A 54011-nucleotide genomic window follows, 5' to 3' on the forward strand; every position below is an offset into this window, starting at 1 on the left:
CTGTTCGTCACCACTGGCGTGCCACGCGACGAAAGCAACGCTGACCGGGAAAAGGGCCTAGTCAGCACAAGTCATGATCCATGACTATCAGGTCTCTTGTTTTCAGTATGCTTTCGGCATTCACGTCCCTGCTTGCGGGAAAGCCATTTGCGGATTCGCCGGATACCGAAAAATCTATCCTGTGAAAGCCTGGTGAAAGCCAGGCTTGGAATGCAAGCTTCAACTGAAGATCGAAAATCTTATAATATCATGATATAATTAACTTTAATTGGCGATCCCGGAAGGACTCGAACCCTCAGCCTGCTGATTAGAAGTCAGCTGCTCTATCCAGTTGAGCTACGGGACCGCTGGCGACGTTATGGTCCGAGCCACGCGGGGTTGGCAAGCGGGTAACGGGCCGATATTGCTTGAACCTCGTTCAGGCGATGGAGTCCAATATGGCACGCGACACCGCGAAACGGCGCGAAGACCTGCGCGAAAAGCTCTTGGATATTGCCGAAGCGGATATCCGCAACAACGGCCTCACTTCGCTGAGGGCTCGGACACTTGCAGACCAAGCCGGTTGTGCCGTGGGTGCGATCTACAACGTCTTCGATGACATGACCGGATTGATCCTTGCGGTCAACGGGCGCACCTTTCGCCGCATGGGGGCTTTTGTTTCTGGCACGCTGAAGGAAAACCCCGAGGCCGACGCGACCGAAACACTTGTAACGATCGCCAAGGCATACCTGTCATTCGCCATTGAAAACCCCAACCTTTGGCGCGCCTTGTTCGAGGTCGAAATGTCCACCGAGGGAAATGTTCCCGCCTGGTACATGGACGAACTGGGACGTCTGTTCTCGATCATTTCGACTCCGATCGCGGAGCTAAATCCGGACGCAACCGCCTCCGAGATCGATCTGATGACCCGAACTCTCTTCTCCTCCGTCCATGGAATCGTCCTTCTTGGGCTCGAAAAGCGAATCTCCGGCGTCCCGCGCGAGCGCATGGAAGACATGATCGAGTATCTCCTGAAGAGCGTAACAGCCTGAAAACTCAAGCGTATGAACGTCGTTCAAAAATGTATTGAACAATGTTCAAGTATCTGTATCATCCCCTTTATGAACAATGTTCACGGGAGTGGGAACATGCTTGCAACCCTGAGAGTCCTATTCGACGGCGAGCGCGCCAGGACCGAAGATCGCCTCAAAGACACCTATGCAATCGAATTGATCGAGCAACGCATCCGCGAAGCCGAAACGAATCTTTCCTCGGCCAAACTGACGCTTGCAAGCCTGATACAGCGGAGGCGTTCCGAACAGCGCCTCATCGACACACTGGATGCACGCATCAAGTCTCTGGAGGGCCGCGCGCAGGAAGCACTCGATGCCAGGCGCGACGCTCTGGTTTCCGAGGCCGCGCAATCAATTGCGGACATGGAAAACGAACGACATCTCCGTCGTGAGACGATCGACAGGCTCGACACGCGCATCGCTCAGCTACAGCGTTCGGTCGAAAACGCCCATCGCCGCATCATCGACCTCAAACAAGGCGCCATAACCGCCCGGGCCATACGCCGCGAACAAAGCATCCAGAAAAGGCTCAATCAAACCATCGCGGGCGTCAGCGCGGCGGACGAGGCCGAAGCGCTGATCAAACGCGTCGTCGATCAGGATGACCCCTTCGAACAGTCCGAGATCCTGCGCGGCATAGACCGCCAACTTCTGGGCGAAGCCGCCGAAGAGAAACTCGCGGATGCGGGCTTCGGCGCCCCCAACAAGGTAACAGCAGGCGCCGTCCTTGAACGGCTCAAGGCCGGGAAATAGTCGGATCGAAAGGACAAACTCATGCTGAACAAGACCGAAAACACCCTGATCATCAACTTTAACCTATTCGGCATCTTCGTCGCACTCGGGATGCTCTCCCTGTCGATCTGGCTGACACCCGTCGCCCTTGCAACCAAGGGCTTCTGGGCAATCGGTGTGCTGATGCTGTCACTGGCGTTGGTGAATTTCGTGAAATACCGGATCGAAGACCGCATTCGCGAAGACCGGCTGAACCGGCTGGAAAACGCTCGCAACGAAAAGCTTCTTGAAGAGTATGTAACCGATCGCGCCGCGTGAATCCCAGTCGCACCCAACCTTTGGCCCCCGCTTCATGCGGGGCCGTTTCCGGCCTTATCCAGAGTGCTACCCTCCTGCGGTCAAAGCGCTCTGGTCATGAAAAAGGAATTGGGGTCCGCCGTGTAACCCGCGAACGGACTACAGGTGGTAAAGCCATTCCGACCATAGAATGCGCGCGCCGCACCAAAGGTCTCTTGGCTTCCGGTCTCAAGAGAGACCCGTTCCATGCCCGCAGTCCGAGCCTCATCGAGCAACCGGTCGAGGATCAGGTCCGCCAGCCCCTGACCTCGCCGATCCTGGCGAACATGCATCGACTTCAGCTCCCCGTGAGTGCCGTCAAGCGCCTTCAAGGCACCGATAGCCACGGCTTCGTCTGAATCAAAAACCGCAACGAACAGCACGTTGGAGCGCTCCAACCCGTCTGCATCCATGGCATGCACGCTGCAGGCCGGGCTAGAGGCCCGCATCAGGTCAAGATGCATCGAGACAAGCGGCAGAACGCGCGGATCGTTGGGTCGAACTCGAACCGGCTTCAATGGGTCCAGGCGCCACGGCGATCGGTGGCGAAGTTTTCACCGTAACCGCGTTGGCGGATATTCTGTCTGCGCGCCTTCGGTTCGGTCACAACCGCATCGATGCCATGCTCCTTGGCATAGTCCAAAGCGGCTTCCTTCGTCGGGAACTTTATCCTCACCTGTGCCTGCGTGTCCGACGACGATGTCCAGCCCATAAGCGGATCAACCTCGCGCGCCGTATCGTTGACAAACTCCAGGACCCACTCGCGGGTCTTGGCCTGCCCCGAGGACATCGCGGATTTTGCAGGTCGGTAAATGCGTGCGGTCATGATCGGTTCCCGTGTGGTCGGGACAGCTATCGGAAATATTGAGGAAAGGATCAAGTGCTTTGCAGCAAAACGCCGACCGGACTGCGAGGAGCGAGGGGTGGGTGGGTCGCGGTGTCCGGCCGGCGTTCCGTTCTGCTGCTAGTAATGATCGGATACTCCAAAAAAGAGAATCTGTAAACCAGTTTTCCCGTATAGGTTGTAAAATTCTTTTGACACTCTTCCCGCCGATGCATCCTCCTGACACCTGCTGTCAGCATGCGGGGTTGAACCCTGCGGCGTTAACCTCAATCTTACGTCTCTGACCCCCGGAGCCCCGAACGCATGCACAACAATTCCCCCGAGCAGATGCCCATTCTGAACTCTCCTGCTCCCGACGTGCGTACGCGCGAAAAACTCGAAGGCGGGCGCCGTCTTGTCATGCACACCGAGTTCAAGCCAGCGGGCGACCAGCCGACCGCGATCGCCGAACTGGCACAGGGAGTAAGGGACGGCGAGCAGAACCAGGTTCTCCTTGGCGCCACCGGCACCGGCAAGACCTACACCATGGCCAAGGTGATCGAGGAAACCCAGCGCCCCGCGATCATCCTCGCCCCCAACAAGACACTCGCCGCCCAGCTTTACGGAGAATTCAAGGGCTTCTTTCCCGAAAACGCCGTCGAATACTTCGTATCGTATTACGACTACTACCAGCCCGAGGCCTACGTCCCGCGCTCGGACACCTACATAGAAAAAGAAGCGCAGATCAACGAACAGATCGACCGGATGCGCCACTCCGCCACCCGGGCTCTGCTCGAGCGCGACGACGTGATCATCGTGGCCTCGGTCTCGTGCATCTACGGCATCGGATCGGTCGAAACCTACGGCGCGATGACGCAGGACCTCTATGCCGGCAAGGAATACGATCCACGCAAGGTGATTGCCGATCTCATTGCGCAGCAATACCGCCGCAACGATCAGGCGTTTCACCGCGGAACCTTCCGCGTCCGAGGCGACGTGATCGAAATATGGCCGGCGCACCTTGAAGACCGCGCATGGCGGCTGAACTTCTTCGGCGAGGAGCTCGAAAACATCACCGAGTTCGACCCGTTGACCGGTGAGAAGACCGATACCTTCGAACGCGTGCGAATCTACGCCAACTCTCACTACGTTACGCCGCGCCCGACGCTTCAGCAGGCGATCAAGGGCATCAAGGCCGAACTCAAGACGCGCCTAGGCCAACTCGTCGACGAAGGCAAACTGCTCGAAGCGCAGCGCCTCGAACAGCGCACCAACTTCGACCTCGAGATGATGGAGGCCACCGGCTCCTGCAACGGCATCGAGAACTATTCGCGTTACCTGACGGGCCGCGCCCCCGGCGAGCCGCCCCCCACCCTCTTCGAGTTCATCCCCGACAACGCCATCGTCTTCGCCGACGAAAGCCACGTCTCAGTCCCTCAGATCGGCGGCATGTACAGGGGTGACTATCGCCGCAAATTCACACTGGCCGAACACGGCTTCCGGCTTCCTTCCTGCATGGACAACCGACCCCTCAAGTTTGAGGAGTGGGATGCCATGCGCCCGCAATCGGTGTTCGTCAGCGCAACGCCTCAAGCGTGGGAACTGGAGCAAACCGGCGGCGTTTTCACCGAACAGGTCATCCGTCCCACCGGCCTACTCGACCCACAGGTCGAAATCCGTCCGGTCGAGATGCAGGTCGACGACCTTCTGGATGAGGTGCGCAAGGTCGCCGCCAAGGGCTTCCGCACGCTGGTCACCACGCTGACGAAACGCATGGCCGAAGACCTGACCGAGTACATGCACGAGCAGGGTATCCGCGTGCGCTACATGCATTCCGACATCGACACGCTGGAACGCATCGAGATCCTCCGTGATCTCCGGCTCGGTGCATTCGACGTGCTGATCGGCATCAACCTCCTGCGCGAAGGCCTCGACATCCCCGAATGCGGCCTCGTCGCGATCCTCGACGCCGACAAGGAAGGCTTCCTGCGCTCCGAAACCTCGCTCATCCAGACCATCGGCCGCGCCGCACGAAATGCCGAAGGCAGGGTCATCATGTACGCCGACCGCATCACCGGCTCGATGGAGCGTGCCTTGGGCGAAACCGACCGCCGCCGCGCCAAGCAGATCGCCTATAACGAGGAACACGGCATCACCCCCGCCACCGTCAAGAAAAACGTCGAGGACGTCCTCGCAGGCCTATACCGGGGCGACACCGACATGAGCCGCGTGACGGCGAAGGTCGAAAGGCCCGGTGCGAACCTTCAGACCGTCCTGGAGGGCTTACGGACCGACATGCGTAAGGCCGCAGAGAACCTCGAATTCGAAGAAGCCGCACGGCTGCGCGACGAGATCAAGCGGCTGGAGACGGTAGAACTGACCATCGCCGACGACCCGCTGGCGCGGCAGTCGGCGGTGGAAGAAGCCGTCGAAGCTGGCAAGAAGGCATCAGGCAGGTCGACGGCAGGAAGGGCCGGTCAGAGAGGAGGAAATGTAAAAAGGCGGAGGAAGTAGCGTCCCGCCCTACCAGACGGGAGCACCCACTTTGCTTCAATCCTGATCTGCGGCAAAAGCACCGATCATTGTCGTGGCGATACCTCCGATATTCGAGGTGCCGGTTCCCTCGAAATACCCGCCGACCGCAGTCGCGTTCGTTTCAAAGAACTCACCATCGACAACTACGTTGCTGAAACTTGCAAGGTTCAGTTCTGCAAGATCAAGCGTTGCATCCATCGAAAAGGTATTTCCCGAAATCGAACCATTGGCCAGAGTGATCGTAGTCGGATCAATTCCCGCGCCACCAAAACCGCAGCCACAATCGGTCAAGTCAATTGTACCGCTAAGGGTACCGCCACCAAAATCCACGGAGAGATTTGCCGGTCCATTGGCTGATGTCCAGAACGTATTGTCGACGGCGTTGATCGATATATTACCTGTTCCGGAAAATGTTGCGATATCGGAACGTCCGGAGACGGCATTGGGATCTGTATTGAATCCAACCAGCGTCGGGCCCCACTGCCTGAATGCGCTGGAGCCTCTATCGTCAAATAGATTCATCCAAACGAAACCAAGTTGATTATTGTCGGACAGGAACATCGGAGAGACCCAGACCTCGATATCCCCGGACACGCCTTCGAAACGTGAATCAACAGGGTCCCAATTCACAGTGACAGGAACGCCGTCGAACGTAACGATGAACTCATCCACATTCGCGGTATCCTCGAATGACAAATTGACCGTCGAAATCCCTACTGTTGGCGGACTGGAGAAATCTCCACCTTGCAGCCGCGGCGAAGCCGCTACGCTTTCCCCAACCGTGTCGAGATCGATTGAACCAGATGCATATCCACTTTCACCCGTGGGCAGATTGACTATTTCGCCACTCCCCCCTCCACAAGCTGACAGAACAAACACAGGCAGAATTATATATGGAACATTTTTCATCACACCCCCCGAGCCAGTGAAATTTTCGACGTCTACTTATTTGGAATTATTTTCGAATATTTCATCTTTCCAATTAAACAATCCAAATTGTTTGAAGTGGGCACAACTAGACTCAAGTAAAGGTCACTTTTTTCAGACGCCGGTTTGAATCTTCCTTTGCCTCCCCTACTCCACAGGAGCAGTATGGGCTGCCCCTACCAATCCTTGCATATACCCCCTAGACTCCCCGCTGATCGCCAACCGGGACCCCGCTGCGTGCAGAAAGTCGCCTTAACAGCACTGACCGTCGTACTTGCCACCCCGGCAGACGCTCTCACTTGCCTGGAGCATCCCTACGTCAAGCCCGCACACCCGGTCACAGCCGACATCGCCGCCGTACGCATCGCCCTCGCGCCTTTCGGCAGCCTTCTGGCATCGCTCGACGCCACCCGTCCCCTCATCTGCGCCAGCGACGCCCCCAGCGAAGCCCTTGGCACCTTCGGCGCGGACGACAACCGGATCACTGTAGACGCCACTTTGCCCCCGCCAAAGCGCGTCGCCGTCCTTCTCCACGAGATCCGCCACCTCGATCAGAATCTGCGCGGCATCTGCCCTGCTTCCACGCTCACCATGCGCGAAAACGCCCGCGCCATGTTCGCCCTTGAAGCCGACGCAATGGCTGTCACGCATCTGATCGCCTGGTCCAGCCTCGAACGCGGCAGCACTGATCTCTTCGACACGCTTCGCAGCAGCATCGAAACCGCCGATATCGCTGCTGCCTTCGAGACATCCATCACGGAAGCAAATGACCCGGCACTTGCCACTGCGGCAGCCTTCGACGCCTGGTATGCCTCCGACGCCCGGCGTGAGCGTTACTACATCTCGACCTGTATGGCCTACCTCGATCGAAAGGAGGCCGAGGACAGCCTCGCCGGGACCGCGCCTCTCACGACCGATTTCCTGACCCATATCTGCAACCTGCCGGACCAGACCAGCTACCCTTGCAGCGAACCCGACAGCCCTATTCCCCGATAACGGCAGGCAACCAGCAAAACGGCGCGCAAACCATCGCCCGCGCGCCGCAATCTGTGTCGGAGCCAGGAACTACGCTGTCCAGTGGTCCACGACGTCATAACCCTCGGGCACCGGCATCTCGGCCAAAAACTCGCCCATCTTGCTCCAGATATTGCGCACGCGTTCGATGTTGCCATCCGAGACCTCGCGGCTTTCGACAAGCGAAATCACGTAACCTGATCCGTCCGCATTCAGGACGTTGGTGAAGTTGATCATGCCGGGCAGCGCCATGATCTCGGGCTTCAGTTCCCGCGCCCGCGCCGTGGCGGCCTCAACCGTTCCAGCCTTTAATTTATACGGTGTAATCCTTGCAAACATGTGCACATCCCCCTGTGTCAAATTGTGATGAAGAAAACGCGTCACCCCCTAACGCACAGGGCTTACTAGCATAGTTTGTGAAAAAAATCGCTCGCCAGGCTCAGAACACGCCCGCCACCTCGTACATCACCGGCTCGAACCGCGTGCAAAGGCTGGCGATCTCACGGTTGCGTTTGCGCATCTCGTCCGAGCGCAACATTGCCTGGAAATCCTCCCGCTGCTCCCATTGCGAGTAGTTCGCGATCCGGGTCTGCGCGTCGTTGACATGCAGCCCGGCCGCGATGAAACCGGGCTGCTTCGAGATGAAATTCTCGTACGCGCTGGTCAGCGCATCCAGAAGATCTGCACAGGTTCCAGGAGAACACTCGAACGTGGTCATCACGGTCTGGCATTTGCGGGTGATGTCGATCTGCAGCATGGGACTCCTCCTTTGTCATCAGTGTATCACCTTTTCCCGCCGACAGCAGAAATCCCGCGTCACGATCTGTCTTGGTCCGTTTGCTCGTCCACCGATTGCCGAAGCAAAATCCGGACTTGGACGCGGGCCTAATGGCGTCGGCGGCTTAGCAGCAAGTACATTGCCCAGCTTCCAATCGCTGCAATTGCCGCCGCCACATAGGTCCAGGCCGCGGCCTTCAGTACCGCCCTCGCCCCCTCCATTTCGGCCTCGCTGCGGATAATGCCCAAACCTTCAAGATGCTTCAGCGCTCTCCGCGACGCGTCGAACTCCACCGGCAGCGTCACCAGCGCGAAAAGCGACGACACCCCGAACAAAAGCGCACCGATCCACATGATGGGCTGCGACTGGATCATCAGGCCTCCAAAGAACACCAGAGGTGCGGCGGTCGAGCCAGCCTTCACCAGGGGGACAATGGCGGACCGGAACTCCATCGGCCCGTAATCGTCGGCGTCCTGGATCGCGTGGCCGGCTTCATGCGCCGCGATCCCGGCCGCCGCAATCGATGGCACGCCGTACACCGCTTCGGACAGCCTCAGCACCTTGCCGCGCGGATCATAGTGATCCGACATGACACCCTGGACCGGCTCGATCCGAACCTCCCGCAGCCCCCTGGCATCAAGGATGTAACGCGCCACCTCGGCACCGGTCAGGCCATGCCCCAGACCGACGCGTGAATACCGTGAAACAGCCGCTTTGACCCGGGCTTGCGCAAAGGAACCCAGAAGCATCCCGGGCAAAATCAGAATCCAGATCAGGGGATCGCCAAGCATCTCTCACTCCAAAGAACGTTATGCATCAAATTCCAACGGATACCCGGAGCCAAGGCCATTCAATACACCGGCTCCGGTTTCTCAAATAGCGCTCGGATCACCGGCCGCAAATTGTCGACACCTCACTTGAGGAGGCCGCCGAAACATTTGGCTTTCGCGTCTGCCCGATCAAACCCGCTGCCACTACAGAGTCCAACGACAACGCATCGATCCGTCTCGCCGCCTCTTGTCATTCGACGCGCAAAACGTAACCCTTGGACGATCTTACGAAAAGGCTGCCAATGCCCGACTTTCATCTCTTCGCCAAAGGCCCACGTCCGGTCGCTCCCTTTTCGCATGCGGTCGAGGCCGATGGTTGGGTCATCCTGACCGGACAGATGCCCACCGATCCCGACGCGCCCGATGCGCCGCTCCCTGCGGGTATCGAAGCCCAGACGCGCCGCGTCATGGACAACCTTGCGCTCATCCTCGCCGAACTTGATCTGGACCTGTCCCATGTCGTGCAATGCAGGTGTTTCCTGACGGAATTCGAGCGTGACTACGCCGCCTTCAACGAGACCTATAAAAGCTACTTCCCGGAGGACCGGCGTCCCGCGCGCACCACCGTCGGCGTTACCGCGTTGGCTGTGGGAGCTCTCGTAGAAGTCGACTGCATCGCCCGACGTCCCGAAGCCTGAAACGGCTCTTGCAAGCGAGGCAGGACTTCCCCATCTTTTCGCCATCCGGGCGTGAGGCTCCGCCCGGCGGCTGCAGAGGCAATGATGCCTCGAGAGCGCCACCCCTCCATTCGGACCACAGACCATGCGTCTACTACTCGCCATTGCCGCGTTCGCCGCGCTGGCTTCGCCTGCCCTTGCCGACACCACCACAGGCACCGTCCTCGCCTTCGACCGCAAGGCAAATGTTCTTGTCATGGAAGACAAGACGATCTGGAAACTGACATCGGAGACGGTCATTCCCGACGGCCTCGTTGCCGGTGAGAACGTCAGGATCACCTACACCAGCCTCGGTGACGACGGCATCAAGAGCGTGGACAAACTCGAACGCCTCTAGGCACCTGGAAGGGCGGGTCCTTCCCGCCCTACCCCTTTTCAAGGAATGCGCTAGGATTAGCCCTATGCGCGTCGCCCTCTGCCTCATCATATTCGCTGCGCCGGCTGCAGCCTGGGAATTCACTCCCACGCCGGTCTGTACGCTCTCGCACGAGACGGCCGAGGCAAGCCTCAGCGTGACTTATGACCCGCGTCTCGCCACTCCCTACGCAATCTCGATTTCACAACTGAAGACCTGGCCCGGCGATCCGGTCTTCTCCATTCGCTTCGACGGCCCTCTTGGTCTAACGATCTCCACCGATCGCCAAAGCGTGAGCGAAAGCGGACGCACCCTGACTGTCACCGACAGTGGCTTCGGAAATGTTCTGAACGGGCTCGAGTTCAACATAACCGCCACTGCTCTGCTGGGCGACACCGCCATATCCTTTCCCCTTCACGGCGCAGCCCCGGCCGTGCAAGCATTCCGCGCCTGCACAACAGTCCCAACAGCCTGACACAGCATGGAAAAAGACCCGTTCCGCCCAATTGACGACGACGCCCGCGAGCTTGCCTGGCGATTGGTCCGGACTGCACGGCACGGCGCTCTCGCCGTTCTTCTGCGCGGCGAACCCTTCGCCTCCCGCATCGCCCTTGCCCCTGCAGATGGAAGCTTTCTGACATTGGTCTCCGACCTGGCTCCGCACACCGACGCGCTCCGTCAACACCCGCGCGCATCCCTCATGATCGGCGAGCCCGGAAAGGGTGACCCGCTGGCCCACCCACGCCTGACCGTTTCGGTCGCCGCCGAATTCATCGACAAGCAAGACGCCGCCGCCTACCTCGCGTATCAGCCCAAAGCTAAGCTCTATATCGGCTTCTCCGATTTCCACCTCGTGCGGCTGACAATTTGCGACGCTCTGTTGAACGGCGGCTTCGGCAAGGCCTACCGCATGTCCCCGGCGGATCTCACCGCCTGACCGAAATCACGCACCATTCACGGAGTGGCATAAGGGTTTGACCTGCGGTCCATGGCCGGGAATATTTTTTGATCGGGCATTTCCCCGGTCAGGAAAATTTCAATTCGGTGGTTCATCTATGTCTCTTTCGCAAGGTTTCTTTTTCAGCCTCCTCACCGCACTCCTCGTCATTTTCGGAGATACTCTGATCAAGCTTGCCGCGGACAAGGCAATCTTCTCGTCCAAGCCCATGGCAGGCGGCATACTGCTTTACGCGGCTTCAGCGGTCTGCTGGTACTTCGCCATGCGCCATATGACACTGGCCCAGGCCGCAGTCGCCTACTCGATGCTTACGCTGGTGGCGCTCTGCGCGATCGGCGCAGTGGTTTTCGCCGAACCCATACGCCTGCGGGACGGGATCGGATTGGCTTTTGCCCTGGCAGCCATGTGGCTGATGTCTGAAACTCACTAAACGCGAGCAAAGCCCAAATGGTTCAGCGTATCACGTGCACGCTACAGGGTGCGTGGCGAACTACCCGGCTGGCGGTCGACCCCAGGAAATAGTCGCTCAGCCCGGGCTTGTGCGACGCCAGCACGATGCAGTCGATACCGTTCTCGGAGGCATAGTCCACAATGGTGGGTCCGGCTTTGCCATGGCGCAGAACCGTCTTTACCTCCGACCGCGCGCCCACGACGTTGCGAAGGTCGGCAAGGGCCAACGCGCCCGCGCGCTCGGCAATATCGTTCGGAACCTCTGAAATCACCGAGGCCGGAATAGGCTCCAGCACGGTGATCGCTGTGATCTGCGACATGGGATCGTCCGCGAGTTGCGTCGCGACATGTAGCGCGGTCTCCTGATCGGGCCCGTGAGAGGGATCGATCGCTACCAGAATATTCTTGTACATCGGCATCCTCCATTTTCTCCTGAAAATATGGAGATATGCCGATGTCGCCTTGATCTGGCTCAGACGAGTTCACGCAATCAAACCGGCTTATCCGCGCGCACCGTCACATGAATCCGCCCGCGCACCGGCTCGGGCCATGTCAGCGAGACCTCGTCTTGGGACGCCCCGGCTTCCGTCGTCGCATAGGGCATCGCAAAGACCGTGGCTCCGGATGCGTTCAGTATCGCGCCCTCCGTGACCAGCGCCACGACTTCCCGCGCCTTGCCGCCGAAGGGCAGATAGCCGCCCGCGTCGACAGTCCAGGCTGATCCGTTCGACACCTGATCGAATTGCAGTGTGGCAGGGTTCTGGGTGACTTGCCCGATACCGTTGAAGGTGTTCCCGTCAAACACGATGTTCCTGAACGACCCGGTGACGAGTGGTGCAATGGAGCTGTCCACACGCTCTACCCGGTCGGTTGTCCCATTGAGCGACTTGAACGCGTTGCCGGTCACGCTCAGACCCTGAATGAAATGGCCGGGACCATAAGGCTTGATGACAATCCACGAAAACCAGCTGGCCGCGTCGTTCACGGTAAAGATATTCCCGGTAACGGTCAGGCCGCCGAAGGAGAACTCGCTCGAATAATCCGGCGCCTCATCATGCTCGTTCGTCCACTCGATGAAGGCGTTGTCGATATAGTTGCCCGTCACCACCGACTTGACGTTTGGCTCGGTGAAAACCAACCCCGCCACCCGCGGACCATCCGTTACGTTATCACCCTGGAACCAGTGGTTGCCGACGATCAGATGTCCGTTTCCATGCAAGACCATCGTCGTACCGAAACGCTGGAACCTGTTGTCACGGATCTTCGCATCATTCGCGTTCACGTTGAAGCCAAGCGATACCCGCGCAGTCGCATCCACATCCTGTTCGTCCGAGACAAAGTGGCACCGGTCGATCTGTAGGTCCTGGCATCCCCGTCCGTGGCTGGTCACGCCTTTGTCCTTGGGCTTCGTGACGAAGCAATCCTTCAGATGAAACGTCTCGCCGGCCGGCGCCATCAGGATGCCACTCGCCGCGCCCTGGCAGTGGAGTTCCACGTCAGTCAGAGTGAATTTCGACAGCTTGCTGAATCCCGAGAAATCCAGGACGTACTGAAACCGTTTGAAGGTATAGGTCTGGCTGGCCGGCGCTGCATGCAGGGGCTGGCTCAGCGTCACCGTCCCTGCGCCGACGTTCTTCTCGGTCACATAGACTTCCCGCCCCACGCCGGTCCCTTCCACCAGCGAACCGACAGGGACATTGGCCACGTTCGTCACGCCTGTCAACGTAACCGGCTGGCCCGCATCATAGCTGGCCTGGCTGGTATGCGTCTCGGTGTCCCAAGCGGGTCCCGGTACGACGTTGAGCTGCCCATTGCGGATCACACGGCGAATTTCATAGGTCGTCTGGTTTGCCGCAGCCGCCATATCGATGGGGCCGGTCACCTCGACACGGCGACCGCCAAGATCGAGGCTCTCGTGATCGGAAAAGACAAGAAGCGCCTGGAACGCCTTGCGGAACGCCAGTTCTTCGTCCCCGAAAGCAGCCGCATAGGTCGGCAGATCGAAGTTTCGGCGCAAGATGAGATGCTTGTCATCGGGGATAGTCACCGTACCCGCAAATCGCGCCGGATACTCGAACGTCACGTTGTCGGTCAGAACGTACGCCCCCTCGGGCACTAGGATGCCGCGCCCCGCCGCCGCAGCATTCGCCGCCACGAAGCCTGCCGTGCTATCCGTCACCCCGTCACCGACCGCGCCGAAATCCCGGACATCGACCCAATCCATCATCGTGCGATGAAACACCGCCGTCACATCCTCGATCTCCAGATCATCGATGCGAACGATCCCGCCCGTGCCACCGGTCAGGTCCAGACCCAGATGGCCGTACATCACGGGCGATCCCCAGACCATGTCCACGCCCGTCCGCTCTCCGGAACCGATGATGGCCGAGATTTCAGCGACCTCCCCATAGTTCGTCAGAGTGACCGACGGTCCGAACACCGTCAGACCCGCAACCGCCGCACCACCCGACTGCCCGGCCCATCCGCCAATCCGGACACTGGGCAAGGCCCCCGAGATTGCCTTAACCCGCGCAGTCACACGCAGATAGCATCCGGGCAGGATCGGCGTCTCTCCGGTGAAGCGGATTTTCTGCAGGCTGTCGGTCTTGAGAATCTCGAGGCAGGAACCGAAATCGGTGTCGCCGGGAACCACCGCCGCAGTGCCAACCGTGTCATAGGTGACGGAGCCCGGCGTGCCGTCCTCGCTCGACCAGACCGCCAGCCCAGCGGAAAATGACGGCGGCATCAGTACCAAACCGTCGGTGATTGCCTTGTTCATCGCTGACCCTTTCCTCTCACGGAGATTTGGTCAGGACGTTAGGCAGGCGCGATTAACCCGCCGCTAACCATGCGCACGGTGAATCAGCCCGCCACTGCCTCAAGCATCTCGACGACCTTTGTCATGGGTGTCATCGACCCCATTTCCTCGGCAAGCGCTTCGGCCTTCCGGCGCATTTCGGCCTCACCCAGAGTTCGCTCTATTGCCCTGCGCAGAATATCGGCCTCCCGATCGTATACCGCCACGCCAGCGCCGGTCGCGTCGATGGCCGCCGCATTATGTGGCTGGTCCGCAAACAACGGCACCACGACCTGCGGCAAACCGGCGGCCATCGTGCCCAGAAAGGTGCCCGACCCTCCGTGATGCACCACCGCATCCGCGCACGAGAACACGGTCGTCTGCGGCACGAAAGTCTCGACCGTCACGTTGTCCGGGATCGTTCCTAAAAGCTCCCGGTCCATAACCGGCCCGGTCGTCAGTAATCCGCGCACCGGAAGGTCCGCCAATACGTTCAGGGCCAGTTTGTAGGTCGCTTTCGCCCTGTCACTACGTCCCGATACAGTCCCGAAAGTCACATAGACAAAAGGCTTTCCCTCTTCCGGCAACCAGCCCTCGTCTCCCTCGACGGAAGCCTTGGCGGGGGCGCTTGGCGCGATGCGCACCGGGTCGCTGCCCAGTACCAGCTGCCCCGCGTCAAGGCTCGCCGGAAAATCGGTGAATACGGTCTCACGCCGGCCTTGCACCACAGACGTCCCCGCATACATACGTAAATGTTCGGCGGATTCGTGAAAATGATCCTCGTATTGCACCATGGCCGCGCCTGCCAAGATCGAAATCATTGCGCTCGGAACGTCGGCCTCTTCCGCCGCGATCAGGCCTGACAGCTCCATCGACTCCCTCACCACAAAGTCCGGCGACCAGTCGCCGACAGCGGCGCGGACCGCCGGCAAGGCAGCGCGCGACATGATACCGCCGAAGAATTCGTGAATTGAGATCGGAACCGCCTCGTCCGATGAACAGGCATCGAGCATCGCCCAGACCCGCTTGCTCTCTTCTTCGGTCGGATCAGCGACCGGCATCAGCACGAAGCCGCGCTTCTCGACCGAATCCCTCGCCTTTTCACTGGCAGCGAAGCGCACCTCGTGCCCAGCGGCGCGCAGGGCTTCGGCATAGCGCCAGAGCGGATTGATATGCCCCGCCAGCGGGGTCGACGTAAAAAGGATGCGCATTCTGGTCTCCTTCCCCAGAGAACCAACGGCGACCCAGCTCCGCCGACCACCCGAGCTTATCCAGCACGGTCAGACTTGGGAACCGCTTTATGCGCCGACGTCGGGGCGTCGCAAGATCTGAACCCCGTTGATCTGCCAGCCTTCGGGACCCTCGATCATCTGGTAGTCCAGCATGTGAAACTCGCCCGCCTGGTCGCGGATCATGACCTTTTGCCACAATGCGCCGTCGATATCCCGCAACTCCAGGAAACGGACCTCCCCAGGCCTCCACACCATCGGATACCCATTGCGAACCATCTGACCAAAGCGTTCGGACGAACCGAAAAGCGACTTGATGTTTGGAGACGCGAAGGTAAAGGCGGTCGCAAAATCATCGATTAGAAAAGCATCGATCTGGCTGCGTATCGTGGATTCTATTCCCGGCTCCGACGGCAGTACTTCGGCCGCCGGGCTTCGCTCCGCCCAGATCAGCACCGACAGAACCATCAATGCCGCGTTCAAGAACCTGAGCATTCAGACGCCCTCCCGAATGATGTCTATGACGATCATACGGACAAGCGGCGCGTCTGGACCGTTTTTCGCTGATGAAGGCAGCCTTAGTGGATTACAAGAACTGCCGTCTCTATGGCAGGATTGTTCGAGACATACGCCCAGAAACATCCGCTTGCCAAAGCAAGAATCCAGACAGCAAAAGAATTCAGGAACAAGCGCATACTAGGTACCTCCTGCCGAAGGATAGAACGCCCGAGCATGGCAAAATCTGGACCTTCAAAGGCCCGAAATCGGGCATTTTCAACCCATGTGAACCGATCACCCAAGAGAGCCTGACAATCCCTTGTCGATCAGGGCGATCGTTTCCCGGATGCCGTAGAGCGCGATGAAGCCGCCGAATCGCGGTCCCTGGCTGGCGCCCAGCAGGATCTCGTACAACGCCTTGAACCAATCGCGGAGCGGCTCGAATTCGTGATCCTTGCCGACCGCGAAGACCATGGACTGCAGCTCTTCGGGATCCGCCGGGGCGTCCCATGCCTCAAGACGCACCTTCAGGTCCTCCAGAGCCGCCCGCTCTCTTGCATCCGGAGCCCGGTAAACGCGCTCCGGCTTCACGAAATCATTAAAGTACCGCACGGCATAGCCCGCCGCAGCATCCAGGTCCGGATGACTTGCCGCGGTAGCGTCCGGAGCATAACGGCGAATGAAGCCCCAGAGCGTCTCCTTGTCCTCGGCCCCACTGACCGAAGCCAGGTTCAGCAGCATTGCGAACGGCACGATTAGGGTAGACTCCGGCACATGTCCGGAGTGGATATGGAACACCGGGTTCGCCGCCTTGCCGGCGGCGTCCTGATCCGGATAGGCCCGCAACTGCTGGTGATACTCGTCTACAGCCTTCGGAATCACGTCGAAGAACAGCCGCTTCGCAGTCTTCGGCTTCTGGTACATGAAATAGGACAGGCTCTCCGTCGAGGCATAGGTCAGCCACTCGTCGATACTGATCCCGTTACCCGAAGACTTGGATATCTTCTGACCCTGATCGTCGAGGAATAGTTCATAGCTGAAATGTTCCGGTGGCCGCGCCCCAAGCGTCCGGCAGATCGCATCATAGATCTTTTCGTTGGTCGCGTGTTCCTTGCCGTACATCTCGAAATCGACACCCAGCGCCGCCCAGCGCGCCCCGAAGTCCGGCTTCCATTGCAGCTTCACATTGCCACCGGTCACCGGAAGCGTCCACTCGCGCCCGGTCTCGTCGTCGAACGTCACCGTACCGTTCGCCGCGTCCACATGCTTCATCGGGACATAGATCACGCGGCCCGTCTCAGGATGAATCGGCAGGAAAATCGAATAGGTCTCGCGCCGCTCCTCGCGAAGCGATTTCAGCATGATCGACATCAGGTCGTCATAGCGTTCGGCACAACGCAGCAGTATCTCGTCGAACTGGCCCGACTGATAGAAGGTCCGCGCGGAATAGAATTCGTATTCGAACCCGAAGGTGTCGAGGAACCGGCGCAGCATCGCGTTATTATGATCGCCGAAGCTCTCATGGGTTCCGAACGGATCGGGGACCGACGTCAGCGGCTTCTGGATGTGTTCGGCCAGCATATCCTGCTGCGGAACGTTGCCCGGGACCTTCCGCATTCCGTCCAGGTCGTCCGAGAAGCAGATCAGCTTCGTGGGGATATCGCTGATCACTTCGAAGGCACGCCGGATCATGGTGGTGCGCAGGACTTCACCAAAGGTTCCGATATGCGGCAGACCGCTCGGGCCGTATCCCGTTTCGAACAGAACGAAACCCTTCTCGGGCGGCGCCTTTTCATAGCGTTTGAGAAGCTGACGCGCCTCTTCGAATGGCCAGGCCTTCGAACTCATCGCAGCGTCTCGCATCGCAGTCATTACATCGGTCCCATTGTCGCAGCAGGCTTCCCCAAGAAGCCCCAAGAGCGGCTAAGTATTGCGGGCAACCCGTGGCGTCAATAAATTCACGACCAGACCCAGAAAAGGACGTTGTCACTTGACCCTCAATACCGCCGATTTCACCCCCGAAGACACGCTGATCGCCATCATGATCGCGGTATCCGCCTCCGACGACGCGATTCGCACATCCGAACTCGTCACGATTGAGCGCATGGTGAATCACCTCCCCGTCTTCGCCGACTACGATGTCGAGCGGATCAAGGAAGTATCGAACGCGGTGTTCGACATGCTGGCCGAGGAAGAAGGGCTCGACATTCTTTGGGCGACCGTACAAACGACCCTTCCCTCACGCTTGTTCGACACGGCCTATGCCATGGCTTGTGACGTTGTCGCGGCGGATGGAACCGCACGGGAAGGGGAACTGCGCCTTCTCGAAGACATGCGGTACGAACTCAACATCGACCGTCTCCTCGCATCGGCAATCGAGGCTGGTGCACGCGCACGTCACAGGGTCCTCTGATCGCAGTGCAAACTGGCTGGCGGTCACTGCCCGAAGGAATGCGTGTTTCCCGGTGGCTGTGCGTTTAGCGCCGTTGGCAATACCTTAACTCCGAGCCCGTTATGTTAGGGGTGGGAGGACGGGGGAAACTTGGCCGATGGAAACTTGATTCGAATTCTCAACACCTTGCCGCGAGTCATGTCTCGAAGCGCTCCGCCCAGCTCCGCAGCAACTCTTTCTGCAACTGCCGTGACCGGGCCGACCAACCCTTCGCGCCGCGCGGCCGTTCCCGCTCCTCCGGCGGGATGGCGTCTCGCCGTTCCGTGTCAGCGGAAAAGATTGCGAAGCACAGCTTGCGTCCGCGCCTTGTCGTCAGGAAGCCCGCGAGCGTGCTGACGAAGTTCAGCGTTCCCGTCTTGGCCCGCACCTCTACCCCGTCCGGTGCCGGACGCGACTTGTCCAGCGACAGGTTGAAGTCCTTCATCAGGACGTCGATGCCGGAATTTGCCTGCAGGATGCTCACCATGCCGCTCGGTGAAATGGCCGATCCATAGCCCAGACCCGAATGGTCCCGGAATTTCAGCCCCTTCGCCCCGAATTTCTCGGTCGCCCAACCGGCCATGCGCGATCCCGATGCCAGCAAACCTGACACGGGAACCCCATTCGACAACGACGCCGAAAGCCCCGTCATCTCGGCTGTCAGGTTGGTCGAATACTTCAGCATGTCGACAAGAAGCGGCACCAGATGGTCGCTTTCGCTGGCCACCAGAAGTCTCGCGGACGGCAACGCATCGATCCGTTCGGCTGGCTTCAGCACGATTCCGTTCGACCGTGCCAGCGTCCGGAACACATCGGCTGTATAGACCGCCGGGAAACGAACAGGCAGCCACCTCGCGCCTTCGCTGCCCAAGGCGCCGCGCGCGACGGACCAGATGTCCTTGTCCCGCGATGACCAGTAGTCGTAGACTGGCGCCTCGCGGTCCACGATCGATATCTGCGCCGCACTGGTCGCGGGCCGGGCCCGAAGACCGCGCGCTTCCATAGTGACGTTATAGCTGTCGCCTGACCTCTTCCATTCGAAGTGCACCCGGTTGAAATTCAGGTTCAACCCACCGAATGCCGGATTGTAGCCGACATGATCCGGCTGCTCGTCATCGATCCGGTCGCCCGACGGAAAATCCCCAGGCCAGAAAAGGAAGCGCCCGGTCACCTCGCGCAACCCAGCCTCTCTCAGCGCCACTGCCAGATCGGCCAGGCGATCGGTGTCCAGCGTCGGATCACCGCCGCCTTTCAGGATCAGATCCCCCTCCAGGCGGCCTTTCTCCATGCTGCCCGCAGCCAGAATCTCGGTCCGGAAACGGAAGCTCGGCCCGAGCCGGTCGATGGCATAGATCGTGGTCACAGCCTTCAGGGTCGACGCGGGCGGTAAAAGGGTCTCGCTCAGTCGGGCTTCCAGGACCTCGCCTGTCTCCACATCGGTTACGGCGAAACCCACCCGCCCGCCAAGATCCGCTTTCCGGACGAGTTTTTCACTCACGGAAGGCGGAGCGGATCTCGGTGCAAGACTCCTCGGAACAGGTCGTTCGCTTGTCTCCGGCGCGCGTGCGAAAGCGCTCGTCCCAACGGCCGAGGCCAGACCCGCCAACACGTGGCGTCGCGAAAACCCGTTGAACGAACCGCGGCTCATGACCGCGTTATCCGGCGCGAAACGGCAAGGCGCAAGCGGGTCTGTCACCGCTTCCGTGAATTGTGACCGCAAGGCGTCAGCCGCGCCGCCAGCGTCCGCGCGCTCTCAGAACCGTTGAAGAAATATCACTCATCGGAACGTTCACGAAACACCAGCGCGGCGGCTCCGAGCCGCATAGCAAGCCCGCCTCCCGCCCGCGCAGCCGAAACCGCCGATATTGACGCGATGCTCGCGAGGTGCGCGCCGAAATGCGTTGCCCGGGCCGCGCCATCACACCCACCGGCACCAATTCCATGATCTCCTGCCAGCGGTCCCAGTGATGAAAACCGGCGAGGTTGTCGGCTCCCATCAACCAGACAAACCGAACGCCGGGGTAAGCGCTCAGAAGCGCCTTCAGCGTCGCGTGGGTGTAACGGGTGCCGAACCGCGCCTCCAGTTCCGTGATACGCACCCGCGGGTGCCGCATCACGTGACGCGCATGCGCCATGCGCTCGGCCAGCGGCGCCGGACCATGGGCCTTGAGGGGGTTCCCCGGCGAGACCAGCCACCAGACCTCGTCCAGACCGAACCGCTTCAGCGCTTCCCGGGTAATGAGAGCATGACCCTCATGGGCAGGATCGAAGGAACCGCCCAAAAGGCCGATGCGCATACCCGGCCGGGCCGGAGGAAACCCCTGTCTCATCGATGCCGCCCGAAGTCCTTATCGCAAAACGATTTCCTTGATCCGCCATCGCAGCGGCCGAGTCAAACTCTCAATTGACCCGGACGGTCGGCCGTCACACTTCTTCCGAGGACCGGGCCCAGAGATTGATCAGGTTGCCATCCAGCGACAACTCCTCAATCGTCGCAAGTTCAGCATCGCTGAAACCGGTGTTTCCCAACGCGCCGACACAATCTTCGATCTGGCTGACTTTCGAGGCCCCGATAAGCGCGGTCGTCACCCTTCCGGCCTTCAGCACCCAGGCAATCGCCATCTGCGCCAGCGTCTGGCCGCGCGCCGAGGCAATGTCGTTCAACCCGTTCAGCCGCCGTATCACGTCATCCGAAAGCAGTTGCGGGTTCAGCGACTTGCCCTGTGTCGCGCGGCTGCCCTCGGGAATACCGCCCAGGTATTTCGCCGTCAGCATCCCCTGCGCCAGGGGAGTGAACGCGATCGAGCCGATGCCGAGGTCGTCCAGCGTATCCAGAAGCCCGTCGCGCTCGACCCAGCGGTTCAGGATGTTATAGCTCGGCTGATGGATCAGGCACGGCGTGCCCAGATCTTTCAGGATCGCGACTGCCTCCCGCGTCCGCTGGCTGTTGTAGGAGCTGATGCCAACGTAAAGAGCGCGGCCCGAGCGCACGATGTGATCGAGCGCCCCCATCGTTTCCTCAAGCGGCGTGTCGGGGTCGAAGCGGTGCGAATAAAAGATGTCCACGTAATCCAGCCCCATCCGCTTCAGCGACTGATCGCAGGACGAGATCAGGTACTTCCGGCTGCCCCACTCACCGTAGGGCCCTTCGAATTGCTTGTAACCGGCCTTCGACGAGATGATCAGTTCGTCCCGATAACCGGCGAAATCCGTCTTCAGGATCTCGCCAAATGCCTCCTCCGCCGAACCGGGCGGCGGGCCATAGTTGTTGGCAAGGTCGAAATGGGTGATCCCGTTGTCGAACGCCGCCCGGCAAAGATCGCGCTTCAGGCTATGCGGTGTGTCGCCTCCGAAGTTGTGCCAAAGCCCCAGGCTGATGGCCGGCAGTCTCAGTCCGGACCGCCCGCATCTGCGGTATTGCATCCGCTGGTAACGGTCGTCGGCAGGGGTATAGCGGGGGGTGTGCTGTGGTCTTGTCATGGGCCTCACCGTTCCGCCCGGCAGACGAAATGTCAATGTATCGCAAATGTGCCCTCGCCCCGTCCTCTTGGCGAAAATACTTCGGGGGACGGCGCCATGGGCGCCGGGGGGCAGCGCCCCCTTCCACCGATTGCACCCGGCGCCGCCATTGGCTACATCGCACGGGGTCCAGTCACCGGAGGTTCAAGCATGGCCAGCTACCAGTATGTCTATCACATGGACGGGGTGTCCAAGACTTACCCCGGCGGCAAGAAATGCTTCGAGAACATCCGGCTCTCGTTCCTCCCCGGAGTGAAGATCGGTGTCGTCGGCGTCAACGGCGCGGGTAAATCCACCCTCCTGCGGATCATGGCCGGCATCGACAAGGACTTCCAGGGCGAAGCCTGGGCCGCCGAAGGCGCGCGCGTGGGCTACCTCCCGCAGGAGCCGCAACTGGACGAGACGCTGAACGTCCGCGACAACGTCATGCTGGGCGTGGCCGGCAAGAAGGCCAAGCTCGACAAGTACAACGAACTGGCCATGAACTACTCCGACGAGACCGCCGAGGAGATGGCCAGGCTCCAGGACGAGATCGACGCCGAGAACCTCTGGGATCTCGACAGCCAGATCGACGTCGCGATGGAGGCGCTGCGCTGCCCGCCCGACGAGGCCGACGTCACGACGCTCTCGGGCGGCGAGAAACGCCGCGTCGCGCTTTGCAAGCTCCTCCTTGAAGCGCCCGAGATGCTCCTCCTCGACGAACCGACCAACCACCTCGACGCCGAGACCATCGCCTGGCTGCAACAGCACCTGATCGAGTACAAGGGCACCATCCTGATCGTCACTCACGACCGCTACTTCCTCGACGACATCACCGGCTGGATCCTCGAACTCGACCGCGGCCGCGGCATCCCCTACGAAGGCAACTATTCCTCTTGGCTCGAGCAGAAGGCCAAGCGGCTGGAGCAGGAAGCCCGCGAGGACAAGTCGCGCCAGAAGACGCTCGAGCGCGAACTCGAATGGATCCGGCAGGGCGCCAAGGCGCGCCAGTCCAAGCAGAAGGCCCGGATCGACCGCTACAACGACCTCGCCAACCAGTCCGAGCGCGAGAAACTCGCCCGCGCCCAGATCATCATTCCGAACGGCCCGCGCCTGGGCTCCAAGGTGATCGAGGTGAACGGGCTGGCCAAGCACATGGGTGACAAGCTCCTGATCGAGGACCTCTCCTTCGACCTGCCGCCGGGCGGCATTGTCGGCGTGATCGGCCCGAACGGCGCGGGTAAGACCACGCTGTTCCGGATGCTGACCGGGCAGGAAAAGCCCGACAACGGCACGGTCGAATACGGCGACACGGTCAAGCTGTCCTATGTCGACCAGTCCCGCGACGCGCTCGACGCCAACAAGACCGTCTGGGAAGAAATCTCCGACGGCGGCGAGATCATCCAGCTGGGCGACGCCCAGATGAACTCCCGCGCCTATTGCTCGGCCTTCAACTTCAAGGGCGGCGACCAGCAGAAGAAGGTCGGGCTCCTCTCAGGCGGCGAGCGGAACCGCGTCCACCTCGCCAAGCTCCTGAAATCGGGTGGCAACGTCCTTCTCCTCGACGAACCGACCAACGACCTCGACGTCGAAACCCTCCGCGCATTGGAGGACGCCCTCGTCGACTTCGCCGGCTGCGCCGTGGTCATCTCCCACGACCGCTTCTTCCTCGACCGCATCTGTACCCACATCCTCGCCTTCGAAGGCGAAGCCCATGTCGAGTGGTTCCAGGGCAACTTCGAGGATTACGAGGAAGACAAGAAGCGCCGGCTGGGACCGGATGCGGTGGAGCCCAAGCGACTGAAATACAAGAAGTTCACTCGGTAAGCACCTGAACCCGAAGCGCGGAAGGTCCAGTGGACCTTCCGGGGTGCGAACGGGCGGAGCCCTGACTGGGCTTCTTGGATTTCACGGATAGGTTCGACGCGTGCGCGAAAGCGACTTTGCAAGGCAAAGTTGCGTGCTCACTCGGTTGAGCTCCGCGCGCCCACTGAATTTTCCAATTTGAGCATTTATTTTCTTTAATGCCCTTGGAGATCAGCGGAGCTGATTGCAGGGAAGTTGGGCCACTCGCTGTGTGAACAAGGTGTCACTGCCCACGAATTGGGAAGCGCTTAGCGGCGCTATGTCGAAACCCTAGCGGGGATTAGGCTAAGGCGGTCCGGCTGGAATTTTGGCGATGCCACGAATAATCGGAGCCGGGAGTCGTCGAATTGCGGGCCTCAAGTGTACATAGAAGTGCGCGAACCGCTGGAATTGGGGCGGTATACAAATACTGAGCGAACGTTAATCGCTCATCCGGATGAGCATCGCCTAGGATAAATTCCAATGCGGTTTTCATTCAAAATGGAAGGGCGAGTGCGCCACGCCGATATCATCGGCACAATCGCACTCTTGCTGACGATCCTCGGCTTCTTCGTGTGACGTTGGGCGGCTTCGGCCGCCCTTCCTAATTTCCAAGCGTCATTAGCGCTTAGTAATCGCGCTTCGTACAACGCGCCTTTTGTTAGTTGTTTCGAATTTGAATGTTGCAATTTCGCTGTATGCCAGCTTGCTCAATTGCATCCAGTTCGCCCTTTAGGCGTGCTAATTCGGCCCGTGTTTCCTTGTTTCCACTAATGAAAAACGCGGCGGGCCAAAACAGCACTAGAGCTACACCTGTAGCAACAGCATCATTCTCTGCTTTCTTATCTTGCACTCCAGCAATCTGCGAAGCACGTGCAGATACACGCTGCGCTTCCTGGCGAAGCTGAGAACAGCTGTATCCTTGATATTGTAGCGGGGAAACATAAGAGCCAGCGACTTCAGAACTTTTGTCCGCGCAGGCCGACAGAACCATAGTCAGCGAAATGAAAACGGAAATATGCTTCTTCATTGTTGCCTCGCAAATGCGGTTTCTTTCAAAGCACTTTTCGTAGCAAAATATGTCACGAAATTGTTGGGAATACGGAGTCTTTATCCACCGCCACACACCCTTGACCCACCTCAAAGCCCCGCACCCAACCCCGCGCTAACCTCCCGCCATTCGGGGCGCGATCCCCGCGCCCTTTACCAAGGGAGAAAACCCATGCGCTTCACCCTGCCCGCACTTCTCGCCGCCAGCCCGGCGCTCGCCGACCCCGGCGAATACCGCCACATGATGGATTACGGCTATGGCTACGGTTTCGGCATGATGTTCGGCCCGATCCTCTGGCTGATCGTCCTCGGCCTTATCGTCGCCGGCATCATCTGGTTCGTCCGCAAAGGCGACGGCCCCGGACAGTCCGGCGCCCGCGCCGAACTCGACATGCGCTTTGCCCGGGGCGAGATCGACGCCGAGGATTATGCCGCCCGGAAGAAGCTTCTGGCCGAATAGCCCCTCACACCCGGATCACATATTCCTTCCGCGTCGTCTCCACGACCTCCCACGTCCCCCTGAACCCGGGGCGCAGGACAAAGCCGTCCCCCGGCCCCACCTCGACCGCCTCGCCATCCTCCGACGTGATCACCGAGCGGCCCGACAGGATCCGGCAATATTCCCACTCGTCATAGGAGATCGCCCACTTCCCCGGTGTGCTCTCCCAGACCCCGGCATAAAGCCCGTCCCGTTCCTCCAGGTTCCAGGTCCGGAACCGGGGATCGCCCGCCAGCACCTTCTCCGGCGCCGGCGCGCCCTCTTCCCCCGCCCCTTCGGGCGTCATCATCAGAAAAAGACTCATCGATCCTCCATGCGCTCCCTGTCCCGGATCATTCTATCCCGGTCGCTTTGTCCCCAGCCAGCCTCAGCACCTTCGCGATTTCCCTTGCAACTGCGCCCCGCAGCCCCCATATGGCCCTTGCGAGCGTTATTCTCTATCGACCACTGTCTTCCCTAACACGGCTTTCAGTCTATCGATCAAGACCGACCAAGCCGGGTTGCCGCATGTCGTGGGCAACAAACATTTTAGGAGACAACACGATGGCCAATGGCACCGTGAAGTGGTTCAACTCAACCAAAGGCTTCGGCTTCATCGCACCGGCAACCGGTGGCAAGGACGTTTTCGTCCACATCAGCGCCGTCGAGCGTTCGGGCCTCACCGGCCTGGCAGACGACCAGAAAGTGACCTACGACGTCGAAGCTGGCCGTGACGGCCGCGAGTCTGCGGTCAACCTGCAGCTGGCATAAGCCAAACGACCAGGCATTGAAGGGTGCGCGATTTTCGCGCGCCCTTTTTCGTGGGAGCTTAGGCGCCGTCCCACCCACTCTGTCTCAAACGGAAATAAGCCCCCGGATATTCTTTCCGAGGGCGCTGCACTTTGACAGAGAGCCTTTGTGTCGGAGTACAGTCCCGTCAGGTCGCCCGGCGCTTCTTCGCCAGCGCCAGCCCTCCAAGACCCGCCAGCAGGAAAAGGCCCGAAGCCGGCAGCGGCACTTCGGAGGGTATCTGCCGCACGCTCAGAACTTGGTAGTCGATGTTGTATCCAGCCTCGCCAAAGAAACTGGCATCGCCGAGAGAAAAGGCCCAACCGTTGGAGTCCGCCGCGACCCTATAAGTGCCCGCGCTCGCATTCAGGCTAGCCGCGACGCTGCCCATGTCTCGCATCCAGATCTCGATATCGTTTGGGTCCGCAACAGGCGTGAATTCAATGAAGTCCCAGCAAAGGTGGACAAGCGCGCCGGTGCACTCTGCGACCCATTGCGACTCGCCGTACATGGAATGCCAACCGATCTCTTCCCGCAGCGAGATCGTCCCTCTGCTCGAAAAAATCTGATCGAAGTTCTCCTCAACGAAGCTCCAGCCGAACCTTGTGATCTCGAAGTCCGGTATGGCGGTCAACTCAAAGAGATTTCCCGAACCGCTGCAGAAGTACTCGTCAGACTGGCTGTCGTAATCACAGATGGGCAAGTCGCCCAAGCGGGGATCGGTACCGAATCCCCACAAGGCGACGTGAAAACGCACCGGCTCGACGACAACCTCGTAGCTGTAAGTCGCGGCGAACGTGGCATTGGCGGACAGCATCGACGCAGCCAGAAGCGAAAGAAATTTTCGGGACATCGGAAGCAATCTCCTAAGATTAATTCCAAAATCCTATCTTCTACCCCGAAACGGTGCAATCGCCACATCCAGTCATCGCGAAACCCGGTGGCATTTCGCGCCCTGGACAACACACATATTCCGATAGCTCACCAGGGGGGTGCGCAACTCGGGCGAAAGTCGACGATTACGAGAAAGCCACGCCTGCCTTTGCGCCCAGCTTCTTGAAAATCGTCGCCGCCGGGCAGAAACCCGTGAACGCCGATTGCAACAGGTTCAGGCCGATGAACACAGTGAACCACACCCAAAGCGGCGAGACCCAAACGGTCAGCGCCACGCTCAAAAGAACCATCACTCCTGCAAAGGCCAGCACGGCCCGATCGATCGTCATTTCATCATCTCCTTCTCCAAGACTACTTGTCCTTCGACATCCACTGAAGGATGCCATCCGCCGGCATCGCGCCGGCCTGCCGTGACACCTCGCGGCCGTCCTTGAACCGGATCAGAAGCGGAATCCCGCGAATACCGAACTTGCTTCCCGACTGGGGAAAGGCCTCGGTGTCCAGCTTCGCGAACCGCGCCTTGCCCGCCATCTTGCCGGCAGCTTTCGCGAACTCCGGCGCCATCATACGGCAGGGCCCGCACCAACCGGCCCAGAAATCCACCACAAGCGGCACCTCGTCCAGGCGGCGCGCCATTTCGAGGATGTCGAACGTGATCTCAACCGGCTTTGACGGCATCAGCGCCGCGCCGCACGTTCCGCACTTCGGTCCGGCTCCCAACTTCTCGTCGGGCACCCGGTTGCCCTGCCCGCATTCCAGGCACGCCAGCTTCACGGCCATGACAGCCTCCATATATTCATTTAATCATATATATTATGACAGCCGGTTCATGCAATCCCTGCGATCGCCATTTTGCATCTGTTTTTCCGGCGCTTTTTTGCCCTTTCCCTAGGCATCCTGTCCCGGTCGGACTCGGCAGCACTCATATACATTCGTATATTCATCTCATACAATTATACAGGTTGTGTGAAAGCGTGCTCCGCGCCACCATTGCGCGAACTGCCATCACTCACGGTACAGTCCGCCGGCAGTTAACGGGAGGAAGCGTAGCGGAGCGGCAAGGAGGGGCGAGAAAGATCGCCACGGGATGTTTTCCCTGCCGCCCGCTGCCACCTTGGCGGTCAAATCAGCACGACGACTGCCCACATACCCAGAGCAAAAGCTGTGTGCGCAACCAGCCCCATGATCCGCACTTTCCACGGCGACGGCGTCTTGGCAGCCGCCCAGCCAAGCCCCATTCCCGGCTGCAGAAGGAACCATCCGGCGGCGATCGTCACGATCGAAAAAATCCAGAGGGGCAGGAAAACAGGATCGGCCAGCCATTCCGCGCCCGCCAGAAGCACGAAGATGGCGCCATAAATGATCCCCACACCGTAGTGGAACGCCCAGCCAAGGGCCAGTTCGCCAGGCACTGCCTCCGAGGCTGCAATGCTGTCGTGCCAGATCCGTCCGCGGAACACATGGGCCAGCCAACGTCCCGGCATGGCCCAGTTCGGAAAAGCCTGGCCTGCGAACCGGCTGAGCGCCCAGGCCCAGACATCCATCGCGGCGGTTCCGCCGATCCCCATCAGAATACCAATCAAAAGTGTTTCCATGGTCCCCTCCTCGTCATCCGCATCCTTGGCACAGCGTCGACCGCAGACAAGCCAAATTACGGAACAACTTGCGCGATTGCGGCGGATCTGGCATATGCACCGCGCTACCTTCTACTCGACCCACTGTCTCCTTCACTGGCCTCAGTCTCGATCTAGACGCTCTGGCCGACCCGTCGCACTCTGCGGACGGTACTGTAAATAAAGGAGAAATACGGATGGCCAAAGGCACCGTAAAGTGGTTCAACACCACGAAAGGCTACGGCTTCATCGCCCCGGAAACCGGCGGTAAGGACGTTTTCGTTCACATCAGCGCTGTCGAGCGTTCGGGTCTGACCGGCCTGGCGGACAACCAGAAGGTGACTTACGATCTCGCTTCGGGCCGCGATGGCCGCGAAAGCGCCGAGAACATCGCGCTCGTCAACTGACGCGCGTTGGACCCGGGGCCACAGGCGCCGGGTCCTTTTCCGTCACCCGCGACTCTGGGCTTGGCCCAATCACTCAAAATCTGCATAACCAGCCCCGGGGGAAACCAACCGGAGCAGTTGCCATGCGGACGTCTCTCGTTACCCCCTACATCTTCTCTGCTCTTCTGGTGATCGTGTCAGCCAATGCCGGGCTGGTCGAAATGCTGGGCGGACACCCTTTTTGGTCGATTTCGGTCGCCTGGATCGGCGTCCCCATCGGGCTTGCCCTCGCCATCGGGGCGAAAAGCGCCGGCCTTGGCTGGCGCATTAGGGTTATCGTGTTCTTCGTCTGCCTCATCGCGGCCTATGCCGCCGCCTTCTTCGGAAAACAGCAGTTCGCGGCCTCTTTTGCAGAAGACCGCCTGGCGGGTCAGTTCTGGTATTTTGGCTGGATCGCCGCAGCCGCTGCCGCCGCTGCGCTTGTCGCCGCCATCTTCAGCCCCACACGCGCTCATTCCGTCCGGTAAAGCATCGCGGCGGCCGCCTGCCTGACGGCAAGCGTCAATGGCTGCAGGGCCTGTGAACCCACACGCGTCGATTGCCAGTACAGGGGTGTGTCGTATGGGTTCGCAGGGTCAAGGGCCACCAGCCTACCCGCCTTGATCGCATCCCGAACAAGCGGTTCAGGGTTTATGCCCCACCCAATCCCAAGCACCGCCGCCTCCACGAAGCCTCGAGTCGACGGCAGGTAGTGGCAAGGAAGCGCCACGCGCCCTCCCGTCCGCGCCGCTACCCAATCTGACTGCAGCGCATCCTTTTCGTTGAAGACAAGCGCGGGAGCTGCGGAAAACGCTTCCGCAGTCAGCCCCTCCGAAAAGTAACGCTCCGCGAAACCCGGACTGGCTGTTGCGATATAACGAAGCGTGCCAAGCGCCACGCAATCAGCGCCTTGTACGGGTTCCGGCCGCGCGGTCACGGCTGCGGCGACCTCGCCGCGTCGAAGCAGTTCCACCGAATGGTCCTGGTCCTCGACCAGAACCCGGAACAACCGCCGATCATGCCCCGACAAAGCCGGCAGAAACCAAGTGGCCAGGCTGTCGGCATTGACCGCTATCGAAAGCGACAGCCGATCGCCCCCGCCCAGGTCATCGGCCAATTCGGCATCCAGACGCGCCATGCCGCTGGAGTGCAACGCAATCCTCGCGCCCAGAACAGTGGCCTCCGGCGGGCTGGATCGGGTCAGAACCGGCCCGCCCACACGCTCTTCGAGGGCACGAATACGTTGGGACACCGCCGATGGCGTCACCCCCAGGCGCGCGGCGGCGGCCTCGAAACTCCCGGTTTCCAGTATCGCGCTCAATGCGGAAAGCTGAGGATGAAGGAACATTAGATTCTCTTAATCAGGACAATTCAAATGAATTTGACTGATGGAAGCCTTCAGTGCAACAGCCCCCGAATGACCGCCTTCCTTCCCGGCTTCGCGCTAAGCCTCTCTCTCATCCTTGCCATCGGGGCACAGAACGCATTCGTTCTGCGCCAGGGCATCCGCCAAAGCCACGTCGGCGCCGTGGTCCTGACCTGCATAGCCTCCGAAGCCATCCTGATCTTCGCCGGCGTCGCCGGATTCGGCGCATTGACCCGGGCCATGCCTGCGCTCGACGGGATAGCACGCTGGGCAGGCGCTCTCTTCCTTCTGGCCTACGGTGCGCTCAGCCTGCGCCGTGCGCTCACCCAGACCGAAACCCTTGTCGCATCGGGCATGGCGGAGCAGTCCCGCAGTGCGGCGGTCCTGACATGCCTCGCGATCACCTGGCTCAATCCCCATGTCTATCTCGACACGGTCGTTCTGATCGGCGCCGTCGCCTCTCAGTACGACGCCGACCGCTGGTGGTTCGGGGCCGGAGCACTCTCGGCATCCGCCCTGTTCTTTGCCCTCCTCGGTTATGGCGCGGCAACGCTTCAGCCGCTTTTCGCCCGACCGGTCTCGTGGCGAATCCTGGACATCGGCGTCGCACTTCTGATGTGGGCAGTCGCACTCATGCTGATCACCGCTTGAGCCTTGCCCTGCCGCAGCGCATAGAAGGCCCATGGCCGAAATCCCCGCCACCCCTCAGCCAACTCCGAACAATCGCCCCATCGCCGGGGCGCTGTGGATGCTGGCGACCGGTTTCAGCTTCGTCGCCGTCACAGCTATCGTGAAACACGGCGCACAGGACCTGCCGGCAGCGCAATCGGCCTTCCTACGCTACGTTCTCGGCCTCGTCTTCCTGCTCCCCATGATCGGCCCGATGCGCAGGGCACGACTTACCCCCCGGCAGTTGCGCCTCTTCACCATGCGCGGGGCAGCCCATACCATCGGCGTGATCCTCTGGTTCTACGCCATGACCCGGATCACCATCGCCGAAGTGACCGCGATGAACTACATGACGCCGATCTACATTACTCTGGGCGCTGCGGTCTTCCTCGGCGAGCGTCTCGCCGTCCGCCGGATCATCGCGATCCTTCTGGCCTTCGCCGGCGCTCTCATCATCCTGCGCCCCGGCATCCGCGAGATCACGGACGGCCATATCGGGATGATCGGGACGGCCATATTCTTCGCCGTCAGTTACCTGACCGCAAAGCGCATGGCCGACGAGGTCAACGCACTGGTCGTCGTCGGCATGCTCTCGATCACGGTCACGATCGGTCTTGCCCCCTTCGCATTCGCCGTCTGGCGCACACCGACGCCCGAAGAGCTGTTCTGGATGTTCCTCGTCGCGCTATTCGCCACACTGGGGCATTACACGATGACCCGGGCCTTCGCGGTCGCCCCCGTGACCGTCACGCAGCCCATCACCTTCCTTCAACTCCTGTGGTCCGTCCTCCTCGGCGCCCTCTTCTTCGGTGAACCCGCCGACATTTGGGTCATCCTCGGCGGCACCGTTATTCTGGGATCGGCCACCTTCATCACGATCCGCGAAGCGATGCTCAAACGGCGCACGCGATCGTCCGCCGCCAATGGCGAACCGGCGGAATTCGGCTCAGAACCACAAACGAAACCCCAAATTCCCTGAAAATTCGGGCATCCGCACAAGATTTTCACCGGGATTCGCCCTGATTTCGCCCCTTTCTGCGACGAACCTCCGCCTGTCTGATCCAGGAGTCGCCGATGAGCAGCCCGCAATCCGCCACACCGAACGCCGGTTTCCAGAGCCGCCTGAACCGCGTCGCCGAACGCCGCGCCCCGCACGAGGCCGCACACCCGCAGATCGACGTCCTGCCCGACTGGAAAGAGAACGCACGCGGACCGGCGGGAATCGCCGCCGCCGTGCTGACGGGCATCCTTGCGGTCGTGATCGTGCGCATCGCGCGCTTCCATGTCATGGGCGTCGCTCTGGTCAGCGAGAGCCCCGACATCACGCTCGCCGTCGAGACCGGGGCGGCCTTGCTCCTGTCTTTCCTGATCTTTCTCTTCCTGCCCTGGAAAGGCATCCAGTACCGCTTCCTGCAGTTTGGCGGCGTCGCCCTGATGGCGTTGACGATGCACAACATGGTGCACAGCTCGCCCGGCCTGTTCCGCCTCGCCTTCTCGTCCGACTGGACCGACCGTGTGCTTGCCCAGACCGAACCGGGCTCGATGTATGTCCGCGGCCACTCGATTCCGTTCGCCGGGAAGGTCAACGGTGACGACGAAGACGATGCCACGGAACTCGCCACAGCCGAGACCGAGACCGCTCCGGCCGAAGAGGCCGCAGCGTCGGCCGAACCCGTTGCCGCCGCGGCGCCCGAGGCTGCCGCGCCCGAACTGCCGCGTCGCATCCAGATGGGCAAGACCAGCTTCGGAAACTGAATTGACCCTGCCGCTTCGTTAGTGTGCTCTCCACCGTGGACACGGTGGAGCGCCCCCATGACGAAACCCAACATCCTGATCCTGATGGTCGACCAGCTGAACGGGACGCTGTTCCCGGACGGCCCGGCGGATTGGCTTCATGCACCGAACCTGAAGCGCCTCGCCCGGCGTTCGACCCGCTTCGCGAATACCTACACTGCCTCACCGCTTTGCGCGCCCGGCCGTGGCGGCTTCATGTCCTCCATGCTGCCCTCCCGCACCGGCATCTACGACAACGCCGCCGAGTTCCGCGCCGACATCCCAACCTTTGCCCATCACCTTCGCCGCGCCGGCTACCAGACCTGCCTCTCGGGAAAGATGCATTTCGTGGGCCCCGACCAGCTCCACGGCTTCGAGGAACGGCTCACCACCGATATCTACCCCGCCGATTTTGGATGGACGCCCGACTACCGGAAACCGGGCGAACGGATCGACTGGTGGTATCACAACATGGGCTCCGTCACAGGCGCCGGCGTGGCCGAGATCACCAACCAGATGGAATACGACGACGAGGTCGCCCATTTCGCCTCGCAAAAGCTCTACGATCTCGCGCGGGGACAGGACGACCGGCCATGGTGCCTGACCGTCAGCTTCACCCATCCTCACGACCCCTACGTCGCCCGCCGTCGCTACTGGGACCTGTACGAAAAGTGCGAACACCTGACGCCCGAAGTCGCCGCGATGGCCTACGACGACCACGACGCGCATTCCATGCGCATCTTCGACGCCAACGACTGGCGCTCCTACGACATCTCGGACGAGCATATCGTCCGCGCCCGTCGCGGCTATTTCGCCAACATATCCTACCTTGACGACAAGATCGGCGACATCCTTCAAATCCTAGAAGACACGCGCCAGGAGGCCGTCATCGTCTTCGTCTCGGACCACGGCGACATGCTGGGCGAGCGCGGCCTCTGGTTCAAGATGAGCATGTTCGAAGGCTCGGCCCGGGTGCCCCTGATGATCGCGGCGCCGGAACTCGCGCCGGGCCGCATCGACACGCCCGTCTCGACCCTCGATCTTGGCCCGACCCTGGCGGACCTCGCAGGCATCGATCTCTCCGAACTCGCTCCCTGGACAGACGGCACCTCGCTCCTGCCGGTCGCCGGCGGTGCGAGCCGCCCCCCCGTGCCCCTCGAATACGCCGCCGAGGCCTCGATCGCCCCAATTGTCGCGCTCCGCGACGGACCGTGGAAATACATTCGCTGCGCTCCCGACCCCGACCTTCTCTTCAACCTCGACACCGACCCCCGTGAACTGACCAACCTCGCCCCGGACCCGGCCCATGCCGGGACGCTGGCGCGCCTGTCGAAACTCGCAGACACCAGGTGGGATCTCGCCCGTTTCGATGCCGACGTCCGCGCCAGCCAGGCCCGCCGCTGGGTCGTCTACGAGGCGCTTCGCAAGGGCGGCTACTACCCCTGGGACTTCCAGCCGCTGCAAAAGGCATCAGAGCGCTTCATGCGCAATCACATGGACCTCAACGACCTCGAGGAATCTCAGCGCTTTCCGCGCGGCGAATAGCCCCTTCTTTCTGGGCGAAATACGGCAGGGGGCGTGGGGGACAGCGTCCCCCACTTCGCACGAAGTGCCAGAAGGAATGCGCGCAACGCGCGCTCCTCAAAATGTCCTGAACTTCGGCACTTACCCGCCGGGCAGGCTTGCCATACGTTTTGCCGACGATTTCCTGACGCTTCGCCGCACGCCGCGTCAGGAGAGGCGCCTCACCACTTCGTCGGTCAGCGCCTGGAATTCTTCCGACCACGCGCCCTTGCCGCGCTCCATCACGCCCTTGCCGACGCCCATCGTCTCGGGAAAGGCCACCCGATGCCCCAGAACGCTCTCGGCCCGTGACACGCCCAACTCCTTCAGCGCATTGTCCACATCCGTTGCAACCCGCGTCCCGGCCTTGGCGCGGTTCAGCACGACCATGACCTCCGCCTTCTCCCGCGCCGCCATGTCCAGCACCCCTTCGGTCGCCCAGACATCCACCTGGGACGCCGAGACCGGCACGATCACAAGATCGCTCTCCCGGATCGCGGGCTTCAGATCGCTGTCGATCTTCGGCGGTGTGTCGACCAGAACATAATCGAATGTTTTCCGAAGCTTGTCGCACTCATAGGAGACCCCCCAGGCGCTTGCTGTCGAGAACTCCACGCCTGGATCACCGGCTTCCCGGCGCGTCATGAACCAGCGCCCCAGCGATCCCTGGGGGTCCGTGTCCAGAAGCACGACTTTCTTGCCTGACCTCGAAAGGGCAACGGCAAGGTTCGCCGCGATCGTCGTCTTGCCAGCTCCGCCCTTCTGCTGGGCAACCGTGATAACTTTACCGGCCATGATACGCCCCCTTTGCTGCGCCGCAGCATAAACGATGCTGCACAGCAACGCAAACGGGATTGCGCGTCCTGAATCACGCGCTCGGATACCCGATGTGGGTTCGATTGCAGCCAGAGAGGGAACTCAGCGACCTGCCGGAACGGCTGCAATCACCTCGATCTCGACCTTGAACTCAGGTCGCGTGAACCCAGCCACGATGACCAAGGTCGAAGCCGGCAACCGCGCGACATCCGCAAGCCACCTGTCGCGCGCAGCCATATATCCCGCCATGTACGTCCGGTCTGTCACGAAGGCATTAATGCGCACCACGTCGGCGCGGTTGGCGCCCCCCGCCGCGAGAATGGCATCGATGTTGGCGAAACAGATGTCCGCCTGCCCGCCCTCGTCGTCGGGAATCGACCCGTCCGCGGCCAGCCCAAGCTGACCCGAGGTGAAGATCAGGCGATGGCCCTCGGGCACTGAAACCCCATGCGCATAACGCGCGAAGGGCGGCGCAATCTCTTTCGGCTCAAGCATCTCCATGGCCAACTCCCGGGCTGCATCCAGGCGACTCTGCCGCGCCGTCCGCTCTCTCGCAAGCAAGTCCAAAAAGAAAAAGTTGCCCAAAAAGCGTGCGAATCACGCGGAACCGTCTATTTATTGCGCGACCGGAACATCGGCATGCTGAGGCGGTTGGGGAAAATTTGAAGGCGTGCTGCCGTGCCTCACATATGCCTGAAGAAAACAAAACCTGGAGGTGAGGATGTCCAAATTCAATTTTCTGTCCGGAGTCGCGATCGCCGCGCTGACCGGAACCGCCGTGTCTGCCGGCAGCCACCTGACCGAGGTCAGCTTTGGCACGAACTGGGTTGCCCAGGCCGAGCATGGCGGCTTCTATCAGTCCGTTGCGGACGGCACCTACGAAGAGTGCGGCCTCTCGGTAACCATTCTTCCCGGCGGCCCACAGGTCAACAACCGGGCACTGATGCTGGCAGGCCGAATCGACTTTCACATGGGCGGCGACCTTCTGCAGGCCTTCTCCGCCGTGAAGGAAGGCATCCCGGTCGTGTCCGTTGCTGCGATTTTCCAGAAACACCCGCAGGTCATCGTCGCCCACCCGGGCGAGGCTGAAAGCTGGGAGGACCTGAAAGACCTGACGCTTCTGATCGGTGACAACGGCTTCCAGTCCTACTACCAGTGGATGATCGCGGCCCACGGCTTTACTGCCGAGCAGCGTGAGCCCTACACCTTCAACCCCGCGCCGTTCCTGGCCGACAAAAGGAAAGGCATGCAGGGCTATCTCTCGTCCGAACCCTTCCTTGTCGAGAAGGAAGGAGGCTTCAAGCCCAACGTCTTCCTGATCGCAGACGCCGGATACTCGACCTATGCGACCACGATCGAAACCATGCAGCAAACCATCGACGAGCGTCCTGAAGTGGTGAAATGCTTCGTCGAAGGTTCGATCAAGGGCTGGTACAATTATCTCTATGGCGATCCTTCGGCCGCAAACGCGCTGATCCAGGAAGCCAACCCCGAGATGACAGCCGACAAGATCGCTTTCGCCATCGAGAAGATGAAGGAGAACGGAATCGCCGACTCCGGTGACTCGCTGGAACTCGGCATCGGCGTCATCACCGACGCCAAGGTCGAGGACTTCTTCAACAAGATGGTCGATGCCGGCGTCATTGAGGCCGATATCGACTGGAAGGCCGCCTACACGACCGAGTTCGTGGGCAAGGGCCTTGGCATGGACCTCAAGAACTGACTTGAGTACGACTTGAGGGGCTTGGCCGCGACCCATCGCGGCCAAGCCCTCTGCTGCCGGAGCCCGATATGTCACTTCCCATCGACCAGCGGCCGCCGCTTCTGCGGATGAGCCATGTCGAAAAGACCTTCAATGGCGATGTTGTCGCGCTGAAGGATATGCACCTCACCGTTAACGAAGGTGACTTCATGTCGCTTCTTGGCCCGTCCGGTTGCGGCAAGTCCACGGCTCTGCGCCTCATATCCGGACTGATCCATCCGACGCGCGGCAAGATCGAATGGGAAGGCGGACAAGGCGCGAACGACCTTGGCGTCGTGTTTCAGGAACCCACTCTGATGCCTTGGGCCACGGTGGCACAGAACGTTTGGCTGCCCTTTCGCCTCCGCGGCGTCGCCTACAACGAGGTCAAGGACGAGATCCTTCAGGCCCTTAAACTGGTCGGGCTGGAGAAGTTCCAGAACAGCTATCCCCGCGAACTGTCGGGAGGCATGAAGATGCGGGTCTCGATTGCCCGTGCAATGGTGACCAAACCACGCCTCATTCTTATGGACGAACCCTTTGCGGCACTGGACGAGATCACGCGATTCAAACTGAACAATGATCTTCTGGAGCTGAAGGCCGCCATTGGCTGCACCGTCATCTTCGTGACGCACTCCGTCTTCGAAAGCGTGTTTCTCTCGGACCGCATCATCGTCATGGCCGCGCGCCCCGGCCGCGTGATCCACGAACTGCATGTGGATACACCCTACCCCCGGCACGAGGATTTCCGAACCTCTGCCGAGTACGCCACCCATACCCGCGCCGCATCTGATGCGCTGCACGAAGCGATCGGAGAAGCCGCATGAGCGTCGCCGAAACAGCCCCTCCAGGCCCCGTCATCGACGAAGAGGAAGCCGCCCGCGCCCGGCGTGAACGGATCAACCGCGTCGCCAAATGGACGTTGCCGTCCCTGGTGATGGTCCTGTCGATCCTCGGCTGGCATCTCTACGTGACCATCAACGAGATCCCGCATTATATCCTGCCGGGCCCTCTGCTGGTGGCGAAATCTGTCTTCGAAGACTGGTCGCTGCTCTGGCCGGCCATGGTGACGACCTCGCGCCTTACGATCCTCGCCCTTCTCTTCGCCATTATCGGCGGCGTCGCACTCGCCATCGCATTTACCCAGTCGAAATGGGCCGAGATGAGCTTCTTTCCATACGCCGTCATTCTTCAGGTGACGCCCGTGGTCGCGATCGCGCCGCTCCTTCAAATCTATATCGACTCGGCCTTCATCGCCGCGCTTCTCTGCGCCTGGATCGTGGCGTTTTTCCCGATCCTGTCGAACACCACCATCGGCTTGAAAAGCGCGGACCACAATCTTCAGGATCTCTTCACCATCTACGGTGCCACGAGATGGCAACGACTACGGTATCTGGCAGCCCCGTCGGCATTGCCCTACTTTCTCGGCGGCCTGAAAATCGCGGGCGGCCTTGCCCTGATCGGCGCCGTGGTTGCCGAGTTCGTGATCGGCCGCGCGGGCACGGGCCTCGGCCTGGCCTCGACGCTTCTTGAGGCGTCCTACCGCTTCAATTTCGGTCGTCTCTACGCCGCTCTGATCCTGATCTCGACCATGGGCATCGTGATCTTCGCCATCACCTCGACCATCAGTCACCTGATGCTCCGCAAGTGGCACGAAAGTGCCCTGAAGCGCGACTGATGGCACGGTTCGGCGGAACAGACGGGCCGATCCGGCTCAGGAACGTCACGATCCCCGGGTGTTTCATCGGGCAATCTGATGACCTCGTCGTGACCGATCTCACGCTTTGGGGCGACAAGATCAGCGACCGGGGCGGAAAGGACATCGAGATGGACCGGGCGATGGTCCTGCCCTGCTTCGTCGACATGCACACCCATCTCGACAAGGGTCATATCTGGCCGCGGGCCGCGAACCCGGATGGAACCTTCATGGGGGCGTTGACCACGGTCGCGACCGACAGAGCGGCCAACTGGTCCGAGGAAGATGTGCGCGCGCGCATGGAGTTCTCGCTCAAATCCGCCTACGCTCACGGCACACGGGCCGTCCGCACCCATCTCGACTCCCTCGCGCCGCAGGACGAGATCTCCTGGCCGGTCTTCGCCGAACTCCGCGAGAAATGGGCCGGCAGAATCGAACTGCAGGCCTCAAGCCTCATCGGATGCGAGAGCTACGAGTCGATCATAGACAGCTACGCAAGCACTGCCGATATCGTCGCCGCATCGGGCGGCGTGCTGGGGATGGTCACCTATCCCGTCGCGGATCTGCGCTCGCGGGTTCTCGATCTCTTCGAACTTGCCGGCGCACGCGGCCTCGAGGTGGATTTTCACACCGATGAAACCATGGATGCCAGTTCGGAAACGCTGCGCATGATCGCCGAGACCGCGATCGAGATCGGCTGGGACAGGCCCGTTACGGTCGGCCATTGCTGTTCTCTTTCGACCCAGGACGAAGCGCGGGCGCTCGACACGCTCGACCTCGTCGCCAGGGCCGGAATCAACGTGGTCTCTCTGCCCATGTGCAACCTCTATCTGCAGGACAGGCATGCGGCCCGCACGCCCCGCTACCGAGGGATCACCTTGGTGCATGAAATGCGCGCTCGCGGGATAAACGTCAGTTTCGCGTCCGACAACACGCGCGATCCGTTCTACGCCTACGGCGACATGGACATGGTCGAAGTCATGCGACAGGCCACACGGATCGGGCATCTCGACCACTCCGACCCCGACTGGCCTCTTGCCTTCTCGGCAAATCCGGCCCAGGCCTGCTCACTTTCTTTGCCTTCGCTGGCGCCTGGCGCCCCCGCGGACATCATCATCTTCAAGGCGCGCGACTGGACCGAATTCTACTCGCGTCCTCAGTCTGACCGAATGGTGATCCGCGGCGGCAAGATGATCGACACCAGACTTCCGGACTATTCCGAACTCGACCACCTGATGGAACCATGACCATGAAAGACAATGTCGCCGCCGCAAAAGCCGCGCTCTCGCATCTCGACATCGAGGAAAAGGACGTCGCCATCAAGGCCGCAAGCCGCGACTTCTTCTGGTACTCGCCGGTGCTGAAAGCGCGTCTCGACCACGTCACGGCCGACTTCGTGGTCCGCCCACGCTCCGAGGCCGAGGTCATCGAGATCCTGAAGACCTGCTTCGCCCACGACTGCCCCGTGACCACCCGAGGCGCGGGCACCGGGAACTACGGCCAGGCCATGCCGCTCGAAGGCGGCTGCGTCATGCATCTCCGGCACATGGACAAGGTCAAGGAAATCCACCCCGGCCGCGTCATCACCGAACCCGGCGTCCTGCTGAAAGACCTGGACGCGGCGACGAAAAAGCACTCCGGCCAGGAACTCCGCATGTTCAGCAGCACATGGGCGACGGCCACCATCGGCGGCTTCATCGCCGGCGGCTCCGGCGGCGTCGGCTCCTGCACCTGGGGCTCGCTCCGCGATCTCGGGAACATCATCCGCCTCCGCGTCGTGACGATGGAAGCCGAGCCCCGCATCCTCGAATTCCGGGGCGATGAACTGGCCCGCGTCAGCCATGCCTACGGCACGAACGGCATCATCACCGAACTCGAAATGCCGCTGGCACCGGCCTACGACTGGACCGAGATGTTCGTTGCGACGGACGACTTCATGGATGCCGTCCGCTTTGCCGAGGACCTCGCCAATCAGGATGGCATCCTGATGAAGCTCGGCACCGTCTTCGAAGCCCCTATCGCACATGAATACTTCCAGCGCGTGAAGCCTTATGTTCAACCGGGAACGAACATGATCGGCCTGATGATCGCGCCGCATTCCATGGACGGCTTTCTGACCTTCCTCGGTCGCAGGCCGGAGGCCCGCCTGATCTACCGCTCCGACGATAACGACTGGGAGCGGGGGCCCGGTCCCGTGTTCGAATACGGCTGGAACCACACGACTCTCCGCGCCCTCAAGGTCGACCCGTCGATTACTTATCTTCAGGTCCGCTACGGTTTCCCCAACCACAAGGCCCTGATCGAGAAGATGCAGGCCAAGTTCAGCCCGGAGATACTCCAGCACCTCGAAGTCCTGCGCGAAAGCGGAAAGGTCATGTTCGCGGGCCTGACCCTCGTCAAGTTCACCACAGAGGAACGCCTCGACGAGATCATCCGTGCGCACGAAGAGGCCGGCGCAATGATCTTCAACCCGCACCGCTACACACTCGAGGAAGGCGGGCGACAGACCGTCGATGACCGCCAGCTCCGCTTCAAGCGCGAGGCCGACCCGAAAGGTCTTCTGAACCCAGGCAAGATGATCTCCTGGGACGACCCGGACTGGTCCTACGACCGGATGTACGCCTATCCCAAGCTCCAGCCCGCGGAATAAGATGCATTTGACGGAAATGCTCTTTCCTCTTGGCAAAAATACTTCAAGGGGGCTGCGCCCTGCGCAGCGGGGGACGGCGTCCCCCTCCACCGGTCACCGCCGATGAAAGCCCTCGTGCTCTTCGCGCATCCCTGCGAGGAAAGCTTCGGGTCCGCGCTCCACGCGGGGATCGTCGACAGTCTCACGGCCCGGGGATGGGACGTGGATGATTGCGACCTCTACGCCGAAAAGTTCCAGCCGATCCTCACGACTGAAGAGCGCCGCCGCTACCACGAAGTACCCGCCAATATCGAACCCGTGCGAGACTATGTCGAACGCCTGCGCGCCGCCGAGGCGCTGATCTTCTCCTTCCCGGTCTGGAACTTCGGATACCCCGCGATCCTTAAGGGCTTTCTCGACCGCGTATTTCTGCCCGGCGTCTCGTTCAAGCTTGTCGACGGCAAGGTGCGCCCCAACCTCACAAACATCCGCAAGCTCGCGGCCGTGACAACTTACGGCGGTACGCGCCTGCGAGCCTTCGGCGCGGGAGACCCTCCGCGAAAGCACTTCACCCGCGCGGTCTGGCACGTCACCCGGCCGGAAACGATGAAATACCTCGCCCTCTACGACATGAACCGCGCCGATGACGCCCGGCGCGCGGCCTTCCTCGACCGTGTGAAACGCGAGATGGGGGCGCTGTGAAGGCTCTCGTCGTCTATTGCCATCCGCGCGGCGAAAGCTTCACCGCCGCCGTCCGCGACACCGTGCTCGACCGCCTCTCCGCAATGGGCATCGAAACCCGCCTGATCGACCTTTACGCGCGCGGCTTCGACCCGGTTCTGTCGGCCACCGAGCACGAATGCTACGAGAACCACCCCGAGAACTGCGCCCCAGTCCAAAGCGACGTCGATGACCTTCAATGGGCCGACACGCTGATCTTCATCTATCCGACTTGGTGGTATGGCCTTCCAGCCATGCTCAAAGGCTGGCTCGATCGCGTCTTCCTGCCGGAAGTTGCCTTCCTGATGCCGACGCCAGAGCGGAAATCCATCGCCCGCGGGCTCGAGCATATCAAACGTCTCGGTGTCTTTACCACATGCGGCGCGCCCTGGTGGCTGACCACATTCGTCGGTGCGCCTGGAAAACGCACGATCCTGCGCGGTGTCGGCCTGCTTTGCGCGAAGGGCTGTCGCAAAGCCTTCGCAGCGCATTACCTGATGGATAGCTCCACCGATGCTTCCCGAAAAGCCCACCTTGACCGCGTCGCCCGCAAGATGGATCGTTTCCTCAGCTAGCAAGGAGCTCCGCCAATGATCCCCGTTCTCGACTGGTCACGTTTCACCTCCGGCAAAGATCGCGACGGCTTCGTGAAGGACCTCGGCAATGCCTGCCGCGACACGGGCTTCTTCCTCGTCTCGGGCCACGGCATCCCGCAAATCTTGATAAATGATGCTTTCAAGGCCGCCGACGACTTCTTTGCGCTGCCGACCGAGGTCAAGGCCGCCTCCGATATCCGCAAGTCCCGCAACAACCGCGGCTGGTCCGCCGAGGGCACCGAGAATCTCGACGACTCCAAGCCCGACCAGGTCGACCGGAAGGAAGCATTCAACATCGGGCTGGAACTTGCCGACGATGACCCCCGCATGGGACAGCCTTTCCGTGGCCCTAACAACTGGCCAGACCTCCCCGGCTTCCGCGATACAATGCTGGCCTATTTCAATGCGGTTCACCAGCTCGGCATCGACCTGCACCACGCCATTGCCCTCGATCTCGATCTCACCGAGGATTACTTCGATCCGTTCCTCGACGAACCTCTCGCGACGCTCCGCATGTTGCACTACCCCGCAGGCGATCCGGCCCCGGGCACAATCGGCGCGGGCGAGCATACCGACTATGGCTCGATAACCGTCCTGATGGGCGACGGCGAGCCCGGCCTTCAGGTCAAGCCGCGCGGCAAGGACTGGATCGACGTGCCCGCCATTCCAGGCGCCTTCATCATCAACATCGCCGATTGCCTGATGCGCTGGACGAACGACATCTACGTCTCCACGCCGCACCGTGTTCTGGTGCCGAAAAACCAGCGCCGCAGCCTCGCCTTCTTCCTCGACCCGAACCCTGACGCCGTGATCGAAGCGCTTCCAGGCACGGGCGCCGCGAAGTACCCGCCAGTTACCGGCGCCGAATATCTCAAGATGCGCCTCGACGCGACCTACAAGGACAAGGTGACCGCATGACCCGCCGCCTCGACTGGGCCGACTACCGTGCGTCCGAATACGCCGACATCGATCCCGAACAAACCATCGCGATACTTCCGACCGCTGCCATCGAACAGCACGGCCCCCATCTGCCTGTGGGCGTCGATACGATGATTGCCGAAGGCATGCTGGCGGAATTGCGGCGGCAGTGCCCGGACGATCTCGATATCCGCATCTTGCCAGTTCAGGCCGTCGGCAAGTCCAACGAACACCTGTTTGCCAAAGGCACGCTGACCTACACCGCCGAAACGGCCCTTCGCGCATGGACCGAGATCGGACTGTCGGTCGCCCGCGCAGGCGTGCGGAAGATCGTCATCGTCAACAGTCACGGCGGCAACCTCGATCTCGTATCGATCCTCAGCCGCGAATTGCGCGTGCGCGCCGGGATGCTGGCCATAAAGTGCCAGTGGGGCGGCTTTGGCGCTCCCGAAGGTCTCTACACGGAGCGAGAGGTAAAATTCGGAATTCACGGAGGCGATCGCGAGACTTCGCTGATGCTCCATTTCCGACCCGAAACGGTGGATATGACCAAGGCTCGCGATTTCGTCTCTTCAGCCGAAGCAACACCGATCCCACCCATCGGCCCGCTCTCCTACGGTTGGATCGCAACCGATCTCAGCGCTGATGGCACTGTGGGCGAAGCGCATCTGGCGACCGCAACCAAAGGCAAGGTGACCTGCGAGCACCAGGTCGAGGGTTTCATCGATCTGCTGCGCAAGGTGAAAGCTCAAAAACTGAGCATGTTTAGGCCGGTTTCCGCCGACTATACTTAAGAACAATTCAATCGTTTGTTGACTTGGTTTTTATTTGCCAGTGCTATCGAGGGAACGGAAAAACCGTTTTCGGGGCAACGACCCTAAGGAGAGGTACATGGCAGTCGGAGCAGTGGCGTTAAGCTTTTCAGCGGCAGTGATCGGATCGGCATTCCTGATCTATTTGAACGGGTTGGGCCTTTGGCAAGGCGTGGCAACCTACTCCGCCTTCGGGTTGGTTGCTCTCACGGCGATCCTGTCCGTGGCGGCGATCGGCCTTGAGGCCGGCGAAAACTAGGTTGCCCGGACAACCCGGGGCAAAGCGGACCGGTCTCAGGCGGAATAGTCCGCAACCCGGTCCCGGAATTTCTCGAAAAACTGCGCGGCCAGTTTCTTGGACGTGGACTGCACCAGCCGACTACCCAGCTGAGCCAGCTTGCCGCCGATATCGGCCTTCGCCTCATACCGCAACAAGGTCTCTTGACCACGGTCTTCCAGAACCACGTCGGCACCTCCTTTTGCAAATCCGGCAGCGCCGCCACTTCCCTTTCCCGACAGCGAAAACCTCTCTGGAGCGCCCGCCGGATCCAGCGTGACTTGGCCCGCGAACCGTGCCTTGACGGGACCGACCTTCAGCACGACCTTCGCCTCCAGTTCGTTATCCCCGGTTCGCTCCAATTCTTCGCAGCCGGGGATGCAGTCCTTCAGAACATCCGTGTCATTCAGCGCCGCATAAACGATGTCACGAGGCGCTGGAATAAGGATTTCGTCACTCAGGTCCATAGTCGGTCTCCTTTCTGTCAGCTCACCAGAGCCGGACAGCTCTGCGGATTCATCTGCCGGCGCTCAGGCAAGCCCCAGCTTCTCGGCCATACCGATACGCTGCATCTTGCCCGTCGCGCCCTTCGGAATTTCATCCAGTATGACGACCTTCCGCGGCACCTTGAAATCCGCCATGCGCTCGGCGGCGAAAGCCCGGATGTCCTGTTCGGAGGCGTTTTCGCCATCCCTTAGGACCACCGCCGCACCAACCTCTTCGCCCAGCTTTGCATGGGGAATCGCAAAGGCAACGCACTGGGCGATCGCGGGATGGTCCATCAGAACCTCGTCCACCTCCAGCGGGCTGATCTTTTCTCCGCCCCGGTTGATGATCTCCTTGAGACGACCTGTCAGCCTCAGGTACCCTTCGCCGTCGAAGGCACCCTGGTCGCCAGTCCGGAACCACCGCTGCCCTTCGGCCTCGAAGAAGCTCTTGGCGTTGGCCTCAGGATTGCCCTCGTAGCCCGGGGTGACGTTCGGCCCCGAGATCACGACTTCGCCGGTGCCGCCGATCAAACGGTCCTCGATCTCGTGCGCGATGCGCACCTTTGGCCCGGCCTCGACACCCACCGAGCCCGGCTTCTGCGCACGAGGCGGCAGCGGGTTGGAGCACATCTGGTGCGCGGCCTCGGTCATACCATAACCCTCGATGACCGGGGCGCCGAAGGTTTCGGCAAGAGCTTCGAAGACCTGCGGCGGCAGCGACGCCGACGAAGACCGAAGGAATCTCAGCGGCACATCCGCAATCACCTCGGCATTTCTTCCCGCCCGGCTCAGGATCGCCTGATGCATCGTCGGCACGGCGGTATACCACGTCGGCCGCGCCTCGTTCATCCAGCCGAAGAAGCGCAATGCATCGAACCCGGGCGCGCACCAGATCGATGCGCCTGCCGCAAGCGAGGCCGAGACCGCCGCGACCAGACCGTGGATATGGAACAAGGGCATGACGTTCAGGCATCTGTCCGAAGACGACAGTTCCAGCGAGCCGCGAATATTCTGAGCCGATGCCGCAACGTTCGACTGCAGCAGGGGAACGATCTTGGGTCTCGAGGTAGTGCCGGAAGTATGGAGGATAAGCGCCACATCATCGGGCCCCGGCTCGCCCTCGGCCACCGCCGACGCAGGGCCGCTCAGACGAAACGATCCAGCCGGCGCGCCATCATCGACGGACAAGCGCAGAACCGACAGCCCAAACCGCTCGGCAGCAGCCAGAGCTGGCCCGTCATAGTCCTCGCCGACAACGATCGCCTTCGCCTTCAGGTCCTCGAGATAGAACGCGAACTCGTCCTCGCGATAGGCAGGGTTCAACGGTGCAGTCACCGCCGCCTGCGCGATGGTGACGAAGGCTGCAGCCATCTCCGGTCCGTTCGGCAGAACAATCGCGACCCGATCGGAAGGCCCGATTCCAAAACTGTTCAGAGCCGCCCGAACATCAGACGCCAGCGCCCGCAGGCCGCCATAGGTCAACCAGTCGCGTCCAGGCGCTCCAAGTGCCGGGGCATCCGCCGGATGGTCTTTGATCAGTTCGGCAAGTGTTGCTGCCATGTCGTCCTCCCTCGTTCCGGAAACGACTTATCCCGCATCCGATGCCAAGGCAAACGTCACGGCTGGCTCGCAACAAAAACGCCGGGCCCGATGAGCCCGGCGCCAGAATTTCAGGCGGTTACGACCGTCAGGCCACCACCTCGTAGCCCGCCTTCGTCATGACCCGCATCAGTTCGGCATGACCGATCTCGGCCATTTTCACCGGCGGCGCCTTGACCGGATCCTGCTCGGCTTCGACCACGAACCAGCCCTCGTAACCGTAATCGGCAAGCCGCTGGACGATTGCCTCGAAATCCAGCGATCCATCGCCCGGTACCGTGAAAGCACCCTTGATCACGGCATCAAGGAAACTCTCCTTCGACCAATCCAGCCCGTCCACCACGGATTGCCGGATGTCCTTGGTGTGCACATGGGTGATCCGGGCGTGATACTTGTCGATCGCCGCCAAGGGATCGCCCCCGGCAAACGCAAGGTGACCCGCATCCAGAAGCAGGGGAATCCCCTCCCCCGAGGCCGCCATGAAGGCATCCAGCTCATGCTCGAACTGCACGACCGCAGCCATATGGTGATGATAGGCAAGCGGCATACCCTGCTCGGCGCACCACTCACCGAACTCCGTCAGACGGCGGCCATAAGCCTTCATTTCTTCGTCGCCGAGAACGGCCTTTCGGTCCAGGGGTGTATTGCGCTGCCCCTGGATAGACCGGCCGACTTCGCCATAAACGATGCAAGGCGCGTCGACGGCCTTGAAAAGCTCGATCATGGGCTGGATGCGGTCCTTGTTGACCGACAATTCCTCGTCCACCAGCGTTCCCGAGAACCAGCCTCCGCACAACGTGACGTCGGCCGCGCGCAGGATGGGCAGCATCTCGTCGGGGTCGGTCGGAAAACGCTGCCCCAACTCCATACCGGTGAACCCGGCTGCCCGGGATTGCCGCAGGCATTCTTCCAGGCTCACATCGTCCGACAATTCGGGAAGATCGTCGTTCCACCAGGCGATGGGCGACATACCAAGTTTGGCTTTCATTTGCGTTACACTCCGACGCGCTGTTTCTTGCGGATATCTTCCTGATGGGCGCGGGCCTCGTTCACCGTCTTGCGGTCAGAAACCTCCGGCACGCCCACATCCCAGTCGGCATCTCCGGGAACCCAGCTATAGGCATCCGTGACGATGGACAAGACGGTCGTGCGGTCGGTTGTCTTGGCCCATTCCAGCGCGGCTTCCAGATCGGCCAGGCTTTCGCAATGCCGCGCTTCGGCGCCCATCGCGCGGGCATGTCCGGCGAAATCGACATGCAGCGGTTCGCCCCCGCCCTTGACCCGGCAATCCTTCAGCAGGTTGTTGAACCCCGGAGTGCCCTTGAACTGCTGCAGCCTGTTGATAACGGCAAAGCCGCCATTGTCGCAGATGACCACGATCATCTTGTGACCAGTCAGAACAGTCGAATAGATGTCCGAGTTCATCATCAGATACGAGCCGTCTCCGACCATGACAAATACCTCGCGTTCGCCCTTCCCGGCCATCGCGTTGCCCCAGCCACCGGCCACCTCGTAGCCCATGCACGAGAAACCGAACTCCAGATCGAAGGTATTCGGGTTCTTCACCCGCCAGCCCTTAGCAACTTCACCGGGCAGGCCACCTGCGGCGGTCAGCATGTGGTCATTCTCGCCCGCGGCCTCGTTCACCTTCGCAACGACCTGGGCATAGGTAGGCACCGGTGCGTTGGTGGGCGCCTGGTGCTCGTCCAGCAGCCGGTTCCAATCCGCGAACAGAGCTTTCGCGTGCTCCATATGCGACGCCGGAAGCGACCAATCGCCAAGCGCACCGTCCAGTTCGTTCACGCCCTCCAAGGCGTCTCCAACGACGGCAACGGCCCGGTGCTTGGTTGCATCCCAGCGTGCCGCGTTGATGGAGATGAACCTCGCGTCCTTGGCAAATGCAGTCCACGAGCCGGTCGTGAAGTCCTGAAGCCGGGTTCCTATAGCAACGACGACATCCGCTTTTTCTGCCAGTTCATTGGCGCTGGTGGAACCGATGATACCGATCGGACCGGCATGGACAGGGTGATCGTGGGTCAGCGACCCTTTGCCGGCAATCGTCTCGACAACCGGAATCCCGCGCTTTGCAGCGAAGGCAGCAACGGCCGCTTCAGCACCCGAATACCGCACCCCGCCCCCGGCGATGATCACCGGTGCCTTGGCCGTCTTCAGAACCGCGGCGGCCTCCTCGACGGCAGTCCGGTCGGGCCGGGGACGCGGAATACGCCACACCTTCGGCTCGAAGAACGCGTCTGGATAGTCGAACGCCAGTTCCTGCGTGTCCTGCGGCAGCGCGATGAAGGCCGGGCCGCAATCGGCAGGGTCCAGCATCGCGGCAATCGCCTGCGGAAAACTCGCCATCAACTGGGCCGGGTGGGTGATGCGATCCCAGTACCGGGACACGGCCTTGAACGAATCGTTCACCGTGATCGTCGGATTTCCGAAATGCTCCACCTGCTGCAGCACAGGATCGGGCAAACGGTTTGTAAACGTATCGCCCGCCAGAAGCAGAACGGGCAGACGGTTCGCATGGGCAAGCCCCGCTGCCGTCACCATGTTCAGTGCCCCCGGTCCGATCGACGACGTGGCCACCATAAGCTGCCGCCGCCTCATCGCTTTCGCGTAACCGATCGCGGCAAGCGCCATGGATTGCTCGTTCTGGCCCCGCCACGTCGGCAGTTGATCCTGAACCGCCTCCAGCGCCTCGGACAGACACGTCACGTTGCCATGTCCGAAAATGCCGAAGACGCCGGCAAAAAGTGGTACGCGCTCACCGTCGATCTCGGTGAACTGGTTGCAGAGGTACCGCACCACGGCTTGAGCCATGGTCAGGCGTTGAGTTCCCTGAGCCATCGTGAATCCTCCCTTTTGTACTGACATTGTTTATTGACACGCAGCCCGTCTTGCAACGATTATTGCGGCCGGGAGGAAACTGCACCAAACAATTCGCGCCCTTTGCAGCGCAGTCGCCTGGCGGGAAGTCCGGGCAAAGCCGCAACGGCAAGCGCGATGGGCCGGAATTCACGCGGCGGAAAAACGCATGTACGAAGACTACGGACTATTTATCGACGGGAAATGGCGCCCGGCCACTGATGGCGCGACGACCGATGTCCTCAGCCCTGTGACGGAGCAGGCGATAGGAAAAGCGCCCAGCGCTAGCGCTGCCGATACGCAAGCCGCGCTCGATGCCGCCGAGCGGGGGCTCGCCACATGGCGCAAACTCCCCGCCTTTGACCGAGCCGACGCGCTCCACCGCATCGCCGACGCGATGCTGGCCTCTGCCGAAAGGGCCGCCCGCATCATCTCGACCGAGACTGGTCGTCCGCTGGCGCAGTCCCAGCGTGAATGGGTACTGTCGACAGACCAGTTCCGCTGGCATGCGGAAGAGGCACGCCGAATCTATGGCCGGATCGTCGAAAGCCGCGCGCCCGGCGGACGGTTCGAGGTCCATCACCAGCCCATGGGGGTGGTCGCCGCGTTCACCGCATGGAACTTCCCTGCAGCGCTTCCCTCACGCAAGATCGCTCCGGCCCTGGCGGCAGGATGCTCGATCATCGTCCGACCCTCCAGCCAGACACCCGGCAGCGCGATGATCCTGTTCGAATGCCTCAGGGCGGGCAACCTGCCCGACGGAACGGTCGGCCTTCTGATCGGCTCGACCGCGAACACATATGGCCCGCTGATGGCCTCCAAGGCGGTCCGCAAGGTCTCGCTTACCGGCTCGACCCGGGTCGGTCAGCAGATGATCCGCGATGCGGCCGACACGATGAAGAAGGTCTCGATGGAGCTGGGCGGCAACGCGCCCTGCATCATCCATGACGATGCCGATCTCGACAAAGCACTCGACATACTTGTCCCGACCAAATTCGCCAACTGCGGGCAGGTCTGCGTCACCCCAGATCGCTTCTTTGTCCACGAAAGCCGCCATGACGATTTCGTCGAAGGCTTCGTCAGTCGCGCCAGAAAAATCGTCCTCGGTAACGGCCTCGACGAGGGCGTGACAATGGGCCCTCTCATCAACGCCCGGCGCCTGCAGGAGGTGGAGAGTGTCGTCGCCGAAGCAGTCCGCGACGGCGCGACATTGGCGACAGGCGGCAAGCGCGCGAGCGGCTTCAACGCAGGGCATTTCTATGAGCCAACCGTCATGACCTCGGTCACCGATGGCATGCGTGTCATGGCGGACGAGAACTTCGGACCCGTGGCCGCCATTACAACTTTCCGGTCAGACGACGAGGTGATCGAGCGCGCAAACGCCACCGACATGGGGCTGGCCGCCTATGCCTTCACCACGTCCCAGGCGCGTGCGCGTCAGGCTGTATCCGAACTGAAATCGGGGATGGTCGGTATTAACTCCGTCGCACTCGCGGCCGCCGAAGCGCCATTTGGAGGAACCGGTTTCTCGGGAATGGGACGCGAAGGCGGCATTGAAGCCATTCGCGATTACCTTGATACGAAGATGGCCCAGGTCGCCGTCTGAAAGGAACAAAAATGCCAAATGCCCTGAGAGAGAAATGGAATGCCGGAACACCGACGATCAACGGCTGGTGCTCCATCGGCAGCTCTTTCGCCGCCGAGATCATGGCTTCGCAAGGCTTCGACTCCGTCACGGTCGATGTTCAGCACGGCGCGCTGGACTACGGCGCAGCCTTGCCGATGATCCAGGCCATCGGCGGCAGGCGTATGCTCCCGATGGCGCGAGTGCCGTGGCGCGAACCCGGGATCATCATGAAAATGCTGGATGCCGGCGCGATGGGGATCATCTGCCCGATGATCAACACCCGCGCCGAAGCCCAGGAATTCGTCAGCTACATGCGCTATCCCCCGCTCGGTCAGCGCAGCTTCGGCCCGACTCGCGCCGCGTTCGGACACCCGGGATATAACGTGAAGGACGCCAACCAGGACGTCCTCGCCCTTGCCATGATCGAAACCGCCTCCGGCGTGGCGAATCTCGACGAGATCGCCGCTACTCCAGGCCTCGACGGCCTCTACGTGGGACCGGCAGATCTGACGCTTGGCGTGACCAATGGACGGCTCGCTCCGGGCTTCGATCGGACCGAAGACGAAATGGTCGAGGTGATCAAGCGGATCGCGGCCGCCGCAAAGGCTAACGGCATAGGCGCGGTACTGCACTGCGGCTCACCCGAATATGCCGCGAAAGCGATCGGCTGGGGCTACAATATGGTGACAGTCTCGGGCGATGTCCGGCTGTTGGCAACCGCCGCCGCCGACACGGTCAGCCGATTCCGCCAACTCACGGGCACGGACGGCGCAACGGGAGAGAAAGGCGCGTACTGATGGCACATGTCCTCGTTGTCGGATCGCTGCACCCAAGCGCGATAGCCATGCTCGACGCCGCCGAGGGCATCACCTACGAACTGACCGATGGAACGACCGAAGACTGCTATGCTCACCGCATCGGCGATGCCGATGTCCTGCTGATCCGGACGCAGCCCTTCACGGCGGATACAATCGCAAAGGCCGCGAAACTTCGCTTCGTCTCCCGTCACGGCGTCGGATACGACTCCGTCGACCTGCCCGCCCTCACCAGCCGGGGTATCCCGCTTTCCATCGTCGGCGACATCAATTCGGGCGGCGTAGCTGAACACGCCGTGATGTTGATGCTGGCAAGCGTAAAACTGGCGCTTCGCGCCGATGCGGCGGTACGCAAGGGTCCGTGGGAGTGGCGGAACACCCTCGAGGCAGGCGAAATCACCGGCAAGAACCTCCTGATCCTCGGTTACGGCCGGATCGGACAGCGGCTTGCCAGGTTGACCGTCGGGTTCGACATGACGATCCGGGCATACGATCCTTATCTGTCTGCAAAAGGCTGGCCCGCAGGCGATGTCGCGCCGGTGGCGTCGCTGGAAGACGGCCTCGCCTGGGCCGATATCGTCTCAATCCACGCCCCGAAGCCGGAGAAACCGCTGATCGGTGCCCGAGAACTCGCTGCAATGAAATCGACAGCGGTCATCGTGAACACCTCCCGAGGCGGTATTGTCGATGAGCACGCTCTCGCGGACGCATTGCGCACCGGCCAGATCCGCGCGGCCGGCATGGATGTCTTCGAGCCCGAACCGCCACTGTCCGATAACCCTCTCTTCGGGCTCGACAATGTGCTTCTGTCCCCGCATATCGCGGGCCTGACCCACGAAGGCAGCGAACGGCTGGGCATTCATTCTGTCCAGAACGTACTTGATTTCCTTGCCGGGAAACTCGACCCGGCACTCGTCGTCAACGGAGTTTCACTCGATGGCTAAACCGCCGCTTCGCGTCGGCCTGATCGGCACAGGCTTCATGGGGAAGGCCCATATCTTCGGCTATACGACCGCGGCCCGCGTCTTCGACCTGCCGCGCAATATCGTTCTCGACACAGTCGCAGATATCACCGACGAAGCCGCCCGGGCCGCCGCAACCCGGTATGGCTTCGAAAAAGCCACCAGCGACTGGCGCACGATCGTCGAAGACCCCAACATCGATGTGGTGAACATCACCGCGCCGAACGCCCTGCACAAAGAGATGTCCATGGCCGCGATCGCGGCGGGCAAGCATGTCTACTGCGAAAAGCCTCTGGCTCCGCTGGCGATCGACGCCTCCGAAATGACCGAGGCCGCCGAAGCCGCAGGCGTCAAGACGCAGGTCGGGTTCAACTACATTTGCAACCCCGTCTTCGGGCTGGCCCGCGAAATGATCCGCTCGGGCGAACTGGGCGAGATCCGCGCCTATCGCGGATATCACGCCGAAGACTACATGACGGATGAAACCGCTCCTTTCACATTCCGCCATGATCCACAGGGCGGCGGAGCCTTTGCCGATCTGGGCAGCCACACGCTTGCCACCGCCGAATACCTGCTCGGCCCGATCACCCGCGTGATGGGGGATACCGTCAACGTCATCGGCGAACGTCCCGACGGCAAGGGCGGCATCCGAAAAGTCGAGGTCGACGATGTCGGTCGTGCATTCCTGCGGTTCCAGAGCGGGGCCACCGGCTCGGTCGAAGCAAGCTGGATCGCCACCGGGCAGAAGATGAGTCACGATTTCGAGGTCTACGGCTCCCGAGGAGGTCTGACCTTCTCCGGCGAGCGACTGAACGAACTCAGATTCTACCCGGTTTCTGCCATTCCCGGACGCGATGGTTTCCGCACCATTCTCGCAGGACCCAACCATCCGCCGTATGGAGAATTCTGCGTCGCCCCCGGCCACCAACTGGGCTTCAACGACCTGAAAGCCATTGAAGTAGCCGGCTATGTCGGTGCGATCGCCGGACTGCATGATGAACCATTCAATTTCCGCGCTGGCTGGCGTATCCAGTCGCTTGTCGAAACGGTGCACCGTTC

General features: G+C 61.1%; 61 protein-coding genes and 1 tRNA gene (1 of these 62 running past the window's edge). 34 read left to right on the forward strand and 28 right to left on the reverse strand.

Going from position 1 to position 54011, the window contains the following annotated elements:
* Window positions 1-269: 269 nt before the first annotated feature.
* Window positions 270-346 (reverse strand) — tRNA-Arg (locus tag ACKLNI_RS17415).
* Between the two features lie 91 nt (window positions 347-437).
* Between ACKLNI_RS17415 and ACKLNI_RS17420 the strand changes: the two genes are divergently transcribed.
* The 3 genes from ACKLNI_RS17420 to ACKLNI_RS17430 all read left to right on the forward strand — a co-directional run bounded on the left by ACKLNI_RS17420 (window position 438) and on the right by ACKLNI_RS17430 (window position 2102).
* Entirely contained in the window at window positions 438-1031 is a 594-nt protein-coding gene (locus ACKLNI_RS17420) for a TetR/AcrR family transcriptional regulator (protein ID WP_413720369.1), read from the forward strand.
* A gap of 96 nt (window positions 1032-1127) precedes the next feature.
* Window positions 1128-1805 (forward strand): PspA/IM30 family protein, encoded by a 678-nt coding sequence (locus ACKLNI_RS17425; protein ID WP_413720370.1) that lies wholly within the window; start codon window positions 1128-1130, stop codon window positions 1803-1805.
* A 21-nt stretch (window positions 1806-1826) separates the two neighbouring features.
* Complete coding sequence (locus tag ACKLNI_RS17430) at window positions 1827-2102, forward strand: hypothetical protein (RefSeq protein WP_413720371.1); 276 nt, start codon at window positions 1827-1829, stop codon at window positions 2100-2102.
* An 80-nt stretch (window positions 2103-2182) separates the two neighbouring features.
* On the opposite strand, the gene ACKLNI_RS17435 is transcribed toward ACKLNI_RS17430, so the two are convergent.
* Both ACKLNI_RS17435 and ACKLNI_RS17440 read right to left on the reverse strand, forming a co-directional pair.
* On the reverse strand, window positions 2183-2638 hold the full coding sequence (locus tag ACKLNI_RS17435; protein ID WP_413720372.1) for a GNAT family N-acetyltransferase: 456 nt from the start codon (window positions 2636-2638) through the stop codon (window positions 2183-2185).
* The gene (locus tag ACKLNI_RS17440) at window positions 2635-2946 is read right to left on the reverse strand and encodes an ETC complex I subunit (RefSeq protein WP_413720373.1); all 312 of its coding nucleotides are present in this window, start codon (window positions 2944-2946) and stop codon (window positions 2635-2637) included. Before ACKLNI_RS17440 ends, ACKLNI_RS17435 begins: the two co-directional genes overlap by 4 nt.
* A 321-nt stretch (window positions 2947-3267) precedes the next feature.
* On the opposite strand from ACKLNI_RS17440, the gene uvrB reads away from it, so the two are divergent.
* Window positions 3268-5457: an excinuclease ABC subunit UvrB gene (gene uvrB, locus ACKLNI_RS17445; protein ID WP_413720374.1), complete on the forward strand. Its 2190-nt coding sequence runs from the start codon at window positions 3268-3270 to the stop codon at window positions 5455-5457.
* Between the two features lie 36 nt (window positions 5458-5493).
* On the opposite strand, the gene ACKLNI_RS17450 is transcribed toward uvrB, so the two are convergent.
* A complete protein-coding gene (locus tag ACKLNI_RS17450; protein ID WP_413720375.1) occupies window positions 5494-6387 on the reverse strand; it encodes a transferrin-binding protein-like solute binding protein in 894 nt (297 codons plus the stop codon).
* A gap of 255 nt (window positions 6388-6642) precedes the next feature.
* Here ACKLNI_RS17450 and ACKLNI_RS17455 point away from each other — a divergent pair, with 255 nt between their 5' ends.
* Entirely contained in the window at window positions 6643-7401 is a 759-nt protein-coding gene (locus ACKLNI_RS17455) for a DUF6782 family putative metallopeptidase (RefSeq protein WP_413720376.1), read from the forward strand.
* A gap of 69 nt (window positions 7402-7470) precedes the next feature.
* On the opposite strand, the gene ACKLNI_RS17460 is transcribed toward ACKLNI_RS17455, so the two are convergent.
* From ACKLNI_RS17460 to ACKLNI_RS17470, 3 genes are all read right to left on the reverse strand, one after another.
* The gene (locus ACKLNI_RS17460) at window positions 7471-7758 is read right to left on the reverse strand and encodes a S1 domain-containing protein (RefSeq protein WP_413720377.1); all 288 of its coding nucleotides are present in this window, start codon (window positions 7756-7758) and stop codon (window positions 7471-7473) included.
* A gap of 100 nt (window positions 7759-7858) precedes the next feature.
* Window positions 7859-8176: an antibiotic biosynthesis monooxygenase family protein gene (locus ACKLNI_RS17465; protein WP_413720378.1), complete on the reverse strand. Its 318-nt coding sequence runs from the start codon at window positions 8174-8176 to the stop codon at window positions 7859-7861.
* Between the two features lie 128 nt (window positions 8177-8304).
* Window positions 8305-8988: a zinc metallopeptidase gene (locus tag ACKLNI_RS17470; RefSeq protein ID WP_413720379.1), complete on the reverse strand. Its 684-nt coding sequence runs from the start codon at window positions 8986-8988 to the stop codon at window positions 8305-8307.
* Window positions 8989-9269: 281 nt separating this feature from the next.
* On the opposite strand from ACKLNI_RS17470, the gene ACKLNI_RS17475 reads away from it, so the two are divergent.
* The 5 genes from ACKLNI_RS17475 (at window position 9270) to ACKLNI_RS17495 (ending at window position 11447) form a co-directional block, all read left to right on the forward strand.
* The gene (locus ACKLNI_RS17475; RefSeq protein WP_413720380.1) at window positions 9270-9665 is read left to right on the forward strand and encodes a RidA family protein; all 396 of its coding nucleotides are present in this window, start codon (window positions 9270-9272) and stop codon (window positions 9663-9665) included.
* 124 nt (window positions 9666-9789) lie between these two features.
* Entirely contained in the window at window positions 9790-10041 is a 252-nt protein-coding gene (locus ACKLNI_RS17480; RefSeq protein WP_413720381.1) for a hypothetical protein, read from the forward strand.
* Between the two features lie 64 nt (window positions 10042-10105).
* Entirely contained in the window at window positions 10106-10534 is a 429-nt protein-coding gene (locus ACKLNI_RS17485) for a hypothetical protein (protein WP_413720382.1), read from the forward strand.
* Between the two features lie 6 nt (window positions 10535-10540).
* Window positions 10541-10996, forward strand: a complete 456-nt coding sequence (locus tag ACKLNI_RS17490; RefSeq protein WP_413720383.1) for a HugZ family pyridoxamine 5'-phosphate oxidase — start codon at window positions 10541-10543, stop codon at window positions 10994-10996.
* Window positions 10997-11114: 118 nt separating this feature from the next.
* Window positions 11115-11447, forward strand: a complete 333-nt coding sequence (locus ACKLNI_RS17495) for a DMT family transporter (protein ID WP_413720384.1) — start codon at window positions 11115-11117, stop codon at window positions 11445-11447.
* A 22-nt stretch (window positions 11448-11469) separates the two neighbouring features.
* On the opposite strand, the gene ACKLNI_RS17500 is transcribed toward ACKLNI_RS17495, so the two are convergent.
* The 5 genes from ACKLNI_RS17500 to ACKLNI_RS17520 all read right to left on the reverse strand — a co-directional run bounded on the left by ACKLNI_RS17500 (window position 11470) and on the right by ACKLNI_RS17520 (window position 17863).
* On the reverse strand, window positions 11470-11880 hold the full coding sequence (locus ACKLNI_RS17500) for a universal stress protein (protein ID WP_413720385.1): 411 nt from the start codon (window positions 11878-11880) through the stop codon (window positions 11470-11472).
* 77 nt (window positions 11881-11957) lie between these two features.
* Window positions 11958-14246 (reverse strand): right-handed parallel beta-helix repeat-containing protein, encoded by a 2289-nt coding sequence (locus ACKLNI_RS17505; protein ID WP_413720386.1) that lies wholly within the window; start codon window positions 14244-14246, stop codon window positions 11958-11960.
* 83 nt (window positions 14247-14329) lie between these two features.
* The gene (locus ACKLNI_RS17510) at window positions 14330-15475 is read right to left on the reverse strand and encodes a glycosyltransferase (RefSeq protein ID WP_413720387.1); all 1146 of its coding nucleotides are present in this window, start codon (window positions 15473-15475) and stop codon (window positions 14330-14332) included.
* Window positions 15476-15562: 87 nt separating this feature from the next.
* Window positions 15563-15988 carry a DUF4864 domain-containing protein gene (locus ACKLNI_RS17515; RefSeq protein WP_413720388.1) on the reverse strand — a complete coding sequence of 142 codons (426 nt, stop codon included), beginning with the start codon at window positions 15986-15988 and terminating at the stop codon, window positions 15563-15565.
* A gap of 297 nt (window positions 15989-16285) precedes the next feature.
* Complete coding sequence (locus ACKLNI_RS17520) at window positions 16286-17863, reverse strand: lysine--tRNA ligase (RefSeq protein ID WP_413720389.1); 1578 nt, start codon at window positions 17861-17863, stop codon at window positions 16286-16288.
* Window positions 17864-18032: 169 nt separating this feature from the next.
* On the opposite strand from ACKLNI_RS17520, the gene ACKLNI_RS17525 reads away from it, so the two are divergent.
* Entirely contained in the window at window positions 18033-18404 is a 372-nt protein-coding gene (locus ACKLNI_RS17525; protein ID WP_413720555.1) for a tellurite resistance TerB family protein, read from the forward strand.
* Between the two features lie 175 nt (window positions 18405-18579).
* On the opposite strand, the gene dacB is transcribed toward ACKLNI_RS17525, so the two are convergent.
* The 3 genes from dacB to mgrA form a co-directional block, all read right to left on the reverse strand.
* A complete protein-coding gene (gene dacB, locus ACKLNI_RS17530) occupies window positions 18580-19920 on the reverse strand; it encodes a D-alanyl-D-alanine carboxypeptidase/D-alanyl-D-alanine endopeptidase (RefSeq protein ID WP_413720390.1) in 1341 nt (446 codons plus the stop codon).
* A gap of 226 nt (window positions 19921-20146) precedes the next feature.
* Entirely contained in the window at window positions 20147-20752 is a 606-nt protein-coding gene (locus ACKLNI_RS17535; RefSeq protein WP_413720391.1) for a nicotinate-nucleotide adenylyltransferase, read from the reverse strand.
* 94 nt (window positions 20753-20846) lie between these two features.
* Window positions 20847-21902 carry an L-glyceraldehyde 3-phosphate reductase gene (mgrA, locus tag ACKLNI_RS17540; protein ID WP_413720392.1) on the reverse strand — a complete coding sequence of 352 codons (1056 nt, stop codon included), beginning with the start codon at window positions 21900-21902 and terminating at the stop codon, window positions 20847-20849.
* Window positions 21903-22091: 189 nt separating this feature from the next.
* Between mgrA and ettA the strand changes: the two genes are divergently transcribed.
* Complete coding sequence (gene ettA, locus ACKLNI_RS17545) at window positions 22092-23747, forward strand: energy-dependent translational throttle protein EttA (protein ID WP_413720393.1); 1656 nt, start codon at window positions 22092-22094, stop codon at window positions 23745-23747.
* Between the two features lie 679 nt (window positions 23748-24426).
* On the opposite strand, the gene ACKLNI_RS17550 is transcribed toward ettA, so the two are convergent.
* Entirely contained in the window at window positions 24427-24795 is a 369-nt protein-coding gene (locus ACKLNI_RS17550) for a hypothetical protein (RefSeq protein ID WP_413720394.1), read from the reverse strand.
* Window positions 24796-24987: 192 nt separating this feature from the next.
* On the opposite strand from ACKLNI_RS17550, the gene ACKLNI_RS17555 reads away from it, so the two are divergent.
* Complete coding sequence (locus ACKLNI_RS17555) at window positions 24988-25275, forward strand: SHOCT domain-containing protein (RefSeq protein ID WP_413720395.1); 288 nt, start codon at window positions 24988-24990, stop codon at window positions 25273-25275.
* Between the two features lie 4 nt (window positions 25276-25279).
* Here ACKLNI_RS17555 and ACKLNI_RS17560 read toward each other — a convergent pair whose 3' ends face one another.
* The gene (locus ACKLNI_RS17560) at window positions 25280-25618 is read right to left on the reverse strand and encodes a cupin domain-containing protein (protein WP_413720396.1); all 339 of its coding nucleotides are present in this window, start codon (window positions 25616-25618) and stop codon (window positions 25280-25282) included.
* A 239-nt stretch (window positions 25619-25857) separates the two neighbouring features.
* On the opposite strand from ACKLNI_RS17560, the gene ACKLNI_RS17565 reads away from it, so the two are divergent.
* A complete protein-coding gene (locus tag ACKLNI_RS17565) occupies window positions 25858-26064 on the forward strand; it encodes a cold-shock protein (RefSeq protein WP_413720397.1) in 207 nt (68 codons plus the stop codon).
* A 166-nt stretch (window positions 26065-26230) separates the two neighbouring features.
* Here the strand turns inward: ACKLNI_RS17565 and ACKLNI_RS17570 are convergent, their stop codons facing one another.
* The 4 genes from ACKLNI_RS17570 to ACKLNI_RS17585 all read right to left on the reverse strand — a co-directional run bounded on the left by ACKLNI_RS17570 (window position 26231) and on the right by ACKLNI_RS17585 (window position 28571).
* Window positions 26231-26935 (reverse strand): VPLPA-CTERM sorting domain-containing protein, encoded by a 705-nt coding sequence (locus ACKLNI_RS17570; protein WP_413720398.1) that lies wholly within the window; start codon window positions 26933-26935, stop codon window positions 26231-26233.
* Window positions 26936-27101: 166 nt separating this feature from the next.
* Window positions 27102-27305, reverse strand: coding sequence for a YgaP family membrane protein (locus ACKLNI_RS17575; protein WP_413720399.1), 204 nt, complete (start codon window positions 27303-27305; stop codon window positions 27102-27104).
* Between the two features lie 22 nt (window positions 27306-27327).
* Window positions 27328-27756 (reverse strand): thioredoxin domain-containing protein, encoded by a 429-nt coding sequence (locus tag ACKLNI_RS17580; RefSeq protein ID WP_413720400.1) that lies wholly within the window; start codon window positions 27754-27756, stop codon window positions 27328-27330.
* A 341-nt stretch (window positions 27757-28097) separates the two neighbouring features.
* Window positions 28098-28571 (reverse strand): DUF2938 domain-containing protein, encoded by a 474-nt coding sequence (locus tag ACKLNI_RS17585; RefSeq protein ID WP_413720401.1) that lies wholly within the window; start codon window positions 28569-28571, stop codon window positions 28098-28100.
* A 215-nt stretch (window positions 28572-28786) separates the two neighbouring features.
* On the opposite strand from ACKLNI_RS17585, the gene ACKLNI_RS17590 reads away from it, so the two are divergent.
* Both ACKLNI_RS17590 and ACKLNI_RS17595 read left to right on the forward strand, forming a co-directional pair.
* Complete coding sequence (locus ACKLNI_RS17590) at window positions 28787-28996, forward strand: cold-shock protein (protein WP_413720402.1); 210 nt, start codon at window positions 28787-28789, stop codon at window positions 28994-28996.
* A gap of 122 nt (window positions 28997-29118) precedes the next feature.
* Window positions 29119-29502 carry a hypothetical protein gene (locus ACKLNI_RS17595; RefSeq protein ID WP_413720403.1) on the forward strand — a complete coding sequence of 128 codons (384 nt, stop codon included), beginning with the start codon at window positions 29119-29121 and terminating at the stop codon, window positions 29500-29502.
* On the opposite strand, the gene ACKLNI_RS17600 is transcribed toward ACKLNI_RS17595, so the two are convergent.
* On the reverse strand, window positions 29487-30362 hold the full coding sequence (locus tag ACKLNI_RS17600; protein ID WP_413720404.1) for a LysR family transcriptional regulator ArgP: 876 nt from the start codon (window positions 30360-30362) through the stop codon (window positions 29487-29489). The genes ACKLNI_RS17595 and ACKLNI_RS17600 overlap by 16 nt on opposite strands.
* 69 nt (window positions 30363-30431) lie before the next feature.
* On the opposite strand from ACKLNI_RS17600, the gene ACKLNI_RS17605 reads away from it, so the two are divergent.
* The 4 genes from ACKLNI_RS17605 to betC all read left to right on the forward strand — a co-directional run bounded on the left by ACKLNI_RS17605 (window position 30432) and on the right by betC (window position 34367).
* On the forward strand, window positions 30432-31031 hold the full coding sequence (locus ACKLNI_RS17605; protein WP_413720405.1) for a LysE/ArgO family amino acid transporter: 600 nt from the start codon (window positions 30432-30434) through the stop codon (window positions 31029-31031).
* 31 nt (window positions 31032-31062) lie between these two features.
* Complete coding sequence (locus ACKLNI_RS17610; protein WP_413720406.1) at window positions 31063-32028, forward strand: DMT family transporter; 966 nt, start codon at window positions 31063-31065, stop codon at window positions 32026-32028.
* 95 nt (window positions 32029-32123) lie between these two features.
* A complete protein-coding gene (locus ACKLNI_RS17615; RefSeq protein ID WP_413720407.1) occupies window positions 32124-32804 on the forward strand; it encodes a hypothetical protein in 681 nt (226 codons plus the stop codon).
* A 57-nt stretch (window positions 32805-32861) separates the two neighbouring features.
* The gene (gene betC, locus ACKLNI_RS17620; RefSeq protein WP_413720408.1) at window positions 32862-34367 is read left to right on the forward strand and encodes a choline-sulfatase; all 1506 of its coding nucleotides are present in this window, start codon (window positions 32862-32864) and stop codon (window positions 34365-34367) included.
* A 186-nt stretch (window positions 34368-34553) separates the two neighbouring features.
* Here the strand turns inward: betC and parA are convergent, their stop codons facing one another.
* Both parA and ACKLNI_RS17630 read right to left on the reverse strand, forming a co-directional pair.
* The gene (gene parA / locus ACKLNI_RS17625; RefSeq protein WP_413720409.1) at window positions 34554-35180 is read right to left on the reverse strand and encodes a ParA family partition ATPase; all 627 of its coding nucleotides are present in this window, start codon (window positions 35178-35180) and stop codon (window positions 34554-34556) included.
* 123 nt (window positions 35181-35303) lie between these two features.
* Complete coding sequence (locus ACKLNI_RS17630; RefSeq protein WP_413720410.1) at window positions 35304-35702, reverse strand: RidA family protein; 399 nt, start codon at window positions 35700-35702, stop codon at window positions 35304-35306.
* Window positions 35703-35922: 220 nt separating this feature from the next.
* Here ACKLNI_RS17630 and ACKLNI_RS17635 point away from each other — a divergent pair, with 220 nt between their 5' ends.
* The 10 genes from ACKLNI_RS17635 (at window position 35923) to ACKLNI_RS17680 (ending at window position 44572) form a co-directional block, all read left to right on the forward strand.
* A complete protein-coding gene (locus ACKLNI_RS17635; protein WP_413720411.1) occupies window positions 35923-36924 on the forward strand; it encodes an ABC transporter substrate-binding protein in 1002 nt (333 codons plus the stop codon).
* 68 nt (window positions 36925-36992) lie between these two features.
* Window positions 36993-37769 carry an ABC transporter ATP-binding protein gene (locus ACKLNI_RS17640; RefSeq protein ID WP_413720412.1) on the forward strand — a complete coding sequence of 259 codons (777 nt, stop codon included), beginning with the start codon at window positions 36993-36995 and terminating at the stop codon, window positions 37767-37769.
* The gene (locus tag ACKLNI_RS17645; protein ID WP_413720413.1) at window positions 37766-38620 is read left to right on the forward strand and encodes an ABC transporter permease; all 855 of its coding nucleotides are present in this window, start codon (window positions 37766-37768) and stop codon (window positions 38618-38620) included. Before ACKLNI_RS17640 ends, ACKLNI_RS17645 begins: the two co-directional genes overlap by 4 nt.
* Window positions 38620-39885 (forward strand): cytosine deaminase, encoded by a 1266-nt coding sequence (locus ACKLNI_RS17650; protein ID WP_413720414.1) that lies wholly within the window; start codon window positions 38620-38622, stop codon window positions 39883-39885. The genes ACKLNI_RS17645 and ACKLNI_RS17650 overlap by 1 nt, the downstream gene beginning before the upstream one ends.
* A complete protein-coding gene (locus ACKLNI_RS17655) occupies window positions 39882-41288 on the forward strand; it encodes an FAD-binding oxidoreductase (protein WP_413720415.1) in 1407 nt (468 codons plus the stop codon). Before ACKLNI_RS17650 ends, ACKLNI_RS17655 begins: the two co-directional genes overlap by 4 nt.
* Window positions 41289-41390: 102 nt before the next feature.
* Complete coding sequence (locus ACKLNI_RS17660) at window positions 41391-41969, forward strand: NAD(P)H-dependent oxidoreductase (protein ID WP_413720416.1); 579 nt, start codon at window positions 41391-41393, stop codon at window positions 41967-41969.
* A complete protein-coding gene (locus ACKLNI_RS17665) occupies window positions 41966-42562 on the forward strand; it encodes an NAD(P)H-dependent oxidoreductase (protein ID WP_413720417.1) in 597 nt (198 codons plus the stop codon). Before ACKLNI_RS17660 ends, ACKLNI_RS17665 begins: the two co-directional genes overlap by 4 nt.
* A gap of 15 nt (window positions 42563-42577) precedes the next feature.
* On the forward strand, window positions 42578-43501 hold the full coding sequence (locus ACKLNI_RS17670; protein ID WP_413720418.1) for an isopenicillin N synthase family dioxygenase: 924 nt from the start codon (window positions 42578-42580) through the stop codon (window positions 43499-43501).
* On the forward strand, window positions 43498-44295 hold the full coding sequence (locus ACKLNI_RS17675) for a creatininase family protein (RefSeq protein ID WP_413720419.1): 798 nt from the start codon (window positions 43498-43500) through the stop codon (window positions 44293-44295). Before ACKLNI_RS17670 ends, ACKLNI_RS17675 begins: the two co-directional genes overlap by 4 nt.
* 97 nt (window positions 44296-44392) lie before the next feature.
* Window positions 44393-44572, forward strand: coding sequence for a hypothetical protein (locus ACKLNI_RS17680; RefSeq protein WP_413720420.1), 180 nt, complete (start codon window positions 44393-44395; stop codon window positions 44570-44572).
* 35 nt (window positions 44573-44607) lie between these two features.
* Here the strand turns inward: ACKLNI_RS17680 and ACKLNI_RS17685 are convergent, their stop codons facing one another.
* The 4 genes from ACKLNI_RS17685 to iolD all read right to left on the reverse strand — a co-directional run bounded on the left by ACKLNI_RS17685 (window position 44608) and on the right by iolD (window position 49530).
* Window positions 44608-45057 carry an SRPBCC family protein gene (locus ACKLNI_RS17685; RefSeq protein ID WP_413720421.1) on the reverse strand — a complete coding sequence of 150 codons (450 nt, stop codon included), beginning with the start codon at window positions 45055-45057 and terminating at the stop codon, window positions 44608-44610.
* 63 nt (window positions 45058-45120) lie between these two features.
* Window positions 45121-46638: an acyl--CoA ligase gene (locus ACKLNI_RS17690; protein WP_413720422.1), complete on the reverse strand. Its 1518-nt coding sequence runs from the start codon at window positions 46636-46638 to the stop codon at window positions 45121-45123.
* Window positions 46639-46765: 127 nt separating this feature from the next.
* Complete coding sequence (gene iolE, locus ACKLNI_RS17695; protein WP_413720423.1) at window positions 46766-47665, reverse strand: myo-inosose-2 dehydratase; 900 nt, start codon at window positions 47663-47665, stop codon at window positions 46766-46768.
* Between the two features lie 5 nt (window positions 47666-47670).
* Complete coding sequence (gene iolD, locus ACKLNI_RS17700) at window positions 47671-49530, reverse strand: 3D-(3,5/4)-trihydroxycyclohexane-1,2-dione acylhydrolase (decyclizing) (protein ID WP_413720424.1); 1860 nt, start codon at window positions 49528-49530, stop codon at window positions 47671-47673.
* A 187-nt stretch (window positions 49531-49717) separates the two neighbouring features.
* Here iolD and ACKLNI_RS17705 point away from each other — a divergent pair, with 187 nt between their 5' ends.
* The 4 genes in view from ACKLNI_RS17705 to ACKLNI_RS17720 are tightly spaced (at most 11 nt apart) and all read left to right on the forward strand, a layout consistent with a single transcriptional unit that may run on beyond the window.
* A complete protein-coding gene (locus ACKLNI_RS17705; protein WP_413720425.1) occupies window positions 49718-51154 on the forward strand; it encodes an NAD-dependent succinate-semialdehyde dehydrogenase in 1437 nt (478 codons plus the stop codon).
* Window positions 51155-51165: 11 nt separating this feature from the next.
* Window positions 51166-51972 carry an HpcH/HpaI aldolase family protein gene (locus ACKLNI_RS17710; protein WP_413720426.1) on the forward strand — a complete coding sequence of 269 codons (807 nt, stop codon included), beginning with the start codon at window positions 51166-51168 and terminating at the stop codon, window positions 51970-51972.
* Complete coding sequence (locus ACKLNI_RS17715; protein ID WP_413720427.1) at window positions 51972-52934, forward strand: hydroxyacid dehydrogenase; 963 nt, start codon at window positions 51972-51974, stop codon at window positions 52932-52934. Before ACKLNI_RS17710 ends, ACKLNI_RS17715 begins: the two co-directional genes overlap by 1 nt.
* Window positions 52927-54011: the 5' portion of a Gfo/Idh/MocA family protein gene (locus ACKLNI_RS17720; protein ID WP_413720428.1), read on the forward strand. 31 nt of this gene lie beyond the right edge of the window; the window shows 1085 of its 1116 coding nt (coding positions 1-1085); its start codon is at window positions 52927-52929; its stop codon lies off the right edge, out of view. The genes ACKLNI_RS17715 and ACKLNI_RS17720 overlap by 8 nt, the downstream gene beginning before the upstream one ends.

The organism is Silicimonas lutimaris (assembly GCF_047314965.1).
Taxonomy (GTDB): Bacteria; Pseudomonadota; Alphaproteobacteria; order Rhodobacterales; family Rhodobacteraceae; genus JAVJUV01.

Bases quoted from the DNA above. Each gene is read 5' to 3' on its own strand.
- ACKLNI_RS17595 (WP_413720403.1), top strand. From the start codon at position 29,119: ATGCGGACGTCTCTCGTTACCCCCTACATCTTCTCTGCTCTTCTGGTG.
- ACKLNI_RS17630 (WP_413720410.1), bottom strand. From the start codon at position 35,702: ATGGAGATGCTTGAGCCGAAAGAGATTGCGCCGCCCTTCGCGCGTTAT.
- ACKLNI_RS17580 (WP_413720400.1), bottom strand. From the start codon at position 27,756: ATGGCCGTGAAGCTGGCGTGCCTGGAATGCGGGCAGGGCAACCGGGTG.
- ACKLNI_RS17570 (WP_413720398.1), bottom strand. From the start codon at position 26,935: ATGTCCCGAAAATTTCTTTCGCTTCTGGCTGCGTCGATGCTGTCCGCC.
- ACKLNI_RS17430 (WP_413720371.1), top strand. From the start codon at position 1,827: ATGCTGAACAAGACCGAAAACACCCTGATCATCAACTTTAACCTATTC.
- ACKLNI_RS17525 (WP_413720555.1), top strand. From the start codon at position 18,033: ATGATCGCGGTATCCGCCTCCGACGACGCGATTCGCACATCCGAACTC.
- ACKLNI_RS17575 (WP_413720399.1), bottom strand. From the start codon at position 27,305: ATGACGATCGATCGGGCCGTGCTGGCCTTTGCAGGAGTGATGGTTCTT.
- uvrB (WP_413720374.1), top strand. From the start codon at position 3,268: ATGCACAACAATTCCCCCGAGCAGATGCCCATTCTGAACTCTCCTGCT.
- ACKLNI_RS17505 (WP_413720386.1), bottom strand. From the start codon at position 14,246: ATGAACAAGGCAATCACCGACGGTTTGGTACTGATGCCGCCGTCATTT.
- ACKLNI_RS17715 (WP_413720427.1), top strand. From the start codon at position 51,972: ATGGCACATGTCCTCGTTGTCGGATCGCTGCACCCAAGCGCGATAGCC.
- ACKLNI_RS17645 (WP_413720413.1), top strand. From the start codon at position 37,766: ATGAGCGTCGCCGAAACAGCCCCTCCAGGCCCCGTCATCGACGAAGAG.
- ACKLNI_RS17680 (WP_413720420.1), top strand. From the start codon at position 44,393: ATGGCAGTCGGAGCAGTGGCGTTAAGCTTTTCAGCGGCAGTGATCGGA.
- ACKLNI_RS17670 (WP_413720418.1), top strand. From the start codon at position 42,578: ATGATCCCCGTTCTCGACTGGTCACGTTTCACCTCCGGCAAAGATCGC.
- ACKLNI_RS17650 (WP_413720414.1), top strand. From the start codon at position 38,620: ATGGCACGGTTCGGCGGAACAGACGGGCCGATCCGGCTCAGGAACGTC.
- ACKLNI_RS17590 (WP_413720402.1), top strand. From the start codon at position 28,787: ATGGCCAAAGGCACCGTAAAGTGGTTCAACACCACGAAAGGCTACGGC.
- ACKLNI_RS17555 (WP_413720395.1), top strand. From the start codon at position 24,988: ATGCGCTTCACCCTGCCCGCACTTCTCGCCGCCAGCCCGGCGCTCGCC.
- ACKLNI_RS17475 (WP_413720380.1), top strand. From the start codon at position 9,270: ATGCCCGACTTTCATCTCTTCGCCAAAGGCCCACGTCCGGTCGCTCCC.
- ACKLNI_RS17585 (WP_413720401.1), bottom strand. From the start codon at position 28,571: ATGGAAACACTTTTGATTGGTATTCTGATGGGGATCGGCGGAACCGCC.
- ACKLNI_RS17635 (WP_413720411.1), top strand. From the start codon at position 35,923: ATGTCCAAATTCAATTTTCTGTCCGGAGTCGCGATCGCCGCGCTGACC.
- ACKLNI_RS17470 (WP_413720379.1), bottom strand. From the start codon at position 8,988: ATGCTTGGCGATCCCCTGATCTGGATTCTGATTTTGCCCGGGATGCTT.
- iolE (WP_413720423.1), bottom strand. From the start codon at position 47,665: ATGAAAGCCAAACTTGGTATGTCGCCCATCGCCTGGTGGAACGACGAT.
- mgrA (WP_413720392.1), bottom strand. From the start codon at position 21,902: ATGACAAGACCACAGCACACCCCCCGCTATACCCCTGCCGACGACCGT.
- ACKLNI_RS17495 (WP_413720384.1), top strand. From the start codon at position 11,115: ATGTCTCTTTCGCAAGGTTTCTTTTTCAGCCTCCTCACCGCACTCCTC.
- ACKLNI_RS17615 (WP_413720407.1), top strand. From the start codon at position 32,124: ATGAGCAGCCCGCAATCCGCCACACCGAACGCCGGTTTCCAGAGCCGC.
- ACKLNI_RS17420 (WP_413720369.1), top strand. From the start codon at position 438: ATGGCACGCGACACCGCGAAACGGCGCGAAGACCTGCGCGAAAAGCTC.
- ACKLNI_RS17460 (WP_413720377.1), bottom strand. From the start codon at position 7,758: ATGTTTGCAAGGATTACACCGTATAAATTAAAGGCTGGAACGGTTGAG.
- ACKLNI_RS17640 (WP_413720412.1), top strand. From the start codon at position 36,993: ATGTCACTTCCCATCGACCAGCGGCCGCCGCTTCTGCGGATGAGCCAT.
- iolD (WP_413720424.1), bottom strand. From the start codon at position 49,530: ATGGCTCAGGGAACTCAACGCCTGACCATGGCTCAAGCCGTGGTGCGG.
- ACKLNI_RS17520 (WP_413720389.1), bottom strand. From the start codon at position 17,863: ATGACTGCGATGCGAGACGCTGCGATGAGTTCGAAGGCCTGGCCATTC.
- ACKLNI_RS17440 (WP_413720373.1), bottom strand. From the start codon at position 2,946: ATGACCGCACGCATTTACCGACCTGCAAAATCCGCGATGTCCTCGGGG.
- ACKLNI_RS17480 (WP_413720381.1), top strand. From the start codon at position 9,790: ATGCGTCTACTACTCGCCATTGCCGCGTTCGCCGCGCTGGCTTCGCCT.
- ACKLNI_RS17500 (WP_413720385.1), bottom strand. From the start codon at position 11,880: ATGTACAAGAATATTCTGGTAGCGATCGATCCCTCTCACGGGCCCGAT.
- parA (WP_413720409.1), bottom strand. From the start codon at position 35,180: ATGGCCGGTAAAGTTATCACGGTTGCCCAGCAGAAGGGCGGAGCTGGC.
- ACKLNI_RS17535 (WP_413720391.1), bottom strand. From the start codon at position 20,752: ATGAGACAGGGGTTTCCTCCGGCCCGGCCGGGTATGCGCATCGGCCTT.
- ACKLNI_RS17675 (WP_413720419.1), top strand. From the start codon at position 43,498: ATGACCCGCCGCCTCGACTGGGCCGACTACCGTGCGTCCGAATACGCC.
- ACKLNI_RS17600 (WP_413720404.1), bottom strand. From the start codon at position 30,362: ATGTTCCTTCATCCTCAGCTTTCCGCATTGAGCGCGATACTGGAAACC.
- ACKLNI_RS17655 (WP_413720415.1), top strand. From the start codon at position 39,882: ATGACCATGAAAGACAATGTCGCCGCCGCAAAAGCCGCGCTCTCGCAT.
- ACKLNI_RS17685 (WP_413720421.1), bottom strand. From the start codon at position 45,057: ATGGACCTGAGTGACGAAATCCTTATTCCAGCGCCTCGTGACATCGTT.
- ACKLNI_RS17605 (WP_413720405.1), top strand. From the start codon at position 30,432: ATGACCGCCTTCCTTCCCGGCTTCGCGCTAAGCCTCTCTCTCATCCTT.
- ACKLNI_RS17690 (WP_413720422.1), bottom strand. From the start codon at position 46,638: ATGGCAGCAACACTTGCCGAACTGATCAAAGACCATCCGGCGGATGCC.
- betC (WP_413720408.1), top strand. From the start codon at position 32,862: ATGACGAAACCCAACATCCTGATCCTGATGGTCGACCAGCTGAACGGG.
- ACKLNI_RS17485 (WP_413720382.1), top strand. From the start codon at position 10,106: ATGCGCGTCGCCCTCTGCCTCATCATATTCGCTGCGCCGGCTGCAGCC.
- ACKLNI_RS17560 (WP_413720396.1), bottom strand. From the start codon at position 25,618: ATGAGTCTTTTTCTGATGATGACGCCCGAAGGGGCGGGGGAAGAGGGC.
- ACKLNI_RS17610 (WP_413720406.1), top strand. From the start codon at position 31,063: ATGGCCGAAATCCCCGCCACCCCTCAGCCAACTCCGAACAATCGCCCC.
- ACKLNI_RS17705 (WP_413720425.1), top strand. From the start codon at position 49,718: ATGTACGAAGACTACGGACTATTTATCGACGGGAAATGGCGCCCGGCC.
- ACKLNI_RS17490 (WP_413720383.1), top strand. From the start codon at position 10,541: ATGGAAAAAGACCCGTTCCGCCCAATTGACGACGACGCCCGCGAGCTT.
- ACKLNI_RS17565 (WP_413720397.1), top strand. From the start codon at position 25,858: ATGGCCAATGGCACCGTGAAGTGGTTCAACTCAACCAAAGGCTTCGGC.
- ACKLNI_RS17450 (WP_413720375.1), bottom strand. From the start codon at position 6,387: ATGAAAAATGTTCCATATATAATTCTGCCTGTGTTTGTTCTGTCAGCT.
- ACKLNI_RS17660 (WP_413720416.1), top strand. From the start codon at position 41,391: ATGAAAGCCCTCGTGCTCTTCGCGCATCCCTGCGAGGAAAGCTTCGGG.
- ACKLNI_RS17710 (WP_413720426.1), top strand. From the start codon at position 51,166: ATGCCAAATGCCCTGAGAGAGAAATGGAATGCCGGAACACCGACGATC.
- ACKLNI_RS17510 (WP_413720387.1), bottom strand. From the start codon at position 15,475: ATGCGCATCCTTTTTACGTCGACCCCGCTGGCGGGGCATATCAATCCG.
- ACKLNI_RS17515 (WP_413720388.1), bottom strand. From the start codon at position 15,988: ATGCTCAGGTTCTTGAACGCGGCATTGATGGTTCTGTCGGTGCTGATC.
- ettA (WP_413720393.1), top strand. From the start codon at position 22,092: ATGGCCAGCTACCAGTATGTCTATCACATGGACGGGGTGTCCAAGACT.
- ACKLNI_RS17465 (WP_413720378.1), bottom strand. From the start codon at position 8,176: ATGCTGCAGATCGACATCACCCGCAAATGCCAGACCGTGATGACCACG.
- ACKLNI_RS17425 (WP_413720370.1), top strand. From the start codon at position 1,128: ATGCTTGCAACCCTGAGAGTCCTATTCGACGGCGAGCGCGCCAGGACC.
- ACKLNI_RS17550 (WP_413720394.1), bottom strand. From the start codon at position 24,795: ATGAAGAAGCATATTTCCGTTTTCATTTCGCTGACTATGGTTCTGTCG.